This is a genomic window from Endozoicomonas elysicola (assembly GCF_000710775.1).
Lineage (GTDB): Bacteria > Pseudomonadota > Gammaproteobacteria > Pseudomonadales > Endozoicomonadaceae > Endozoicomonas > Endozoicomonas elysicola.
In genome coordinates, this window is sequence record NZ_JOJP01000001.1 from 434,435 (window position 1) to 492,105 (window position 57,671).

Genomic DNA, 57,671 nt, shown 5'->3' on the forward strand with positions numbered 1-57,671 from the left:
TTGTGGTGCTCTTTACCATTGGTGGTTTCTCAGGGTTGATGCTCTCTATCGCGCCTGCTGATTTCCAGTATCACGACACCTATTTCGTGGTGGCTCATTTCCACTATGTACTGGTGCCGGGGGCTATCTTTGCCATCTTTGCTGCCTGCTACTACTGGCTGCCTAAGTGGACTGGTCATATGTATGACGAGACGCTGGCTAAAGTGCATTTCTGGATGTCATTTATCGGGATGAACCTGACGTTCTTCCCAATGCACTTTGTCGGACTGGCAGGGATGCCAAGAAGGATTCCTGACTATGCACTGCAGTTTGCCAACTTCAATGAAATTTCCAGTATTGGTGGTTTCCTGTTTGGTACCACGCAATTGCTGTTCCTCTTTATCGTGATCAAATGCATCAGGGGGGGAGAAAAAGCTGAGGCCAAGCCCTGGGAAGGTGCTGAAGGGCTGGAGTGGAGTGTGCCATCTCCTGCACCCTATCACACCTTTACGACACCACCGGATGTGAAGTAAACGACAGGAGTCAGTATGAGCGAACAGGATAGAGAAGAGAAACCGGAGGCTATTGAGCGTTCAACTCGTCGTACTGTCATTCGCTCCATACTCGTAGCCTGTGGCATGTTCGCTTTTGGTTTTGCCATGGTGCCACTGTACAACGTGTTCTGTCAGGTGACGGGTCTGAATGGCAAGACGGACCCTGACCCGTATATGTACAAGGCTGCAGAAGCCAAAGTGGATACCAGTCGTGATATCAAGGTGCAGTTTGTAGCCACCAAAAACGCTGGTATGAGCTGGGACTTCTCTCCCAGCACCCCCCAGGTAACGGTTCACCCTGGTGAGCCGGGGTTACTGAACTTTGTTGCTAAAAACCCCACGGACAAAAGGATGGTGGGCCAGGCAATTCCCAGTGTAACGCCGTTTGAAGCGACCAACTTTCTTCATAAGGTCGAGTGTTTTTGTTTTACCACTCAGACGCTGGAGCCCGGGGAAGAAAAGGTCATGCCACTGCGGATTATCGTCGACCAGGAACTACCAAAACACATAAAAAAGCTAACGTTGTCTTATACGCTGTTTGATGTAACGCATATGAACTGAATCAGTTGAGCGGTTTTTTTGAAGATTGTTCGGGAGAAAAGGCGTACTCCCTGTCAGATCAGGAGAGGTGAAAGAAAGTATTATGGCTACCGAAGGTACCTACTACGTTCCGGCCCAGAGTAAGTGGCCAATCATTGCATCTATTGGGCTATTTCTGACCCTTCTGGGTGCCGGCATGATGATGAATGACATGACTGCCGGGGTTAAGGATTCCAGTGCTCACTATGTGTTTTACGCCGGCGGTCTGATTATGGCCTGGATGCTGTTTGGCTGGTTCGGCAATGTTATTCAGGAGTCCCGTGCAGGGCTTTACAGTGCTCAAATGGATCGAACATTCCGCTGGGGGATGTTCTGGTTTATTTTTTCAGAAGTGATGTTCTTTGCTGCACTGTTTGGAACCCTCTTCTATGTTCGGGTTCTGGCCGTTCCCTGGCTGGCTGGTGAGGGTGAAGGGGCCATGACCCATGAAATGCTCTGGCCAAACTTTATTGCCGACTGGCCATTGATGGTGAATCCGGACAATGACCTTTTTGTTGGGGCTGCCGATGTTGTTGATCCTTTTCACCTGCCACTGTTGAACACGCTGTTGCTGGTTGCCTCCAGTATCACACTGACCCTGGCGCACCATGCACTGCGGGTGAATGATCGCTATAAGATAAAACTGTGGTTGATCATTACGCTGATACTTGGCACAGCATTCTTATTTTTCCAGGTTGAAGAATACATTGAAGCCTATAACGAACTGGGTCTGACTCTTAGTGCTGGTATTTACGGCTCAACCTTCTTCCTGCTAACCGGTTTTCATGGTGCTCATGTAACCCTGGGAGCCATTATGCTGGCGGTAATGCTGGTGCGAGTCTACCAGGGGCATTTTGAAGCGGATAACCACTTTGCCTTTGAAGCCGCCAGCTGGTACTGGCACTTCGTGGATGTGGTGTGGGTTGGACTGTTTATATTTGTTTATCTGGTTTAGCGATATAACCAGGGCGCCTGGCTGTGGATATCTCCATGAAGCCAGGCCACAACAATAATAACCATAATCAAAACGGTCAGACCGATACGAACTTTCAGAGAATTCAGCAGTTTTGGCGAACTCTTTTTCTCTGTCAGCAAAAAATAAAAGCCGGTACCCAGACTGATAACCACGGCAAAGAAAAGAACAATAACGACGACTTTTATCCACATATTTCTGGCTCAAGAAAGTTATCCACAAGACAAGTTCCTGAGATGAACTCAGTTTTTTTCCACACAATAGCATAGAAAGACTGTTCACTTGATGTTTGGATTCAGATTGAAGTTGACCCTATTAGTGATTGCCATCCTGCCAGTGCTGGTGACTTTGGGTTTCTGGCAGCTATCACGTTACGAGCAGAAGTTGATGCTGGAGCAGGCTTATGAGTCCAGACATGCTCTTGAGCCGTATTCACTTTCTCAAGTACAGCATCACGATGACCCTTTGTACCTGCCCTTTACGGTCAGTGGCCGGTTTGATCTGGATCGATACTTTCTGCTGGATAATCAGGTTTTCCAGGGTGAGGCCGGGTATGAACTGTTCATGCCGTTTCTGACGGGTGACGGAGAGTGGTTGCTGATCGACCGAGGCTGGATTGTCGGTGGTGATCGAGAGCTGCTGCCTGAGGTGACGACAGATCCAGGGCATCTGGTACTGACTGGCTCTGCGTATAAGCCTCTGGGGAAACCCTTCATGCTGGCAGAAGATGTCTGGGAAGAAGGCTGGCCTAAACGCATTCAGGCGTTTGACCAGTTCAAAGTATCTGAAGCAATAGAAAGCGCTACACCGGATTTTTTCATGGTGCTCAGAGCGGGCCAGCCAGGAGCTGAACAGATTCGTCCCATGGTGATTAATCTGAAATCAGAGAAGCATCTGGGTTATGCCTTTCAATGGTTTGCCATGGCTCTGGTACTGCTCTTGCTGTATGGGTTCCAGATGATTCGTGCAGGTAAGAACAACAAGAACAAGCATGACGTATGAGGTGATCATGACAACGACAACCAGCATTAATAAGAACCGGTTTCAGCTAGCCCTTGTCATTCTGATCCCATCCATAGCCATGGGGCTGGCCTGGATTATGTACTTTACCGGGGCGTGGATTCCGGAAGGTCGGACAAATAAAGGCGAGCTTTTATTACCTCCGGCCCAGTTTTCCGCTCTGCACCTTCAGAGTGGAGAAAAGAGCGTAGATGCAGCAGAGACAGAAGGGCTCTGGCGGGTTGTCGTGTTTGGCAGTACCCGTTGTGAAGAGTCGGAATGCATAGAAAGCCTCTATAAAACCCGTCAGGTGCATATTGCGCTCGGAAAGGAGTCTGACCGGGTGACCCGATTTTACATTGCCCCAGAAAAACCGGTGCCTTCCTCTGAACTTGAAACTGAACATCCGGGAATTTACTGGCTGAACGCAGATAAAAACCATGTGCAAACAGCGCTCGGTCTGAAGCATTGGCCAGAAAATCGTATTTTTATCATCGATCCTCTGGGTAATTTGATCATGGGGTATCAGGTTGATCAACCGGGTGGTGATTTGCTGAAAGATCTGAAAAAACTGCTGAAAGCATCCAATATTGGTTAATGGGTACTAAATGATTATTGAATCATTGGTTTTTATTTAATGTGGTATTTTTTGGTTAAAAACAGGGTTGGTAATGGGTAGTCAACTCACTGGAGCGGTTATGAAGAAAAAAGGATTTTATCTGGCTCTGATCGCTACGCTGCTGGCAAGCATCGTGGTTGGTCTGGGTGCCTATACAAGGCTGGTGCACGCCGGGCTGGGGTGTCCTGACTGGCCGGGTTGTTATGGGTTTCTGACCGTGCCGGATACTCAGCAGGAGATTGCTCACGCCGAGTCGCTCTTTCCAGGCGCGCCGGTTGAAGTGGATAAGGGGTGGGCGGAGATGATCCACCGCTATGTGGCCGGCGCTCTGATGCTCCTGGTGTTGATGATTGTAATTCAGGCATTCAAAAACCGACGTGAGCCGGGTCAACCTTTCAAGCTACCCATTCTGATCTTTGTATTGATTACGCTGCAGGCCGCGTTTGGCATGTGGACAGTAACGCTTAAGCTGTGGCCTCAGGTCGTTACCGCTCATTTGCTGGGTGGCTTTGCTACCTTCAGTCTACTGTTTCTCTTAACGTTAAGGTTGTCTGGGGTGCATCGAGAAAAAGTGCAGGACAAACCGTTCTATTTCCTGAAATGGCTTGCGGTAATAAGCCTGCTGGTGGTGGTTGGTCAGGTCAGTCTCGGTGGGTGGACGAGCTCCAACTATGCAGCGCTTGCCTGTCCTGATCTGCCCATGTGTCAGGGGCAATGGTTGCCACCCATGAATTTTGAGGAAGGGTTTGATGTGGGGCAGGATATAGGTCCAAATTATCTGGGTGGGCAGCTGCACGCTGAAGCCAGAACGGCCATACATTTTGCGCATCGAGTGGGAGCATTACTGACCGTAATATTACTGACGTTGCAAATGCTTATTGCACTCAAAGTGTCGTTCAGGGTTGGCGGACCTGTTGGGTCAACGGTTCGAAAAATGATGCTGCTGATTATGGTTATGTTGACGGTTCAAGTCGGGCTTGGCCTCAGCAATATAATCTGGAGTCTGCCATTGAGTATTGCCGTAGCGCATAACTTGGGTGGTGCGTTGTTATTGTTATCGCTGGTGGCCTATAACTACTTCTTATTCGGCGGCAGCAGGAGGGCTGGAGCATGAGTCAAAGTAATGTATTACAGGCAGGGAGTGCCCACTGGCGGGATTATCTTGAGCTGACCAAGCCTAAGGTTGTCGCGCTGATGATTTTAACGTCTGTTATTGGTATGTACCTGGCGACGCCTGGTTGGGTGCCTCTGGATATTCTGTTCTTCGGTAATCTGGGGATTGCTCTTTGTGCTGGTGCCGCCGCAGTGATTAATCACGTTGTTGATCGCCAGATTGATACCGTGATGGCGAGAACTCATAAGCGGCCGGTGGCCACTGGTAGGGTTGAACCACTTCAGGCAGTCATGTTTGCCTTTATTATCGGTTCGCTGGGCATGGCCATGCTGTTTGTGCTGGTTAATCCTCTGACGGCCTGGTTAACGTTTGCCTCCCTGATGGGCTATGCGGTGGTGTATACACTGATTCTTAAACGGGCAACACCACAGAATATTGTTATTGGTGGACTGGCCGGTGCGGCCCCTCCTCTGCTCGGTTGGACTGCTGTTACCGGACAGTTCGAAGGCCATGGTCTTTTGCTGGTACTGATTATTTTTGCCTGGACACCACCTCACTTCTGGGCACTGGCGATCCACCGTAAAGAGGAGTATGCCAAAGCGGATGTTCCCATGCTGCCCGTCACTCATGGCGAGGCTTACACCAAACTCCATATTCTGCTCTATACCATCATCATGTTCGTGGTCACCATGTTGCCATTTCTGACGGGGATGAGTGGGGTGATCTATTTGATAGGGGCAACCCTTCTTGGTGCTCGTTTTCTGTACTGGTCGGTTGTTCTGCTTCGTGACAGCAGACCTCATGCCGCCATCAAGACCTTCAAGTTTTCGATAACCTATTTGATGCTGCTGTTTGTGGTGTTGCTGGTGGACCACTATTCATTTTATCTCTGGGTGTAAGGAGTACCTGTGGACACAGAAAGGAGTAAGGGAGTGAAGAAGACGGTCACTATTTTGCTGGCAGCCGTCGCCGTGGTACTTGGGCTGACGGCGAATAAGTTCATGAACAAGCCGGCTTTATCTAAAGAGCAGCTGCAGCAGATGGGGGCGGTGGTGTTTGATACACCCAGGGCTTTCACCATGGAGGGGTTGGTTGACCATAATGGCCAGCCATTTGCCGCAGAAAATCTTAAAGGACGCTGGAGCCTGGTCTATTTCGGTTTTACCTTCTGTCCTGATATCTGCCCGGCAACGCTGAGCCAGTTAAATAAGCTGGATGCACTGCTTAAGGAAAAGTCTCCGGAACTGGCGAAAGATATGCAGTACCTTATGGTGTCGGTGGATCCACGAAGAGATACGCCTGAAAAACTGAAAGGCTATGTGCCCTACTTCAATAAGGACTTTGTTGGGGTAACGGGAGAAATTACCAATATTTATAATCTTGCGGTTCAAATGAATGTGCCGTTTACACCGGTGGTTGATCCTGAGGATGAGTTTTACCTGGTGGATCATGGGGCAAATCTGGCATTGATTAATCCGAAAGGGGATTATCATGGGTTTATCCGGCCACCTTTGGAGCCGGAGAAGCTGATGGCTGCGATGACAAGCATTAATAAGCTTAAATGATCATTCAATCAGAAAGGTTATATCTTACTTATGAGGAAACCTGCTTTGATCTGGTAAGGAAACAAAGCAGGTATAATAGATAAAGAGTCTGATTACTGCCGTTTGGGTTTGGCTTGTACTTTGCTCTTTATGTTTGTCCATGCACTATGCTCAGCTTCGGCGAAATCACTAGCATCCCGTTTCATTCGTCGATCTACCGCTTCAGCTGCAGCATGATCTATAGCTGCTTCAATCTCATCGCTTAAGCTCTTGCCTGCCATGAGTTTTCTGTATTCTTGTAATGTATGTACAGGAATCAGGTTGATTTCATCATCCTCAAAATCAACATTCGATCTCAGGTTTTTCTGTAAGGCTTCATCGCTTTTTTTACGATAATCAGATGCTGAAGAGACCAAATTATATTTATCTCTAAGTTGCCAGCAGGCACTTTTTACTGGGTGTGCATCACCTTTCTCTTTTGCTCTATCCTTGAGCTGAACAGCTTTACTGTTATAGTAATCTAAAATAAGTTGCGTGGGCTTAAAACCGCTCATTCCTTCAGCTTTGAAAGCCTTTAATCGATCAGACATGCTCTGGTTAGAGCTGTCACTCCAGTTTGGTTTCTTCGCTCCTTCTGATTTACTTATATAATCTGTCTCAGCTGCATCTAGTAGATCGTTTAACTCCTGATCTGTATCAGCTTCATCCAATATTTTTTGGTCGTTTTCACGCATTTTCATCAACTCTGCTCTAAGTTCATCCTTCCAGTTGGCTCTCAGCTTTGAATGATTAGCTAAGTCATGATCACTTTTGGACAAAATCAAATTTTTTATTTTTGGGCTGTTAATTACTTTCAGGAAAGACTTTAATCTTTGTACATTCGCAGGGTCAAACATATGTGCAACCCAGCCAGATTTATCCTTTCTCATATGCATTTCTAAAAGTTTAAAATTAGACTCTCGAAGCACTTGTTGAGGTGGAAAGGCTCGACCACTTGACTTTACCATTCCCGTAACCAAATCTTCTGGCAACTTATCCATTTCACCTCTTGAGATCATATGGACTATTGCCTGTGCCAGTTTTTCATTTTGGTTTTTTTCACCTGTTTTAATTCCCTTGAATAATTCCTTAGGCAGGCTTTTAGGATCATATGCAGCAACTACTTCTACCATACCTTTTGGTAACTTAACTTTGCCACTGGCCGTTTCTTTCTCTATTCCTTTAAACATATCTTTAGTTACACCTTCTGGAAGATCGCCATGATCATCTCTGGCAATCAATCTGAGTAACTGTATGCTTTGTTTATCATCTTTAGCCATTGCAAACAGGGTTTTAAGGCCAAGATGTCTAGAATGGGCATCTTCAACACGTTTAATATTATTTACTACTTTTCGAGTTAATTGATTTACATAATGGTCACGTTCAGTAGAGCAAAACATGTCGAAAGTATATTGATCAAAAATCTCTTGACTTATCGTTTTTATCCCCAATGCTTGCATGGCCTCTGTTGTTGCCTCTGGTAGAGTCTCTGGATTGATAACTACCGGATCATCATCTGCAAACAGTGCTTCAAATTTTTCTTCTTTAGTAAGTGGTGTTCTTAAATTTGTTTTAGGAATTACAACTTTTCCATTTGCGATGGGAGCTGTACTTTGAAAAGCTGGTTTCGCCGTGACAAGAGTATTTTGTAGATTTTGACGCTGAGGTGGTCTTTGAGCTTGGCTTTTCAGAGTACCTGAATTCCCTGTGGGTTTGCCGGTATTCTTTTTCCTATTTTGAATTTCTGCAAGTAAGTCACCCTGTGCCGCATCTGACCTGGATTTTGCTTGTTTTGCAAACTTTTCTTGTGCTTTCAATGCCGCTTCTGACTGCACTTTTTTCTTACCTTGATTCCAGGTCTTTTCAGGGGCGGCAGCCGTTAGCTGTCCAATTCCAGGAGGCGGAGGCGGAGGTGGAGCTGGAGCTAAAGGTGCTCCAGCAGCTACATTGCTACTAGGCTGGGTTTGGGCGAATGATCTCTTATACAGGGGGGTTGTTTCAATAGCATCACCCTGCCCGTTTACTTCCGGTTGTGTAGAGGTTTGCTTATTATCATTTAAATTGTTGTTTTCAATTTTTTGTTTTGGTTTTAAGACTGATTGGCCGAAAATACTATCCATGATGAAACTCCCTTTTGCATCATTTTGAGCAATATTCTTAACAAATAGTTGCGTGTGAGCAATTAGACTTTGGTGTTTGATAATTTCTTATATAAATTGTAGGCTTTAATTTTTTTTTATTTATAATATATAAAATAATTTTTATTCTATTTTTATATAAAGCCAGCTAATGCTGGCTTTTTAATACTTTTTCTTAACGATCTGAGTCATTAAAAAGAGTATAAAGCTGGATACAACCACTGAAGGTCCTGCAGGAGTATCAAAATACCATGAAGCGGCTAAACCACCAGAAACACCCATAATTCCCAGTAGAGCTGCAAAAACAACCATTTGTTCTGGTGTTTTGGCAAAGCGCTGGGCTGTAGCGGCTGGAATAATCATCAGAGAGGTAATTAAAAGAACACCTACAATCTTCATGGCTACTGCAATCACCAGTGCCATCAACAGGGTTAGTACCATTCTGAGCTTCCTGACCGGAATACCTTCGACCTGGGCAAGCTCGGCATGAACGGACATGGCTAGCATAGGTTTCCATAGCCATGCCAGAGTTGCCAGAACCAGAAATCCTCCGCCATATATCCAACAAAGATCAGTTGGGCCGGTCGCCAGCAGATCCCCAAACAGGTATGACATCATATCTACACGGACATTATCCGCAAAACTAATGGTGACCAGACCAATAGAAAGAGAGCTATGGGCAAGTATTCCCAGAAGAGTATCAGAGGCAATACGTTGTTTTTCTTGAAAGCTTATCAGGATAATAGCGACCATCAGTGAGCTGAATATAACGGCCAGATTGATATTAATATTCAGCATCAGCCCCAGCGAGACCCCAAGCAAAGCCGAGTGAGAGAGGGTATCACCAAAATAAGCCATTTTCCGCCAGACAACAAAGCAGCCAAGAGGGGCTGCCAGCATGGCTACGCCATAGCCTGCCAGCAAGGCGTACAGAAGTATATCAGGCATTATTGGCTTCCTTTTGAGGGAGCGTTCTGTGATTCAAGAACATGGCCATCAACGCCATGGTGGTGGTCATGGTGATGAGTGTATATGGCGAGTTCATCCGATTCTCCGCCAAACAGGCGAAGATAGGCAGGGTGTTTTTTTACCTGGTGGGGGTGGCCAGAACAGCAGACATGCTGGTTAATACAAACTACCTTATCGGTGGAGGCCATGACCAGGTGAAGGTCATGGGAAACCATCAAAACAGCACAGCTTTCCTGATTCTTAGACTCATTACGAATATCAGTAATGAGTTGATAAAGCTCCTTTTGTCCTGTGACATCAACTCCCTGAACCGGCTCATCCAGAACCAGGAGGTGAGGCTTATGAAGAAGTGCCCGGGCCAGCAAAACACGTTGTAGCTCTCCCCCGGAAAGTGACTGAAGGGGCGACTGAAGAACATGCGCAACACCGGTACGGCTAAGAGCGTCATTAACGGCTGTCAGGCGACAGCCAGTCAGCCTCAGAAACCGGTTGACGGTCAAGGGCATGGTGTCATTAACATGCAGCTTTTGAGGCATATAGCCAATACGAAGCCCCTTTCTGATTAATCGTTGACCAGAAGAGGGTTCCTGAAGCCCAAGAGCTATCCGAACGAGTGTCGTTTTACCCGCACCATTGGGTCCAATCAGTGTAACTATCTCACCTGAGTGTACTTGCAGGTTGATCCCTGTAAGCACATCTCTATTCTGGAATTTCATCCAGATGTTGCTCAACTCTATGAGTGGCTGATTCATAACTTAGTGATTCTTCATTTGGTTCTGCAGTTTGTACACAAGCCAGCCAATTCTATTGAGGTGTCGGTAATGGTAAAACCGTGATCAATAGCACAGCCTTGCAGTGATTGATCAATAGTAGGGTGTTCTATCTCAATGGTGGTCCGGCATTTAGTACAGATGAGAAAGCAGCTGTTATGTTGAGTGTTTGGGCGGCTGCAGCCAATATAAGCATTGATTGATGATAAGCGGTGAACCAGGCCCTGCTCCTGGAGAAAATCCAACGCTCGATACACGGTTGGAGGTTGAGCTGGCTTGGATTGCCCTTGGGTCAGTTCTGCCAGTATTTCATAGGCTCCAACCGGGCAGTGGCTCTGCCAGACCAGTTCCAGTACTTTTTCCCTCAAGGCCGTCAGACGAACGCCGCGATCCCGACAAAGAGTCTGGGCTTTATGTAAAGCGTCATAAATACAGCGCTTGTGGTTATGAGGTGTATATGGGGTAAGTTGACCGGTCATACGGTATATTAGTTGTAAACAATCGTGGTGTTATATTATAACTTTTTTGTTTGAATTTATATAAAGCAATGTCATTTCCACCCTCTATCTTCAATAAGGGCTATCATACTTAAACAAGCTGGAAAAACGGAAGAATAATCAATATTGCAAGGAGCAGTACTATGGCAATTGGTAAGGTTTATAATCCCGTTCAGACACTAGGAAATAATGAGAAGCTTCCTGAAGCAAACAAACCAGATCCTAAAAAATCACATACAAGAGGAATTTGGAGTTCGGCAGAATTTAAAATCAGAGGTCAGGTTGGACTAGTTAAACCGAGCAATGATCAATACTTCAAATTTTTAAAAGACAGGAATATTGACTTAATTAAGAAAGTTGATAGTGGTGAATTAAAGCTTGATGCTGCAATAGAGGAGTTTAAGGGGCAGATCAAGGGGGATAAAAAAACTCATGGTGATAGCGTAACCTCATTACCTAGTCATAAATTGAAAGCCCTACCCAAAAGTGAAGAAAATACATCAGAACCAGCTCAGCCTACTCCAGAAAACACTGACTCTGCGAATGAACTTCCAAAGGACAAATTATAAGCTTATCTCAGGTTAAGCGCTGAGAAATCTGCCTTCTAGCAAATTTCATGGTTAGAAGGCGTTTTATATCCGTATCAAAAAACTGCCATATTATTGCAATTTTGAAGCAAAATCATTTGTTCTTAACCTTAGCATTTCTTTGAACTCATTTGGGTCCAGAAAGTGTCGAACCAAGTTGGCCTGATGTTCTTGATCCATCTGTGATTCCGGATAAACAAAAGTAATCAGCCGTGAAATCCAGAATCTAAATGCTGCTAACTGTAACATTAAAGGCCATGCCTTTTTTTCTTCCTCAGTAAATGTTCGAACCTGTGCATAGGCCTCAGTTAGTGCTTGCGAACGTTGGTTATCCAACTCAAGTTTATTGGTAAGACACCAGTCGTTTACGGTAACGGCAAGGTCATAGATTAACCAGTCATTACAGGCCTGATAGAAGTCGATTACGGCTGAGATTTTTCCCTGATCAAAAAGTACATTGTTATGAAACAGGTCTCCATGAATGAGCCCCTTTGGCAGTTTATCAAAAGCTTTAATTGCATTTGATATGTTCTTCCAATGCTCTGTCATGAAGCTGGCATCATCCTGATCGAGTAATGGACTAAGCCTTTTTTGCTGGTCATCCAGCCAGGAAAGGCCGCGTTGATTCTCCTGATAAAGGGCGGACCCTTGCCCTGCTATATGGATTTTTGCCAACATCGTACCAATTTGCTGGCATTGATCCAGAGAGAGATTTCTGGCATCAGGGTGCTGCCCTGCAAAGCATTGCACAATCAAAGTAGGCTTATCTTTTAACGACTGGAGAGCAATGCCATTCTTATCCCGAACCGGATTGGGTACAGGCAAGCCGGAAGATTTAAGTTCATCCGTATAATTGATAAAAAATGGCAACGTGTCTGCAGGAAGGTACTCAAAGAGTGTTAATACATAACGCTGGAGATGGCCTTTTTTATCAATATCCAGGAAGTAGTTGGTATTCTCAACTCCGCTTTCAATGCCCTTAAATGACGTTAAGTCACCAAGGTCATAACGAGTCAGAAGTTGCTCGATATCCTGTTGTGTCAAATGGGTATAAACAGACATGAAGTCCCTGTTCTTGGATGGTTAGATCTATGGTTCTGTAGGTATTCAGTGCCACTCAAAAATGGTCCATGAAGGCACTAACAGGGCTCGTTTTGTTGGGTCAATGGGGTTCCCTTCATTATCTGAGGCAATAAGGTAGTAGGGTTTACCTGTTTTAGGAATAACCTGAATGGCATAAAGCTGACCACCAACCCGGTACTCTTTATACGTTCTCGAATCACCGGCACGAATCACTACCGATGTATCATCCCTGTTCTCCAGCTCTTCAGGGCGTAAGTGCTTTGGAATTTTCTTAATCGCTTCATCGGTAAGTACAACGGCTTTCTGGTTGCTGGACGAGTCCGCATTGATCGTCGATTGATCAGAACCTTCCGGACTGTGAGTAGCACAGCCAAAAAGAAACAAGGGTAAGAAAGCCAGACCCAACTGCGCTCTTTTTATGGAGGGTTTCATCAGGAGCCTCATGATAATTGCGGTGGAAACCATTAAATTGCCCAGGGCCTGTTGACGTTTCGTTGAGTGCTCAGCGGATCAGGGCGCTCCTATGACGAGGCGTGGCATTGCAGGAAGGCTGGTTGCCTTTCAAAATGCCTCAACGACGTTATAGGGGCGCCATGATCCGCCCGAAGGGTAGCCCAGAAAAGCGTCATCTGCTTTGTCAGACTTGCTTGATGTAGAATAACTACACGCTGCGCAAGTCTTTCGCGCATATGGCGCTTTTCTGGGCCACTGAGCACGCAACGAAACGTCAACAGGCCCTGGAAGCATTCTATACCCAGTTACCCAGAATCGTAAGTGAGTCCGTAATCCATGTCAGAACAAGCCAGTACACCTCAACTCATACTCGTTGATGGCTCATCTTACCTCTATCGCGCTTTTCATGCCTCTGAGCGCGCCAATCTGCGAACTGCTGATGGTCGCCCAACGGGTGCAATTCGGGTGATGACGAATATGCTGCGCAGTCTTATGCGGCAGTACCAAGGTAGTCATGTCACTGTAATTTTTGATGCTAAAGGGAAAAACTTTCGTCATGAAATGTACAGTGAATACAAGGCAACCCGAAAGCCTATGCCTGACGATCTTCGCTCGCAGATAGAACCTATTCATCAGATCGTCACGGCTCTTGGGTTGCCGCTGCTGATGATTGAAGGTGTTGAGGCAGATGATGTGATCGGAACACTGGCCAGGCAGGCTACCGAGAAAAAAATCGAGACCATTATTTCTACGGGCGATAAAGATATCGCCCAGCTGGTCACCGAGCATGTATCGATGATCGATACCATGAATGATGTCTTTACCGATGTCAGTGGTGTAGAGAACAAATTTGGGGTTCCTGCCCATTTGATTATTGACTACCTGGCTCTGATGGGTGACAGCAGCGATAACATCCCCGGTATGCCGGGCGTTGGGCAGAAAACAGCACTGGCTTTGCTTAATGGTCTTGGCAGTATTGATGAAATTGCTGAACGACTGGATGAAGTGTCAGCACTTGGGTTCAGGGGTAGCAAGAATTTTGCGGAAAAATTTACTGAGCATAAGGACATTGTGCTGTTATCCAGAGAGCTGGCGACGATCAAGACCGATGTAGCGTTACCGGTTTCCATTGATAATCTGGAAATGCAGCCTGTTAATAAAGAGCAGCTGTTAGCACTGTTTAAAGAGTATGAATTCAGAACATTGATCTCGGAACTGGAGAAAGAAGGTTCTGGGTCTGCTGTTAATGAAGAGACAGAAGAAAAAGCAGTGGAACCTGCCGGTGAGTATTCAATCATCACCGATGAAGCGGAGTTCCTTAACTGGATAAAGCAGCTGGAGTCTGCAGAGTTATTCGCCTTTGATACGGAAACCACCAGCCTGAATTATATGGAAGCAGAGCTGGTGGGTGTTTCTTTTGCCATTGAGCCCGGTAAAGCTGCTTATGTACCCGTTGCTCATGATTATCTTGGCGCTCCTGTACAGCTGGATCGAAACTGGGTGCTGGAAAAACTGAAACCTTTGCTGGAAGACTCTGATAAGCACAAGGTTGGACAGAATTTTAAATACGATGAAAGTGTATTGGCCCGTTATGACATTCATATGAAGGGGGCCGTTTTTGACACAATGCTTGAGTCTTATGTTTTGAACTCGGTGGCTACCCGGCACAATATGGACGCCCTGGCAGAGCACTACCTGGGGTACAAAACCGTCAAGTATGAGGATATTGCTGGCAAAGGAGTGAAGCAGCTGACCTTTAACCAGATTGAGCTGGAAAAAGCGGGTCCCTATGCTGCAGAAGATGCTGACATTACGTTGCGTCTTCATCGTGCTATCTGGGCACTGCTTAAACCTGAGGCTTCTTTGGAACAAGTGTTCAAGGATATAGAAATGCCACTGGTGGATATTCTCTCACGAATTGAACGCCATGGCGCCTTGGTGGATTCTGGTTTATTGAATCAACAGAGTCTTGAGATTGGGCAGCGACTAAAGGAGCTTGAGAAAGCTGCGCATGACGAGGCGGGGGAAGCATTTAATTTATCGTCACCAAAGCAGTTACAGGAGTTGTTCTTTAATAAGTTGCAGCTTCCTGTGATAAAGAAGACTCCCAAGGGACAGCCTTCAACTGCAGAAGAAGTTTTGCAGGAACTGGCTCTGGATTACCCACTTCCCAAACTGATTCTTGAGCACCGTGGTTTAAGCAAGCTGAAATCCACTTATACGGACAAGCTCCCACAAATGATCAATGCTGCTACCGGACGAATACATACCTCTTACCATCAGGCAGTGACTGCAACGGGGCGGCTCTCTTCTTCCGACCCGAACCTTCAGAATATTCCTATTCGAACCCTTGAAGGTCGACGGGTGCGCCAGGCCTTTATCGCCCCCAGAGGTTACAAACTGGTTGCTGCGGATTATTCCCAGATTGAACTCAGAATCATGGCGCACTTATCAAAAGATAAGGGGCTGTTGGATGCTTTTGCCAATGGTCTTGATATTCATAAAGCAACTGCTGCCGAAGTGTTCGGCGTTACATTGGAAGACGTAACCAGTGATCAGCGACGCAGTGCCAAGGCTATCAATTTTGGATTGATTTATGGAATGTCCTCCTTTGGGTTAGCCAAGCAGCTGGGTGTCTCCAGAAAGTCTGCTCAGGAATACATTGATCTCTACTTTGAGCGTTATCCCGGTGTCCTGAGGTATATGGAAGAGACAAAAGCCTTCGCACGGGAAAATGGGTATGTAGAGACCATTTTTGGTCGTCGTTTATATCTTCCAGAAATCAATGCTCGAAACGGTATGAGACGACAGGGAGCTGAACGAACAGCGATTAATGCGCCCATGCAAGGAACCGCTGCGGATATTATAAAAAAGGCTATGATCCTGGTTGACCGGTGGTTGCAAGAATCAGCATTCAATGCTCGTGTGATTATGCAGGTTCACGATGAACTGGTTCTTGAGGTTGCAGATGAAAACGTTGAGGTTGTTATTGACGGAATAAAATCGCAGATGGCCAGTGCTGCAGAGCTCAGCGTTCCACTGTTAGTCGAAGCTGGTGTTGGTGGTAACTGGGACGAGGCTCATTGAGTTTTACTCTGTTCTAAAAAAGTATCAGCAGTAAGTCTGAGAAGAGTTTTGTAAGTTTTTCTTAAAGATTGGAACTTTATTGCCATATGCTTGTCTCATATAGTGAGCCTCGAAAATGAGTTGCTCCTTGTGTGTTTTGTGTTGGCAATTTTAAAGCGGTATCTGTTTCCCCGCATATATCGTTCAAAGCCAGTATCCTCAATCAGGATTCTGGCTTTTTCTTTATCTGCTGAACATCGGGTAGAAAATTTTTTATTTTTTATTTTTTATTTTTTAGGGAACTTTATAGAACTTTGCTTGTCTGAATATATGAGGATAGGAAAAAAGCAATAGTTTGGTACTGGTTTCTTATTGCTCACTGTGTGTTTTGTGTTGACAGAAATTTAAGTTGTAGGCTGCTCCCCTGTAGCCGAAGCTATATAGTCAGTGTTCCTCCCCCGGACGCTGGCTTTTTTTTGCCCCGCTTTTATGCAAGTACAGCCTAACAAATATGCTTTGGCTGCCGATTAAGCATTTAAGGTGTGTTGGTTGAAGGTTTGTTTGCTGCAGAACAAGCTCCTGAACTATTAAAACCTCGGCCTTTGTTGTGTACTTTGCGGATGTCGGTATTGGATAGTGACAGAATGAAGCGGTCATCCTCCCCTGATGACCGCTTTTTTTTGTTGGAGAGAAAATAGTAGGCATCTTTTTGGTGTTTTTATACCCGTACGCCTTTGAAGCTTCGACTTTACTGGCTTGCTCGCATGCAGCCGCATAGCAATTTCAAATCCTTTGGATATATTGCCATAGTCTGTGTCAGGTTAGGGCTATTAGAGACAGCTCCTGAACAGCGACTGATAGCATGGCAAGGTTCTGTTCTCTGGCCGACTGTATTTCCCTGACGGTTGTTTTCCAGAGATCAATTGGCTCAGCATTTTTTTCCAACCACACTGTAAGTTGCTCTTCTGGATTTCCTTCAGAGAGGGTTAGAACATTAATACAGTTGTCATTGAGTGTCCTATCTAACTGATCTTTGAGCGATGACTGTGCTTTGCGTTGCCAGAGATCATTAACCGGCAGCTGACGAATACGTTCCCTTAACCAGGGAAGGCAAAGACAATCCTCAAGAGCAAAAAAGATGGAAGCCACATCAGTAACGGTATGCTTATACTCATTTGCCACACTGACCATGAAAAGTACGTAATAAAGATATCTAAGACCAGCACAGGTTTCCGCCAGTGCTTGTGGTAGTTGCGCTTCCTGTAACCAGGTAACCCTGCCTCCCAGCCACTCACAGTCCTCTTCTCCCAGAAGTTCTGCTAGCTGTCCACTGACGGCGCTGACCCCTGGTTTATAGTTGCTGATGAGATACTCAATATCCATGGCGTTGCTATGATTTCTCAGCAGCCAGATACACGCCTTTTCAACATGTTGCTGAACCCGGAATAGCTCTACTCTCTGGATATGATCCTTTACATCAAACCCAAGGTTCTCAAACTGATCCCAGATAGATTGAATGGAAAAGATCTCTTTGATAGTCATAAATGCTCGAACACAATTCAGTTCTGAGTTTCTGGTTTCCTGTTGAATATATTCTATAAAGGTTGCCCCCATTCTGTTCCCGATTTCATTACTGAGATGGGTCGCCAGTATTTCGGTTTTTAATGGGTGACCCATAATTTGATCCGAGAATTGATTTCGGAGTTGTGAGGGGAAATAGTCCAGTAGTTTTGCTGAAAGGACTGAGTCTTTAGCCACTTCGGAGGGGACAAGGGCTTCAAACAGGTCCAGTTTAGTATGGGATAAAAGAATGGCTATTTCTGGCCTGGTAAGGCCTTCTCCAGCTTTCACTCTGGCTTTAAGTTCAGCATCTGAAGGCAGACAGTCCAGAGTTCGGTTGAGCCGTCCTTTCTGTTCGAGTTTCCTGATCAGGAATCGGTGGTCGTTAAACAATATAAGACTTTGCTGCAGACTCAGGCTTAATCGTTGGCTTTGTAAAAAGTTATGCCTGAGAACCAGTCTGGCAATTTCATCAGTCATGCTGGCCAGTAATACATTACGCTGCTTGATGGTAATGTCACCGTCATCAACCATCTGGTTAAGGAGGATCTTGATGTTTACTTCATGATCAGAGCTGTCAACACCCCCGGAGTTATCAATAGCGTCTGTGTTGATCAAGCCGCCTTTTTTGGAAAACTCTATTCTTGCCAGCTGAGTTAAGCCCAGATTCCCACCTTCCCCTACTGCACTGGTATTCAGCTCTGTTGCGCTTATGCGAACATTATCATTTGATCGATCTCCCACATCGGCGTTGCTTTCATAACTGGCTTTTACATAGGTACCAATCCCCCCATTCCACAATAGATCAGCCGGGGCTTTTAGAATAGTTTGAATAAGCTCAGCAGGAGACATCATGGATTTATCGGTTGCCAGGACGGTTCTGGCCTGTTTGCTTAAATGGATGTTTTTTAATTGGCGGCTGAATACTCCGCCCCCTTCCGATATAGTGCTGCGATCGTAATCATCCCAGGATGACCTTGGTAAATTAAACAGACGCTGGCGCTCACTGAAACTGGCAGATATATCTGGATCCGGGTCGATAAAAATGTGCTGGTGGTTAAAGGCTGCTATTAAACGAATATGGTTAGATAGCAGCATTCCGTTGCCAAAAACATCCCCGGACATGTCACCAATGCCGATTACTGTAAAGTCATGGTTCTGGGTATCTATTTCGCGTTCTTTAAAGATTCTTTTGACGGATTCCCAGGCTCCTCTGGCTGTTATACCCATTTTTTTATGGTCATAGCCCTGACTTCCACCAGAGGCAAAAGCATCACCCAGCCAGAACCCATAGCTCTTGGATACATCGTTCGCTATATCTGAAAAGCTTGCGGTGCCCTTATCCGCAGCGACCACAAGATAAGGGTCATCATCGTCGTATCGTACGATATCTTCAGGGGGAATAATGTTTCCAGTTTGAAGATTATCGGTAAGATCAAGAAGCCCAGAGATAAAAGATCGATAGCAGGAAATGCCCTCAGTCTGTATTTCTTCCCTGGAACCATTTCCAGTGAGCTGTTTTGCTACAAAGCCCCCTTTTGCTCCATGGGGTACTATGACGGCATTCTTTATCATCTGGGCTTTTACAAGGCCCAGAATTTCTGTGCGAAAGTCTTCCATTCTGTCCGACCACCTCAATCCTCCCCTGGCAATCTTTCCTCCCCGCATATGAATGCCTTCAAATCTTGGTGAGTAGACAAATATTTCAAACATTGGCCTTGGGTGTGGAGATGTTGGAATCTTTTCGGGTTTCAGTTTGAAAGACAGGTAGTCTTTAGGTTCTCCATTACGTTCTTTCTGATAAGCGTTAGTTCTCAGCATGGCTTCAATTACGCTGAGAAAGTGACGGAGAATCCGATCCTCATCCAGGTTGGCAACATTGTCCAGCAGTTGGTAAATCCGCTCTGAGCAAGCACTGGCAATTTCATTTCGATCGCCACGAAAGCCCGGATAAAAACGGATACTGAACAGGTCTGCGATTTCACGAACAACGGGTGGGTTACTATTAAGCACTTTTTGCATGTAGCTCTGGCTGAAAGGCACCTGAAGTTGCAGCAGGTATTTAGACAGAGCTCTAATGAGTACAACTTGTTCCCAATTTAAAGCTGCGGAAACGACCAGCCCATTGAACCCATCATTCTCCATTTCACCCTTCCAGGTGCGGATGAAAACCTCATGGAACTGCTCTCGTAGATGAATATCTTCAAGGTTGGTGCTGCTTGCTTGTGTACTCCCTGCTTCTTTTGTATTTGTTGTCAGGGCGTTCTCATGGCCATTAGGTTCAATACTGAAATCAAGTACCCAGGCACTTTCCAGGCTACTGGGACTGATTGCATAAGGTCTTGCACTACGAACCCTTACTCCCATCTTTTCAAGAATGGGAAGTATATCTGACAGCGCGAGCAGAGGCCCTTTCCCAAGGACTCGAAAGTGCCAGCGATAGTGATCAGTCACTGGGCGATATAGACTGGTGCTTATCTGATGACTGTCTTTTAAAGATTCCAGGCGCTGGATATCCGCTACTGCCTGACGAGGTGTGACATCCTCTCGGTAAGCAGCGGGAAACGCCAGCAGGTAGCACTGTGTCATCCGGTTGCCGGTGGCTTCACCAAACGCCTCTTTTAATGCCTGCTGTAAATGGTCTGACCAACTCAGCATCGCCTCATGAATCATTGCTTCCAGTCGCTCAACATCAACATTCTGCTGATTGGCATGACGACAATGCACCGTAAACTGCAACTGTGCCATTGGGTTTTCAGAGAGCTGAACATTGAAGTCGATACTGTTTCCGTTTAATTCACTGAGCAGAATCTGCTGCATCTTTAAACGAAGTTCAGTATTGAAGTTATCTCTGGATACATAGATAAGTACGGTGATAAAGCGGTCATAAGCGTCAGGTCGGAGAAAAACTTTCAGCTGTCGTAGCTCGTGGCAGTCGAGAATTCCGTTTATGACACTTTTGAGCTGCTCATAGCTCGCCTGCAGAAGTTCATCTCTTGGGTAGTCATGAATGATGTGTCGGAGGGCATTTCCTCGATGACTGTTTGCAGGGCAGCTGTTATTTTTCAGGAGTTTTGCCACTTTTTTCCGTATCAGGGGGATTTCATTCAGAGGTACGTTATAAGTGGTTGAAGAAAATAGTCCGAAAAAGCGCCACTCTCCGATTACTATGCCTGCGTCGTTAAATTGCTTTATCCCTATATAGTCCAGATGAGCTGGTCGATGAACCGTTGAGCGGCTGGTAGATTTGGTAATGACAAGCAGCTCGGATGTTTGAATTTTTGATGCAATATAAGGAGAAAGATCTTGTTCTACCGGATTATGGGGGCGATCTTCTCTAAAGGTCCCCAAGCCGGTTTTGCTACTGGTGCGTAATTTTAGCTTACGCGTGTCATGAATGATCTCGTAGTAACGAAAACCAATAAAAAGGAAATTATCCTTTTTAATCCAGTGTAGAAAAGCCAGGGCTTCTTTCAGTTCCAACTCCTGCAATGGGGCAGGATGGCTTTGACACCATTGGATTGCTTCATCCAGCCTGGCTTGCATTGCCTCCCAGTCAGAAACAACTTTATGAACATCCTCCACGATGCTTCGGATACCAGAAACCACTTTTTCCAAGTCAAGGTGGTCTGATTGCCGGTCAATTTCAATTCGAATAACTGCTTCATCGAGAACTGCTTGATGAGTACCAATGGAGTGTAGCTGACCAGTGTTGTCTCGCTCCGACTGAATAGTCGGATGATTCAGGCTGTAAACTTTTATTTTTTGACGGTCAAGTTCCATAAGAACTGAAGAAACCAGAAATGGCATGTCATCAACGATGATTTCAACAATGCTGTGTGTTGAATGCCAATGATGTGTTTCCGGCTCAGGGTTGTAAGCACGGATCTTGATTTGTTCCGATGGCCTTATCTGCAAAAACTGCCACAGACAGAGCAGAGCACCATAGCAGTCATCAGTATTTATCTGGGTGAGATCTTTTGGGGAAACGCCTTGGTAGTAAGCATCTGCAAGAGACTGTATTTGCTCACACTCTTTGTTTGACATGCGTTTTGCCAGGAGTGATTGAACCTGATTAACGATGACTGCTCGAAAATCTTTAAAGCGGTTCATGATATTCCTCTGTAGTTCGAAGTGAGGAGGCAAGTTATTCACGGGGCTCAGCTGGATAGATGATGTTCCGTGCTAACAGCCCTATTGTTCAGCGACTGGCAAATCTCATGCGCTATCAGCAGATTGTCAGGGTTCTGTAGCCCTGGAACACTGGTAACTGTGTTTCCACAAAAGTGTCTATCTCACCGAGACGGTTTTAGGTGGTACTGGTCAAAATCTCTGTATAAAATCGCCTTTACGCTTTAACAAAGCGTGCTTTACAAAGAGCTCGTTATAAAGTGTCTGGTATTGCATTAAAAATGTCAGTCTGGCTTTGCTGTCAACATAGACGAGAAATGGTTCAAATGCCTTGGGATTGCTGATATTGCGGGGGGCTAGGCATAATCCGTAACCCTCATGGAATTTGCAAGAGGCGCTCAACTCTGGTATAAAGCCCGATCTTTGTATGAGGGTAGCTGCTGATGAGTCTTGAAGGTCTCTTGACTCTGTAACCATGGGCAGATCTGCCCGAAGCAGACACTGGAATTCAGTTAAGTTTTCCGGCCTCATGGCTGGATTTTTGGTTTGAGAGGCCATAAACATGTCCAAGGTTTGTCAGGTTACCGGAAAGCGCCCGGTTACTGGGAATAACGTTTCCCACGCTCAGAATAAAACTCGTCGTCGCTTCGTGCCTAACTTGCATCACAAGCGCTTCTGGGTTGAAAGTGAAAAGCGCTTTGTGCGTCTGCGTGTTTCTGCCAAAGGCATGCGTATTATCGACAAGAAAGGTATTGATGCCGTTCTGGTTGATCTGCGTGCCAGCGGTCAAAAATTCTAATTTAGCAGGAGCATAAGATATGGCTAAAGGTATTCGCGAAAAAATCAAGCTGGTTTCTACTGCCGGCACTGGTCATTACTACACTACTACCAAGAACAAGCGTAATACGCCTGATAAGTTGGTATTCAAGAAGTACGATCCAGTTGTTCGCAAGCACGTTGAGTACAAGGAATACAAGATTAAGTAAATCTTGTTTGCTTTGCTCTGGTCCGTATCAACAGCTCTTGTAGATACGCTGATACGGACCACCACTTCCTCCTCTTATATTTCCCCCTCACTTTAACGACCTATCTTGGTTTAAACCGAACCACTACTCACTTTTCACTTATGATCTGAGTGCTGTCACTACTGTTGCATTCTGATTGCGTTGTTATAATGCGCGCCATTCAATAAGATCAGCTGTAGGTCATAATGAAACCGGAACTCCTCTCGCCAGCGGGAACGCTGAAGAATATGCAATTTGCTTTTGCTTATGGTGCTGACGCTGTTTATGCTGGCCAGCCCCGCTATAGTTTGAGAGTCCGAAATAACGACTTTAAACTGGATAATCTGCAAAAAGGTATTGATGAAGCACATGCTTTGGGTAAAAAGCTTTATCTTGCCAGTAATATTGCTCCACATAATAGTAAGGTAAAAACGTATCTGCGAGATATGGAGCCTGTCATAGCCATGAGACCGGATGCTTTGATTATGTCCGATCCTGGCCTGATTATGATGGTGCGTGAAACCTGGCCGGATATGCCAGTTCATCTATCGGTTCAGGCAAATGCAGTTAACTTCGCTACTGTGAAATTCTGGGCTAAGCAGGGTGTTGAGCGGATTATTCTATCTCGAGAGCTTTCACTGGATGAAATTCAGGAAATTCGGGAAGAGTGTCCAGATACTGAAATTGAAGTTTTTGTACATGGTTCGCTATGTATTGCCTACTCTGGGCGTTGTCTGCTTTCTGGCTATATCAATAAAAGGGATCCAAACCAGGGAACCTGTACAAATGCATGTCGCTGGCAGTATCAAGCCCATGAGGCTAAGGAGACGGCAAGTGGTGATATCATTCCAGTTGGATCGAGTTCTGAAATTGGCAGTCCTGAGATAGTTGTGCCCACATTGGGTACCGGTGAAATAACAGATAATATCTTTCTGCTGCAGGAGAAAGGGCGCCCGGATCAATATATGCCTGCCTTTGAAGATGAACATGGCACTTACATCATGAACTCCAAGGATCTTCGGGCTGTCCAGCATGTCCGCCGCTTCACTGAGATGGGTATCCACTCCCTGAAGATCGAGGGGCGTACCAAGTCATTTTATTATGTGGCCAGAACGGCTCAGGTTTATCGGAAAGCTATTGATGATTCCGCAGCTGGCGTTCCTTTTGATATGGGGATGATGGACTCTCTGGAGAATCTGGCCAATCGTGGTTATACCGAAGGGTTCTACCGCCGTCATGTTCATGATGAATACCAGAATTATGAAACCGGTAACTCCCGAGAAAGCACGCAACAGTTCGTTGGTGAAATTGTTGAGTTTGATGATCAGCAGCTAACTGTTGAAGTAAAAAACCGCTTTGAGATTGGAGATACTGTGGAATTGATGACCCCTCAGGGTAACCATATCTTTAATCTGGACCATTTGGAGAATCGTCGTGGTGAGCGTATAGACGTAGCTCCTGGTTCGGGCCACTTTGTAAAAATTCCAAAGCCAGAGGGCGTTCTGCCAAATAGCCACTCACTTCTGGTCCGTAATTTACCCTAATCAGGGGGCATGCAGGGTCGATAAGATCTGGTATGGATCTTACGACCTTTACCAACCTTTTTTCCGGCTCTGTCTATAAGCCTTTAAGCCAGCATCGTCAGGTGGTACTGGATGCATTGGTTCTGTTAAGTCGGCAGTTGCAGAGTCGGTTAACTCCCGGTTACCAATGGCATGAAAGGCCGCAATGGCTAATTGATTTTCCTCCGGCAGTTGAAAAACTGGAGCAGGATGTTCTGACTCGGCTTAAGCAACCAACATTGACGGCGCAACCCAAGGGGTTGGTTCTTTCCCTTTTACAGACTCAGAACAACTTGGCGCATTTGATTTGCAGGATGGCTGAGCGATTAACTTATAGACCTCCCGGGCTCACGGTGGAGCTGCAAAATTCCATGAAGCATCTGAATCAGCACTTTGGTGAAACTGTTCAGGGCTTGAAGTTGGGAGTAGCAAAGCAAGATCGTTTTGGTTTGGCAGGCTTTAGAAAGCAGCAATCTCAAGTCATGGTGGGAGTTCATCAAGAAGTGAGGATTGCTGTTGATGAGCTAAGAGACGTGATCTCAACTTTCAAAGGGGAAGTTTTCCAAAATGAGGGAGGGTTGGATCCACTGGATATGGCTTTAATACTGCTATCTCTTGAAGATATGGATGACCTGACACTCTGGATTCGTTCAATGGTCATCCATATGCAGCAGCTTTAATCAGTAGACGCGGTACAGAAGTAAGTTGTTCCTTTGATAATAGAGGGCAGGATATCTTCGTATTTTACTTCATTATGCATTCAGCTCGCTTTTTCTGTGTTCTTTCCAGATACTCCTGGAAATCTTTTGGCAGCCTACCCGTTGTTGAGCCTTCCCAGAGTACAGTTTGTCCAGCTGCATTTTCATATTGAAAGGTATGTTTGGCGACCGTTCGTCGACGTTTACTGCTTTTGCCAGAGTCGTTAAGGCTGTCAAGATCAGAAAGTGTAATACCAAGATCGGCCATTTCTTTCTGAATAGCGGCGATATCGGTCATTTTTTTTTGTCGCTTCGCATCCTCTTTAACCCGGGATTGTAATTTTTCCTTGTGAACTTCCTTAAGGCGATCCAGCATCTTTTCGAGATCCTGTACACTGACATCCTTGAATAGAGAGCGAATGCGGGATTTACTACCCAGTCGATGATGTAATTCATCCAGTAATTTCATTGTATACCCTCGGGCTACGGCAACCTTTGACTGTCTGAGTTTCGCAATGATGTAACAACACGATACATGACATTAAATCAGTAGCAGGCAGATACCTGTTATGCAGGACTGTAACGACTACCTGTTGCATGTGCAGGAATATGGGGCAATCCAGAATGCTACTGCTCATTACTCCTTCAATAAGAATAAAAATAATGTATTTTGTTTAATTGGCAAGGAATTGGTGAATTTAGATATCTTAAAATACAGTCATATTTTAGTGCTTCATTTTATTCATACATTTTATATATGTCTGGCTGAAGAATGCTCTTTGTTCAATTTATATTGCAGCATTTTTTATCTATTCTTTTAATTACGCTTTCTGTGTGGGGGGATCTGGGACAGAGTGATGAGAGCGTCTATAAAGTATCAGCTGAGTTTTTTGTCATACACGATCGTACATCGACCACTTTGAACCCGTCGCTTTTCAGGTTATGGAATCGCGGTACATATTCATTAGTTTTTCTGATCTTTTTAATTTTAGATTAGCTTGCATTGGAGGGAACCTGATTGTCAGCCGATAGCAAAAGCTATAGCCCTGTATTTTCAGCTCATGGCTGTTTGGAATGGGTATTATCGGTCAGCAATCAAGGCACCTTAGTGGCTAATATGCTTGGACGCTTTTTTTTACCAACAGTGCTTTTGTTGCTGACTTATGGCTTTTGGGTCAGCTCAGAACTCCAGGTGATCACTGCTGGTGTAGTCATTTTTCTTCTTGGTATGGTTTACCTTGAAAAGGGGTTTAAGGTTTTTACTGGGGGGTTTCTGGAAGCTCTTCTGCAAAAAACCACTGACAGTCTTTGGAAAAGCCTGACATTTGGTATCACAACTACTGCTGTTTTGCAGTCCAGTTCGTTGGTTTCTGTCATTGTGATCTCTTTTCTCAGTGCCGGTCTGATTGGTCTTACCGCAGGGGTGGGAATCATTTTTGGAGCAAACCTTGGCAGCACTGTAGGTGCATGGCTGGTTGCCTTATATGGTATGAAATTGAAACTGATTTCCTATGCCATGCCACTGTTAGTTTTCGGTTTAATTTTAAGGACTCAGCAAGAGAAAAACTTCAGTGGTCTTGGCTACATACTCCTTGGGATTGGATTTCTCTTTCTTGGTATTCATTACATGAAGGAGGGCTTTGAGGCTTTCCAGAATGTAATAGACTTCAGTAACTTTTCCATGGATGGGGTACAGGGCGTTCTTGTGTATACGCTGTTTGGCATTCTGGCGACCATTATCATGCAGTCAACCAATGCTACGATGGTTCTTACCTTCTCGGCTCTGGCGACGGGACAATTGACTTATGATAATGCATTGGCGCTGGCTATTGGCTCAAACATGGGAACAACAATTACTGCTGTTCTCGGGGCTATTGGTGCGAATGCAGCGGGCAAGCGGTTAGCGGCGGCTCATATTGCCTTTAATGTGGTGACCGCGACTCTCGCCATTCTGCTGTTGCCTCAGTTAAAGGTGCTGGTTGATTTTATTGCCAGATTTATGCAGATTGAAGTTGATGACTACACTCTGAAGCTTGCGCTGTTTCATAGTATTTTTAACGTCCTGGGTATTTTGGTACAGCTACCTTTCATCAACTTCCTCATTCGCTGGCTGGAAACACTTTTTGCAGACCCTTCGAAACAGTCATACCTGAACCTTGCCAATGAAGATAGCCCGGAAATTCATCGAGCCAGATACTTAACACCTGCTGCATTGAGCTATCCGGATGCTGCGTTACGGGCACTGACCAGAGAGTGTGATCACTTATATCGGAATACACTTGAATTAATTTGTTATGGAATTTACCTCACCGGAGACAAACTCAGGGAAGCGGATAATCTGACAGAGCTGGTTAATAACTGGGTTCGTGATGAGCAGCCCTGGTCTATCAAAGAGCTTTATATCAGGCATATCAAAGGTGTATATGCAGATATTATTCATTACTCAGGTGCAATTGAGGGAAACCTGCCAAGACAACAGATTCAAGAGCTGTTTGCGCTTAAAGTTGCCTGTCGAGACTTTGTTCAGGCAATCAAGCATGTCAAGAATATCTATAAGAATATGGGGCAGTATCTTCATTCTGACAATGAGCAAATACGGCATCAGTATAATCAGCTGAGGCTTTGTCTTGCCTCAGTACTGAAGCTTGTTGATTTACTGGGAGTTCGACGAAATTACGATCATATCCGACAACATGCTGAACAATTAAAGCAAGAGCTCAGAGAGCAGGATGAGCAGATGAATAAGAAGCTCAACGAGCTTATTCGTTCTAATCAGGTTGACTCATTTATGGCAAGCTCTCTGATGAATGACAGTGCTCATGTACATGATGCCTGCACCAACCTTATTGATGGTGCAGTGATTATGTTGACTCGGGATCGTGAGGAATATCGAGAAATTGATCTTAACTTTGATTCGCGGAGCAAGCCTGATAATGTTTGAATGTACTTATATCAATGGTGCAATTGATATTAAGAATCTAGGTTACCACTAATTTGAAACCAACTTTGGCCAGATAGCTGCGTTCTGATTCAAAGTTCGCTGCAGTCAGAGGGTGCTGGGTTATCCATCCATCAGGAAAAAACAGAGATATGGTTGACCTGGAGACACTCATGGAATACTCCGGCAAGGCGTCGTCATAATGCCCATGACTAAGTACATTGGCAACTCTGAGCAGTATAATCAGATGCATTAACCTTCGGGATATCTCCTTTGGCCATCCGGACAGTGATGACTTGGATATTGAGCGCCTATGCCCTCTGACGAGTTGGGCCAGCTGCTGCTGCTCCCTCTTACTGAAGCCCATCAGATCAGAGTTATCGATCAAATAAGCTCCGTGACGGTGGTATTGTGTATGGGAGATATCCAATCCTATCTGGCACACTCTGGCTGCCCAGGAAAGTAGCTCAAGATCTTCTCCGTTTAGTTGCCAGGTATCAGCAACCATTGAAAAACACTCTTGAGCATGCGTCATGACTCTAAAGGCCAGTTGCTCATCAACATGATAACGGCTCATCAGAGCATTTATTGTTCGTTCGCGTACGTCTTCATGACGATCACGACCAAGCATGTCATGTAAAACACCTTCTCTTAGCGCCCCTTCGGAGTAGTGCATACGCTCTATCCCAAGGGCGTCAAAACCAGCTATCAGGATAGCAAGGCCAGCCGGAAAGATTGCCTGACGGTCGGGTTTTAACCCCGGGAAGCGCACACGACTGATATGGTTAAATTTAAGCACTTTGTGCTTAAGCATCTCCAGGCTATCCCGGGTGATAGTCTCACTTTCACCCATTGCTTGAAGAATACTGCTGACAGCACGAATGGACCCCGATGACCCTACGGCATCAACCCAACCTAGCCGGGTAAATGATTGTTCGATATTTAGTAATTCAAGTCGTGCTGCGTAATAAGCGGACTGGAATCGTTGTACAGTTAACTCACCAGTACCAAAGAAACGATCGGTAAATACCACACAGCCCATGTGAAGGCTTTCCATAAGCTTGGGTTCGAAACGTTCCCCGATAACAAACTCAGTGCTTCCCCCACCAATATCCATAACCAGCCGGCGTTCATTATCATCAGATTGGGTTTGGGCTACCCCCAGATAAATCAGACGGGCTTCCTCTCTGCCCGCAATTATTTCAATGGGATAACCTAAAATAGAATGAGCTTTTTCAACAAAAACATTGCTGTTGTAGGCTTTTCTCAGCGCATTGGTGCCTACGACCCTGACGGCCTGAAAGGTATTTCCAGACAGATATTGTGCAAACTGTTCGAGGCAGCTGAAGCCGCGCTCCATGGCTTCAGCTGTGAGTTCATCATGTCGATTAAGGCCTGCTGCCAGCTGAACTTTCTTACCCAGCCTTTCTACAGGTCTTATTTCACCTTGATCGACCCTGGCAACGATCATATGAAAGCTGTTTGAGCCAAGATCTATGGCTGCTACCAATGGCAGGCTGCTGGACTGTTCACGCCCTTGTTGTGTCATGATATTTCATAGTTAGTGGATTGAAAATATTATGTTTTTCAGCGTTGCCAGCCCCTCGCTCTGTCAGAATAGCAATACTGAGTTGCAGGCCGGAGCATAACAAATGTTGAAATGTTAACTTTAATAGAATTATTCGCACAAATCTTATTGATTGTGCTGTCCAACATAAAACTGCTTAAGTGCTTGAAAATTGCCCTATGCAGCACAGTAATCTTTCAGCGCTTATTTGGTTAATGGCATTTTTATAGAAAAAAAAGCCACAAAATTCCATGAATCAGGCATAATAAATCAGTTCTGGGCCGGTGATACTCTCAGGCAGCCAGTTTGGTGTGCCCATGGTCAAGGCTCCCGATTAGACTTTAAATACTTTATAAGTACTCTCTAGGTACCATGGTTAGGAGATCCATTCCATGAGCGAAATTGTCAAAGTGACAGATGACTCCTTCGAAGAAGTGGTTCTGAAGGCGGAATGTCCGGTGCTGGTTGACTATTGGGCAGAATGGTGTGGTCCTTGCAAAATGATTGCACCGGTTCTTGATGAAATTGCTCAGGATTACGAAGGAAAGCTTACCGTTTGTAAGCTGAATATCGATGAAAATGAAGCAACTCCGCCTAAATATGGTGTACGTGGTATTCCAACACTTATGCTATTTAAGGGTGGAAACGTTGAGGCTACCAAGGTAGGCGCACTGTCCAAATCTCAGCTGACAGCTTTCCTGGACAGTAATTTGTAATTTCTGTCAGTTCGGGTGGTTATGACTTGTGCAGCAGCCACCCATCTGATCCTTTTTGACGACTTTATATGTTGAGAGCGGATTAAATTTTTAAATCAATTCAGTTGACGAACCCTTTATTCTTGATTATTTTCCAGAAAAGGATATAGACTGTAATTTCACAGGGCTGTCAGGAATCTACTGACCAATCAGGGATAAGGCCCAGACAGGGCTGCCGTTATAAACACTCGCAGGCATCAATCAACACATAGTTGTCCTTTATCATAATAAGCCAAAAACTTTCTGATCTTCCTGCAAAGACAACGGCCTCTTACCTTTCAATTTAACATTCGCAAACTACTGGTTATGCATCTTACCGAACTGAAGAAAAAGTCTGTTCCTGAACTTCTGGCGATAGCGAATGAAATGGGTCTCGAAAACCTTGCCCGCTCCAGGAAGCAGGATGTCATTTTTACCATTCTCAAGCGTCATGCGCGTAGTGGTGAAGATATTTATGGTGATGGTGTTCTGGAAATTCTCCAGGATGGCTTTGGTTTTCTCCGTTCTGCAGATAGCTCTTATCTGGCAGGACCTGATGACATTTATGTATCCCCGAGCCAAATTCGCCGATTTAACCTGAGAACGGGTGATACGATTTCCGGAAAAATCCGGCCGCCAAAAGAAGGAGAGAGATATTTTGCCCTTCTGAAGGTTAATGAAATCAATTTTGACCAGCCAGAAAATGCTCGCAATAAAATCCTTTTTGAAAACCTGACGCCTTTATTTCCTCAGAAACGTCTCACTATGGAGAGGGGAACGGGTGCAACAGAGGATTTAACGGCTCGAATCATTGACCTTGTTGCGCCTATCGGGAAAGGTCAGCGTGGTCTGATCGTATCTCCGCCAAAAGCGGGTAAGACGTTGATGTTGCAGAATATTGCTGCCAACATTGCCCGAAATAACCCGGAATGCCACCTCATTGTTCTGTTGATTGATGAACGTCCGGAAGAAGTAACGGAAATGTCCCGTTCTGTCCATGGTGAAGTAGTCGCATCGACTTTTGATGAGCCTCCTTCCCGGCACGTTCAGGTTGCCGAGATGGTATTGGAAAAAGCCAAGCGTCTGGTTGAGCACAAAAAAGATGTAGTGGTTCTGCTCGATTCCATCACTCGTCTTGCTCGTGCATACAACACGGTTATTCCTTCCTCAGGAAAGGTCTTGACCGGTGGTGTCGATGCTCATGCTCTTGAGCGCCCTAAGCGTTTCTTTGGTGCGGCCCGTAATATCGAAGAGGGTGGTAGCCTGACCATTCTGGCAACTGCTCTGGTCGATACTGGCTCCAAGATGGATGAGGTTATCTTTGAAGAGTTCAAGGGTACCGGTAATATGGAACTTCATCTAGACCGAAAAGCTTCTGAAAAGCGCGTATTCCCTGCTATCGCCATCAACAGATCAGGCACACGTCGGGAAGATCTGCTGACGACAGAAGAAGAGCTCCAGCGTATGTGGATTCTGCGTAAGATTCTGCACCCAATGGATGAAATTCAGGCTATTGAGTTCTTGCTCGATCGAATGAAGCACACCAAAACAAATAATGAGTTCTTCCAGTCCATGAAGCGGAAGTAATTCTGTATTTGTATGATGAGGGCTGTGTGGTGTGTTTGCGTCATTACAGCCTTTATGCAGGGAGATAAACTTTATGCTCCCTGCAAACCCATTTCTATATTGGTGAAGTGTTAAAAACCTGTGCCAGAGTCAAAAATGAAATGGTTCTTTACGATCCCCCAAATTAATACTCAGGCCTCAGAATCAGAAAGATAAGTGCAGGGTAGTTGTTAAAGGTTGTACCTTGATAATAAATAACCATCACCAACACTATTATTGCCACTCCAACAGAAGTAGTTTTTCATCATCCAGAGTAAAAACTGCCCAGACCTAAAGAAGAAATACCCATGAAATATAAGGATCTCCGGGATTTCATTGACCAGCTGGAAAAACAGGGTGAACTCAAGCGAATTAAGGTTGAAGTTGATCCAGTTCTGGAAATGACAGAAATTTGTGATCGAACCTTAAAAAAAGGTGGTCCTGCTCTGTTATTCGAGAATCCGAAAGGCTATGACATGCCCGTTCTGGGGAATCTGTTTGGTACCCAGAAGCGTGTTGCCATGGGGATGGGACAGACGGATATCAGTGCCCTTAGAGAGGTCGGTGAGTTATTAGCCTATCTGAAAGAGCCAGATCCCCCTAAGGGGCTCAGGGACGCGATTGAAAAACTGCCACTGTTCAGGCAAGTGTTGAATATGGGACCCAAAGTGGTTAAGTCTGCGCCTTGTCAGGAGGTGATCCTTCAAGGTGATGACGTAGACTTGACCAGGCTACCCATACAAACCTGCTGGCCAGGCGATGCGGCTCCATTAATAACCTGGCCACTGGTTATTACTCAAGGACCGGAAAAAGAACGCCAAAACCTTGGGATATACCGTCAGCAACTTCTCGGTAAGAATAAGCTGATTATGCGCTGGCTATCTCACCGGGGTGGTGCCCTTGACTTCAGAGACTGGCAGAAGAAATATCCTGATACACCTTTTCCGGTGTCAGTCGCCCTGGGTGCAGATCCAGCAACAATTCTGGGTGCTGTTACACCTATTCCTGACTCTTTATCAGAATACGCGTTTGCCGGCTTGTTGAGGGGCAGTAAAACAGAGCTGATTAAAAGCCACATTAACGATTTGCAGGTGCCTGCCAGTGCTGAGATTGTGCTTGAAGGCTTTATATATCCTGGGGAAGTGGCTGATGAAGGCCCCTATGGCGATCATACTGGCTATTACAATGAGATTGAGTCATTTCCTGTATTTACGGTGGAGTGTGTGACTCATCGGCGCAACCCCATTTATCACAGCACCTATACAGGGCGACCGCCAGATGAGCCTGCAATACTGGGGCTGGCTTTTAACGAAATTTTTGTCCCTATTCTCAAGAAGCAGTTTCCGGAAATCGTTGATTTTTATCTGCCTCCGGAGGGTTGCTCTTATCGGCTGGCTGTCGTTACCATGCGTAAAGAGTACCCAGGGCATGCAAAGCGCGTTATGTTAGGGGTCTGGTCATTCCTGCGTCAGTTCATGTATACAAAATTTGTGATAGTCACCGATGATGATGTGAACGCCAGAGACTGGAATGATGTGATATGGGCCATGACGACCCGTATGGATCCAAAGAGAGACTCGGTTTTTATTGAGAACACTCCTATCGACTACCTTGACTTTGCTTCTCCCGTTGCAGGGCTCGGGTCAAAGGTTGGTTTTGATGCCACCAATAAGTGGGAAGGGGAAACAAGCCGGGAGTGGGGAACAGCAATATCGATGACGGATACTATTAAGCAGCGAGTTGATGAGATTTGGGATCAACTTGGCCTGGGAGACTGACCGAGAATAGATTGCCCTGCTAGGGTGCCATCAAATTGGGCTAAAAATTTCGTTTTGTACGGCAAATAGAACCACTATTCACATCACAAAACGGAATTTGTATCCTCAATTTTTTGCCATCCTCGCTACGGGCACTATTATCGGCCAACCTCCTATAAGAGTAACGCTTATGATGGTATTCCAGTGTTATGCAGGTCCAGGCAACCTTGGGTTCCTGATGTTTTGAGTTTTAGAGGTAGCGGTATTCGTGCAGATCAACCAAGTTTCCACTCAGTCTTGTCAGGTTGTAGATCTTCAGTTGCTATCAGAGGGTATTTACCGCGTAACCCTCAAGTGTCATCAGGGTTATATCCCAGACTATCGGGCTGGGCAATACCTTGAGATTCTTCTGACAGGTGGCGAAGCCTGCGCGTTCTCAATAGCCAGTCCTCCGGTGCCAATGCAGAAGGAGCTGGAGTTACATATTCAAAAGCTGCCCTCCAGCGCTAATTCAATCAAGTTATTTAATGAGCTTGAGCAGGGTAGTGTCTCGATAAGGATGCCAAAAGGTCAGTGCTTTCTTGAAAGCATTCCAGATAAACCTCTGGTGTTTATCGCGGCAGGTACTGGATTTGCCCAAATGAAGAGCATGATTGAGCTATCATTGGCAAAGCCTGACCATAAAGATATTTATCTTTACTGGGGAGCTCGCTCTCCAGAAGGGTTTTATATGCCTAATCTTCCAATTCACTGGGCTTCTCCTCACTTTCACTACCATCCGGTGGTGAGTGATACTCTTGACGAAGATAGCTGGAAAGGGCGTCAGGGGCTTCTGTTTGAAGCGGTAATAGACGACAAGGATTCTGTTATCGATAGTGAAGTCTTTATCAGCGGGTCTCCGCAAATGGTATATGCAACTTTTGATGCACTCGTCGCAGAAAATTTTAAAGCTGAGTATATTCACTCTGATGTCTTTGAATATGCACCGAGATCTTGATAACTCTTAATTACATCGAGAGGCTGTAATCAGCATGGTATTTCGATAAACACGACAGAATTTTTTATTTGAATTCTGTCGTGTTTTATCAAGCCATGGAAAAAGCCCGTCCCTTGTCTATATTCAAATCGAGTATAATCAATGCAAGGTACGGTATTCAGTATGCAACCATCACCCTCAAAAACAGATCAGGCAGGATTGAAAAATAGTCGGGTCCGGCAGAAAAACATTCAAATTATTCTTCAAGCCGCAGAAGATGAGTTTGTAGCCAGTGGCTTTAAGGGGGCGTCCATTCGTGATATTGCCCATCGAGCGGGCTTACCAAAAGCCAATGTACACTACTATTTCAACAGTAAGGTAGAGCTTTACGGTGCCGTACTTAATCACATTATGGAGCTCTGGCAGTCTGTATTCAGTGGTCTGAACCCAGATGATGATCCTGCGACTGCACTAAGACAGTTCATCAGGGCAAAAATGAAATATGTTCTGGCGCACTCCAATGCTTCGCGTATTTTCAGTAGTGAGATACTGCATGGTGGCCAGCATATAAAAGATCACTTACAGCCATTTAATGACTGGATTCAGGAAAAGTCAGGGGTGATCAGAGGCTGGATTGAACAAGGAAAAATGAAACCGGTTGATCCGATCCACCTTTTATTTACTATTTGGGCAACCACTCAGTATTACGTCGATTATGGGCCTCAGGTTGCTTCTGTTTTAGGGAAAGAAGAGCTTGAGTCTGAAGATGTAGAGGCATATACAGAAAGTATCTGTCAAATGATTCTGGGTGGTTGTGGAATAAATAGTTAAATAAAAAGATCGTTATATTATATGGATTTATATTGTTCAGGGGGGAGAACGTCATCGGATTAAGCCTCGAAAGGCTTATCCGAAAAGACAGTCAAACGGATTATAAAACCGCATATCAAACAAAGTATTCTGCAGGTTAACCTGCAGAAACGACTTCAATTTTATCAACTTTCTGGAACCCTCTGGGCAGCTTGTTTCCTCTTCTTCCTCTCTCTCCCCGGTAGTGCTCAAGATCGCCTGATTTTAAAGTGACATGCCGCTTACCTGCATGGAGAGTGAGCGCATCACCTTCATTAATGATGGCTAGCTGGCTCATCAACTCAGCTCTTTCAGCCGCACGAGCTGAAGCAATATTGATAATTTTATTGCCTTTGCCGCGGCCAAGTTTTGGAAGGTCCTGTAATGGAAACATCAACATCCGCCCTTCATTGGTGATGGCAACCAACATTGGATTGTTGCTGCTTATTGGGATAGGAGGCATAACATGAGCATTTTTAGGCAGCGTCAACAGGGTCTTACCTGCTTTATTCTTACTCACCATATCTGAAAACTGGGCAATAAAACCATAACCTGCATCACTGGCCAGCAGATAACAATCACTGCTATCTCCTACACACAGTCCCTCAAATGTTGCGCCAGAGGGAGGGCTGACTCGTCCTGTTAACGGTTCTCCCTGGCCTCTTGCTGAAGGAAGGGTATGGGTAAGAATCGAATAGGCTCGCCCTGTTGAGTCTAAAAACACAGATATCTGATTGCTTCTTCCTTTGGCGGATAGACGATAATTGTCGCCAGATTTGTAATTAAGCGTCAATGGATCAACATCGTGTCCTTTAGCAAAGCGAACCCATCCTTTATTAGAAAGCACTACGGTTATCGACTCGGACACCATTAGATCAGTTTGTGATAATGCCTGAGCTTCTGCTCTTACTACGATAGGAGAACGACGATCGTCGCCAAAACTTTCAGAGTCTGATTTAATTTCTTTTTTAATAAGCGTCTTAAGGCGTTTTTCTGAGCCAAGAATCAGTTCAAGTGAGTTTCGCTCACTCTCAAGGTCATCCTGTTCACTACGAATTTTCATCTCTTCAAGTTTGGCAAGATGACGTAGCTTAAGGTCAAGAATGGCTTCAGCCTGAATATCTGAAAGACCAAAACGTTCCATTAGAATTGGCTTTGGCTTATCTTCGGTTCTGATGATTTCGATGATTTCATCAATATTCAAAAAGGCGATCATTAAGCCTTCGAGAATATGGAGCCTACTGAGAACCTTATCCAGTCGATGCTGTAGACGACGGCGGACAGTCTCACTTCGCCAGGCCAGCCACTCGCTCAGCATTTTATCCAGAGCCTTGACCTGAGGACGGCCATCGACACCGATCATATTCATATTAACCCGGTAGGTTTTTTCCAGATCAGTAGTGGCAAACAGGTGGTTCATCAGGCTTTCGACATTCACCCGGTTTGACTTGGGCACAATAACCAGTCGGGTCGGGTTTTCATGATCAGATTCGTCGCGAAGGTCTGCAACCATTGGCAGCTTTTTAGCCTGCATCTGTGCTGCAATCTGCTCGAGAACTTTGGCGCCAGAGGCCTGATGGGGCAGTGCTGTAACAACAATATCCCCGCTGTCTTGTTGATAAACCGCCCGCATTCTCAGGGATCCCCTTCCCTGCTCATACATTTTGATCAGGTCTGCTCTGGGAGTAATGAGTTCAGCTTCTGTTGGGAAGTCAGGCCCCTGAATATACTCACAAAGCTCGGCAACGTTTGCCTTTGGGTTTTCTAATAAGTGAATACAGGCATTCGCCACCTCACGTAGATTGTGAGGTGGAACATCTGTTGCCATACCGACGGCAATACCGGTTGTTCCATTTAACAGAAGGTTTGGCAGGCGAGCTGGCAAAATAGAAGGCTCTTCAAGCGTGCCGTCGAAATTAGGAACCCAGTCCACCGTTCCCTGACCGAGCTCACCCAGTAATGTATCTGCGTATTTAGTGAGACGAGACTCGGTATAGCGCATGGCCGCGAATGACTTGGGATCGTCTGGAGAACCCCAGTTGCCTTGACCATCGACCAGTGGGTAACGATACGAAAAAGGTTGTGCCATCAACACCATGGCTTCATAGCAAGCACTGTCACCATGGGGATGAAACTTACCAAGTACATCACCCACGGTACGTGCGGACTTCTTGAATTTGGCCGTATTTTTCAGGCCAAGCTCACTCATCGCATAAACGATGCGTCGTTGAACAGGCTTTAGGCCATCCCCGATATGGGGCAGAGCACGGTCGAGAATAACGTACATGGAATAATTCAGGTACGCATTCTCTGTATATGCTCGCAGGGACTGACGCTCAACCCCGTCATCGCCAATAATGATCTGCTCCGTCATGCTTAAACCTGTTTGAGAAACTGATAACCGGACAGGCAATGATACCAAGTATCTTTCATGACATTAAATTTATTGCAGTGTGGAATGTGAAGATCATGAGAAATAAAGCGTCACTTATCTTGTGGGTCAGTAGAAAAAATTCGCAATACAGTGGGGGTTATTTCATTTGTAACTTCAAATAACGGTTATATACCTGTTGGCATAATGTATTGGAACAATAACCTTTTATTTACCAAAACTTTAACTATATTTTCCGTCTGGCACCTGTGTTGAGATCCAGTGAATGGAAGTGAAGACGGTAGATCAAATTAGTTACAGCCAAGTTGTTTCAGGTGCATCAAAAGCAGCCTCTGGCAGCGGTCGATCCTGGGCTCAGGTTGCTTCAATAAAGCCATCAGCAGCTACTACTGAAAAAGTAATGACTGAAATAAGAGGAATTGGTAAATATAAGGTTCAGAAAAATAATGTTGATGGGGGGGGCTCAAAATTAACAGGAAGTGAATCAAATAAGCCCCCAAAGTCTGTAATGACGACTGAATCTGTCGCTGAAGGTCTCAAAAATAAGACCTATGCAAATATATTACAAGTAATGCCTGACCATGAAAAAGGGAGGGAGCGGATTACAGTTGTTAGCCAATGCTCTCATCCAAAAAAAGTTAAGCTACCTGATGAAGATAAACAAGGAGGGAGTCTAAATCCAAGTCAATCAATGAAAATAACTTATGCTGCTGCTTTAGGAGTCAGAGATCTTACTGATAAGAAAGAAACCTGTGGACATATTGAACATTCATCAAAAAGTTACGCTGGTGTGGTCAAAAAGTATCAGAGTCATGAGAAAAGCTCTTCATCGCTCAGTTATGCAGCTGTACTAAAAGGGGTGAAGCATGGGGGTATTAATAAGCGTGAACACACTACTCATCAGGATGTTGTCAACAAAATTACTCAGATTGATATCATAGAGGAGGTTAAAAACCAGCAACAGATAACCAGGGAGAAGGTTACTAAACTCTGGCATAAATATATACGAATCGATGAATCAATCTGTGAAGAAGGTCAATGTTCAAGAATAAAAACAATTAAAGAGAAGCTTGATCTTATGTCAGAGGTCGAGCACGAGTGGCGGAGTCACAAAGTCGTAGCCATGGAGCAATGGACTTTGCATGCAAGGCATTCAAGACCTTTCAAACGAATGGGAGACTTGTATGGCAGTTGTTTCGAAACAATTCTGTTTGAGTTAAAGGGTTACCTGATGAGAGCCAAGGATGATCAGAAGACCCAGAATCCTGATAGAAAAGACTGGCTACTGGTCTATCAATATGCATGGTGTTTGAGAAATCGTGTTATCGTGGCAAGAGCTATTGATAGAGATTCTCCTTCATCTTCTATTAAAGGCAGTAAACTGAAAGATCTTGATGATTTACTGAAACATATTCTATCAGATCATGTTCTTCTTTTTATTAAGGAAGAGAGAAAAATGAATTCCTGTCAACTCAGGGATAACTCATTATTCGTATTGAGAGAATATATGCCTTTGCTAAAGTGCTTTGGGGCAAATCCCGATGGACTCATACAGACTCTTTCCGTCAATTTTTCAAATGGATTGAAAGCAGCATGGCGTGATTTTTACACCCAACTGAATAGTCAGTTCCCACTCAAAGCATTTCAGCATTTTGACACTTATGTATTTAATAATAGTGATATCGTTACACAGCAACGTACTCCTCTTGAATTTACTAATTGCAAAAATCATATTGAAGAAGCCATTAATAAAGTAGTCGAAAGGCAATTGTCTGGTGTTGATAAAGGTAAGGTAAGAACTCTCTGTGAAAAATTTAAAACAAAAGGTTGGGTATCTGGATCGCAGCTAGAAAGAGTTATTCGGTGGGCTGATAACCAAACTGAAGAAGTCCTGGAGGAAGATTCTGTACTCACTAGTACATTAAGAGCTCCATCTATGGTAAGTAGAGTACCAAAAATAAAATTACCCATTGTTAAGGGAGGGATAAATGAGAGTGAGGTTGAACGAGTTCTTGAGTCGCGAAACAGGCGAGATGATTTAAAAAAAGAACTGGTTTCTTGTGGGGAAGCTCAGAAAATAATGGAAAAGCCTGAGTGTTGGTTTAAGGGTATGGCTGTATATCTTATGCACCATGAGGAAAGGTTGATGAGAGATCGTGATGATTACTTGTCAGTCGTTAAGGTTATGGAAATAGCTGCTTATCGTTATTTTGAGTTTCTTATCAGGATAACGGAAAATTTTAAAGAAGCTAGAAGGAAAGGTAAAGGTGTAGGGACTCCTCTGCTAGATATCTCCTTTGAATATAATCACTTTATTAAACCAATCAGGAAGCATATTACAAATCAGAGAATTATTTTGATGTTTAATAAAATAAAGCATCAATACTGTGAGGCTGTAATCTGGCCCATTGAAAATCATGTCCTTGACTGCTATAGGAAAAATAATTTCCCTGTCAATAAATACTTTGTTTTACAAAGCTACTTTAATACTTTGTTTGAGCATCTGGACGATGCGAGAGACGTGGAGAGAAAGCAAATTATAAGAGCATATGGGAAGTTTATATCATGTGTTTTAGGGGGGGGGCGTCAACAATGGACTAATCGTGCTCTTAATTTAGGTAAGGTTTTCTGGGTTATAATAACTCAAATTCTTGAAAACCCTATGACGTCTAAAATTTTCCCTGTTGTTAAAAACGATATTGAGCAATTATTAATTAGTATTCTGGAGTATTTAGCAGGCCACACTGAATTAGTAAAAGATGCTTCACAATACCAGGTAATGATTGGTTATGTTTATGAATCTGAGTTTAACTATTTGCTTCCGGAAGTACTAAAAATTTATGTTGCCCCTAGATCTCATGGTATAAAAATCAGAAACCCGTTTAAAAGCAAGGATGATTTTCTAGACTGGATAAAGCCAGGGTGGAAAGTAACATTATCTAGCATAGAAAATCCCAAAACTGATTGTAGGCGAGGAGAGAAATCTGAGCCAGGGCTTATAGCTATGCCTCATAATCCAGCAGCTCAAGCTGGTGAGAGTCAGCTCCAGTCATGGGCAAGGGTTGTTTCGGAAAAAAGCAGTACAATGCTTTCTGTCATTTCTGTAGGGGAACAAGAAAAGAAAAAGCCCGTAAAGACAGCGAGTGATGTTTATCAGGCTGAAGTCATACATGTATCTGTGGAAGAGGCTCTGGATAAGCTTGAATTTGATATCTTTTCAAACAAAGCAATAAAGTCAGTTATACCTACAAGGGAGCGGGTGAGCAACCTATTGTACGGGCATGAAAAAATACAGAATAGCCTGGAAGGTGTGCTTAAACATAAAAAGAAAAAGACAGTAGATAGAGAGAATCAGCAGCAGCTTGCCAGAGAATGGCTATTAATTTTAACATCAATACACCTAAGAGATATTATTGGTAGTGTATATGGTTGTAATGGGTGTGCACAGGTATTTGTACTTTGCGTTCAGCGTTTTTTGGACCAAGTTTATGACGTGCTTAGATTAGATCCTTCAAAATCAAGATATGGACATTATCTGGCCAAAAACTGCATGCTGTTACAAGATATTCACCTTACGTTACTGCACTTAATCAATGCAGGGTTGGAAGAAAAAAAATGTTATGCTTTTAGAGATCAGTTGTCTGGAATTCTTTCTGACTTGGCAACAGAAACTACTCATGACGAAGAGCTTGATTCGAGTGAAAGTGTCTCTCCTGATGAAGATTTATTTCATGAAAGAGAGGAAGATGTACTAGTTAGCGACTCGAATCAAAGCAATACTCCGTCTTCAGATGGCATACTGAAAGATAACAGTCAAAGGAGTGATCATAGTACTTTGATTATCGCCGAAGGTTATCTGGTTCAATCCACTGCTACTAGAAGCTGGGCTCAAATGGTTAAGTCTTCTGCTTCAGGAAAAGTTCACTTTGTACATGAAGCTGAGCCGACGGTGAATTGTCAAATGTCTACTACCAGAAAGTATTCATCTATGGAGGTCGAAGCTCACAGGGAAAAGACAGGTTCTCCAGCTCTACCTTTAGGAGCAGTTATTGCTAGCCTGGATCAAAAGCATAATCTATCTCTTTACAAAGAAAAGCAGGTTGCTTCAAGTGAAAAAGCCTGGTCAGCAGTTGTTGCAAATCCAAAGGGAAAAAATGGTGTTGAAATAATAGAGGATAGAGTTTCTCTAAAGCCTGAATTAATTAGAGATAATCTTTTTGAAAAATACAACAGGCCTTCAGAAAGGCTAGTATATTTAGCTGTAACACGTAAAAGTGAATTTGAAAATTTAACAGGACTATTCAGGAATGGATTTTTAGAAAGTCAAGATTTATATAGGTCGGCCTCAAATTGGCTTGAGGCTGTTATTGATTATTTTGAGAAGTTGGAAAAAAGTGTCAAAGATGAGGCGGATATTTGGCAGCTAGTCTCTTGTGTCAGGTTGGCTCGATACACATTTGGTTTCTGCATAGATTATTTGGAAAATGATTTAAAAAATAACTCCTCATTGTTCTCAAATAAGGTTGCGGACATTGCTCATTTATTACCTAGAGTTGAGAGTTTATGCAATGATGTCATGGGATTTGATTGGCATACTTTATCATATGAAAAAAGCGATAGGCTGATCAATAAACAAGTACAATACCTTAAGGAAGATCTGCGCTGGCTTGATGCGACTACAATACGTAGGCCATCAGTACTTTATGCGGTGAAAAGTGAAGGTTACTGTAAATATCTATGTTGGCTTTTTCAAGGTGGAGGATCTGATGTTTATCATCATGTTATAGAATTTTTTCCGAAATTAATGGGTGAAATTTCAGAAGGTAAGTGTGAGTCACTGAATGACACTATATTAAATTTGGCTATGGTTATTACCCCTTTGTATATGGATGAAGCTTTTCATCGAATTATCTGTCTGGCTAAAGGTGATATACATGACATTGAAGACTTCGGTTTGGTTAGACTAAGGCCAGTAATATCATTGTATGAGTATTTTATAGAAACTGGTATTCTCGATGAAAAAAACAGAACAGTTGCAAATCACTTTTTAGAAAGATCCAGGGTAATGGAGTTCTGCTATCAAAGTACTATTCCCTCTTTCGTGGTCGAAAAGCTAAATTATCTATTTTCTGAATCTAGTCCCGATATTAAAGAAATATGTCGAATTATAAAGGTTAGTGTTTTACTCAATTTCAAGAATGATAGTTATATTGAACAAATGCTTGAAAGCCCTGAGTGTGTTGAAAACATTAATTCGATATTAGGATTGTTGCATGGGTTGGTACTTCAGTTGCTATTGAAAAATAAAATTCCAGATACTTTGGCTCATACTATCATTGAAATATTCGATTACTCTGCCAGTTTGGATAGCAGGTTATCAGGACAAGAACTGGTTGATGTTAAGCGTCATGTCGATAAAAAATCTACTACTCACCTTGAACCTTTATTAGGTACAAAAGGATTTTTATGGATCAATTATACTGATCGTCAATTATTATTAGATCGATTACGTGAACATACTAGATCTGAAATGGCTCAGTGGACACCATTAAGTGTTGCATCAGAAAGAGTAAAGTATAGTTGTGTGAATGTTAGGCGTCATGCTTTCACTCCAGATCTTGGGGGGATTAGGACCAGATTAGCAAACCCAGACCATTTGCATAAATATCATTCAACGGTGAGTATGATCGCTTCATATGATGAAATTTTGGAAGAGCTAAAATCACTTGATAGTGTTCTTAAGAATGATGAGACGGATCATTGGTCAGAGCAGCTTCATACTCAAAAAAGAGTTATTTTATATTGTTTTCATGTATTAAACCTAGTTAAACATAATGTCTTTAGTGGTAGACATATTCGTTTCGCTCTAGCTACTTGTGAGCGTTACCATAATATCATTCAGCTATGTATAAAGCATCTTGATAGTCAAAACTTCCAGAGGCTATTGTCTAAAGATCAGCATTTAAGGTTAGATAGCTTAATATCTAAGGTTTTTTGTACAACACTTGCAGCATTAAAAATGTATAAAAAATGCTATGTTAAAAGTTCTGAGATCGATAGGCCGGCACCTTATTACCCATATCAGCTTAAGAAGTTGGAATTATTAGGTCGCTCTATGCTGAATAATACGCATGAACTAAAATCTACAGGGACTGCTAATTCTGATTTATTAACTATCAGTAGTGATTGTATAAGAGTATTTCATGAATGTCTTAAGGAAATATCAGAAGATATAGCAAAAAGAATATCTAATTGTATTTTAAAGCGGGAGAATACAGAAGATGATGAGAATTACGGCAAATTCACTCAAGAGTATAATCGGCTAAATGAGATGAGAAAGGCTATTTGGAATATAGAAGGATGCCTGTTATCGGATATCGCTCAGCGCTTCGACTCAGACATGCCTGCTCACCTTTACGGTGATAAATCTCCATTATTATGAGCAGTACATTTCTGAATGCTTCTAGCTGTTGTGACCGTTATTTAACCTTCATCTGTTCTATCAATATATGGATTTCCCCAGCCTTGGATATTACTGATTTTCTGATTACGTTCTGATTCCCAAGTGGTTACCGGGTACATCCTGTCCCAAGTCTCAAATAACTTTCTTTCCTTATTGCTAAGTTTGAAAGCGTATTTATCTGACATATAGAGATATATCCGGGCAATACTTCCTCGCTGACCTTCTGGTGGTTGAGCGACTCTTGCCTTGAAATCAACATGGAAATCACATCGGCCATAATAATTGGGAGGATTGCTCAACATACCAAAACGGTAGTTCGAGCGATCTCCATTCACCTCGCCAACTGCGGGAACCAGGTTATGAAGGTCTGCCTCCATTGCACGAAACTCAGGACTGTTTCGACTGCAGTTTTTTCGTCCTCCTTTCTGCCAGCATTGCAGTTGGTGTCCGAATGCCCAGGCAGGTACAACATGTTCCCATTCTATCCGGTTTGCTCTGGCTGCCTGTTTACGGATTGAATAACCACAGGCTTCCAGGTCTGGTACCAGTTTTTTTCCTTCTTTTCTTATAGGGCAGCCGCAGTAAAAGCTAGTTAGATTTTTGTCGTATATTTTGGCGGCTTCCCGCTTTGCACTGCTGAAGCTGGCTGGAGGGCTGCCATAAAGTGCAGAAGAAAAGACAACAACAGTCAGGCTCGCAAGCCAGTTGCGTATATGAAAAATAGACATGATTAATAGGTGGATGGTGTCGTCAAAAAGGGGAGTTAAGGGCCGCTACGATAAGTTTAAAAGAGACCCTGATGTGAGGTTGCTGATTGAAGTCAAACAGCAAGTGATTGGATGAGTGTTGTGAAGCATGTTCTCAATGAAGAGAGTCAGAAATCATTGCGCTGAAAACTCCACAAATCATTATGACCAGGCTGATACCGGCTCCAGAAGTAAAGGATGCCCACACAGAGGCCTGCTCAATTGTGTAGTAATAAGCAGCACCTGCCATTAGCCAGGCCCACCAGAATCCTAAAGAGGCCATGGCTGTGAGCCGGAAACCTGTTGATATCATCGTTCTCATAGTCTGCTTCCCCAAGCTGCTCTGTGCAAAGACCATCTTATGCCTCGAATCGATACAGGTGCATCAGGGTTTTACGAAGTTCAATCCGTGTATATCTCCAGGCTATTGTCTTTTTCTTGGGTTACAGCAAATCCTGATTAAAAGCGCTTTGTAAGAATTGAACAGATGCAGTAAGTACTCTCAACGCTTGTCTACGGAAGCTAGCTTGGGCTGCTTACCAGAAAGCCCCATTGCATATTTCATGACCTGATTGACGGCAGGTGACAGGTTTCCTGCGAGAGCAAGTCCGGTGTTTCTAAGCAACTTTAGCGGGCGGTTCTGATTGCTGAAACTATGATAAAACCCATCCATAGCTGTCATCATCAACGTATTATCTTTGCGTCTTGCATTTTCATATCTTGCAAGAACTTCTGGGCTTCCCAGACTTTCATTGGATTGGTATGCATCAACCAGAATTTCGATCAACCAGGCGGCATCCTGGAATCCAAGATTAACCCCCTGCCCTGCCAGGGGATTGATGGTATGAGCGGCATCACCAGCCAGCACTACACCGGGTCGGAAGTAGTGGCTGACATGGCGTCTGGCAATTGGAAAGGCTGCTCGTTCATGAAGCTGAACAATGTCTGGAAGCTCGGAAGGAAATGTTTTAACCAGCTCTTTTATAAAAGCCTCATTCGAAAGGGTCAAAAGTTGTCGGACTTTTTCAGGTTGGTGGTACCAGACGATAGAGCCGTAACTCTTACCAGCAATATCGGCCAGAGGCAAAAAGGCTTCGGGGCCAGTGGGAGTGAATGCCTGCCAGGTAATATCCTGACAGCCTCCTGCAATCTCTACAGTTGCCACCAGGCACTGCTGTTCGTAGTCCCGCTGCTCCATAACGATTCCGGCTGTCTGACGAACACGCGAGTTAGCGCCATCAGCACCCACTAGAAGATCACCGTAAAAGCGACGACCATCGGATAATTCAACCATAGGCCTGTTTGTAGAGGTATCGATCTTTTGGATATGAACCGGACAGAGGAAAGTTATCGATGGACAGCGTTTGATGGCTTCTAACAGACCCAGTTGGGTAACCTTGTTTTCAACGATAAAGCCCAATTGTGGATGATCGATCTGTTGGGTATCAAACATTACCCGATTGTTTCTTGAGGTCAGCTCCTTTCCCCAGGGAGTATGCAGTTTTTCCCATACAGCCATACGCCGATAGGGCGTCATGCGCATGCCTGCCATGTAAGACCAGGCGCCAAGCTGACGAAGAATTTCTTCTGAAGCGGTACTGAGTGCAGAGACCCTCAGTTCGGGAAGAGCGTTTGGGGGTAATGGTTCTGGCTCAATGTGATCGAATACAGCAACCTTTATTCCCTGGTTACCGAGCCCACAGGCGATAGCAGCTCCCACCATGCCACCACCCACGATGAGCACATCGTAGCTTTGCTGATCATCACTATGACTGAAAGCGTCTTTTTTTCTCATAAGAAAGCGCGGCAGCGCACACCACCATTCGATTAATCCCGATCGTGATCTTTCCATCGGGAATGGAATTAGTCAAATGAAGTATTGGGAGGTTTTAGGAAGAGAATGTATTTTGAGAACGAAAGATAAAGGCAATCTGGATGATTGCCTTTAGTCATCAGCCTGGTCTTCATTAAACTCTTTGGTATTTCTCTCAGAGATCTTCTTCTTTTTGCGCTTATCTTTTTTGCGAGCCTTACGCATTTCCAGAGATTTATCCTTTCCTTTCCTTGAGTCAGAGCGGTCAATGTATGACTTTTGTTTTACTGAAGATGAGTTGGCATCACCTTCGTTTTCACTAAGGCTGTCATCATTGCCGCGACCGTAATCAAGGTTGGAAGGGGATGATGGGTCAATTCTAAAACCTGAACTCACAATGTAGCCTCCTTGCTCAATGGGTTCCTTTAAGTCTATACAATGAAATGACGTAATTCCGCCCCCATATGACTAATGATTGAGACAGCCATGGCTTTATGGGAGATAGGGGCCTGCTTTTCAACCATAACGGCGTCTACAATAGTGGCTTCAGGCTTGGCAAGGCTATTCAACCGAAGATTCACCAGTGCCGCTTCAATAGCGGTCAAGCTTGGATTAAAGGCAACATTTTCGGCATACATTCCAGATATTATATCGCCATTATTCATAAGAAGTGCAATGCCTGAGTAACAGTCTGAATAGGGGGCATAACTGTTTTGGGCGGCTTGAGTTGCCGCATTTATCAGAGTGTCTGAGCTATCAGGACTATTAAGTAACTGGTTTGATGGGCCCAAAAGGCGACCGCCCTGTTTCAGATCCCCCGGGCCAAAAGCATCCGGTAACAAGTCTGCCATTCGATAATGTTTCTTCCGCTCATTGTCGAGCTGACTGACCAGAATCTCCATCTGATCAATCTCATTGAGCTCGTTCATAAACTGCCTGCAGTGACCGCATGGGGCTTCATTGACCATCAGTCGGCGTAGCCGGGTTTCTCCCTGATGCCATGCATTACTGATGGAGGCCTGTTCTGCATGAATTGCCATTTTCAGTGGCTGACCGGCTATTTCCAGATTGGCTCCGAAATAGATGGGACCCTGCTCTTCTTCGCATGAGCCTTCAGCTGCTCGAAAGCCCTCAACCACCGCGCCGACAGAAAACCCTGAAATAGGACAAGTGCTCATGGTTGCAGCAAGGGGCAGCACTGCTTTCAGAAAATCTTCTGTTGAAAGTCTCATCAGGACCTTTAGCTCGTTGACCTGCTCTGGCTCAAGGCGACCCTGCTGCAGTGTCAATTTCTGCAGGATTGTTGCCGCATCTTCAGGAAACAGGGCCAGTTGATCCTGGAAAGCCTTATGATTCATCAATTTACTCCGGTAACAGGATTCATTCCGTTTATGTACTATGTAAATGAATTGATTTCCATTGCTCTTTTTTCAACCACCCTGATCTGATGTATGGTCATTACAGGAATAACGCTTATTGCTTCTGCATCAGAGATCAAAAAAACTATGTCGACACTGAAGCCCGAACAAAGCGAACACCTGATTAAGTTATTAAAACAGCGCAAGCAGACGCTAATGGAGACAATTGCCCAGTCTGATCAGTCTGCCCAACCGGTGAAGTTGGATCAGCAGGCCTTTGGTCGAGTAACAAGGGTGGATGCACTACAGCAACAGAGTATGGCAAAAGCCAGCCTGGAGCAGAGTAAACAGCAGTTGCGGCAGGTTCTGATGGCTTTGGCTCGTTTCGAAAGCGGTGACTACGGTTATTGCCTGGAGTGTGATCGTCCTATCCAATTTGCCAGACTGGAAATTCGACCGGAATCATCTTTGTGTATTGATTGTCAAAGTGGGAAAGAGTTGGCTGATCGTTAAGTTCTCTGAGAACTATTATTTAATAAGCCCTATGTCAGGTTAATGTTTCAACGCGGTAATCAGCTACAATCTCAATCTTTTTTGTGCTCTATTTTGACAGAGTGAACAGGCTTTTATGGAAACTTTCTATTTATGCAAAGCATGGTAAAACCCATCGTCATTTTTGATTCCGGTGTTGGTGGTCTCAGCATCTATCAAGAAATAAAACAGGTTTTGCCTAATGCTCCCGTGGTTTACTGCTCTGATACACAAGGTTTTCCTTATGGCCCCAAGCCTGAGTCTGAGGTGATAGAGCGTACCAGTGTTTGCCTTGGCCTTTTGGCTGAACGGTATACACCATCCCTTGCGGTGATAGCCTGTAATACTGCCAGTACCATCTCATTGCCGAGAGTTCGTGAGGAACTGAATTTTCCTGTTGTGGGTGTGGTGCCTGCTATAAAGACCGCCAGTGAGTATTCAAAGAGTCGTTGTATTGGCTTACTGGCTACGCCGGGCACCATTGCCCGTAGCTATACGGATCAGCTGATCCAGGATTTTGCTGGCGACTGTCATGTCATTCGTGTGGGGTCCAGTGATCTGGTTCAGATGGCAGAAGCGTTTCTGCGTGGCGAGAAGGTTTCCGATGAAGCATTAAAAAACATACTGGCGCCCTTTTATTCTGATGAACAAACACCCGATGCCATTGTGCTTGGCTGCACTCACTTTCCGTTATTAACGGAAGCTCTGCAGCAGGTATCTCCTACGGACATTAACTGGATTGATTCAGGCCCTGCGATTGCCCGAAGAGTGATGAGTTTATTAGAGTCATCAGACTTTGAATCAGAATCTCAGGATCTGTTTGTTCACACAGGGGCAGCCTGTCAGGTGGATTCTCTTCTTCCTGCTCTGGAAAAGATGGGGTTCATTGATGTTGTTTCTTTATTGGAAGAACCGGTTTGAGAAAGACGCCACATTCGTTGTCGAATGTGGCGAAAAATGGATTACTTCAAAGAGCGTGCTTCATAAAAAGCGACTTCTGAAATATCGTGGTAGGCCTTGGACTGCTCACGGAACTTATCGAATGACTCGTAGACACGCCCGGCAATATCACTGGATGTAGCCACTTCCTGAGTAATCTCATCTGCTACCTTTTTCAGTTCTTTAAGAACATCATCCGGTAAGCGTTTCACTTTTACACCGTGCTCGTTGATCAATTGCTGAAGAGCCGCATTATTTCGGGCGGTGTATTCATCAATCATATCCTGGTTTGTTGCACGTGCTGCGGTCTTAACGATCGCCTGCAGGTCTTCTGGTAGTTTATTCCAGGCATCCAGGTTGATGGTGAATTCCATCATGCTGCCTGGCTCATGCCAGCCTGGGTAGTAGTAGTAAGAGGCGGCTTTGTAGAAGCCAAAGGCCAGGTCATTGTATGGTCCAACCCATTCTGTGGCATCAATGGCTCCAGTCTGAAGTGCGGTAAACAGCTCGCCTCCGGGAATGTTAACGGGGACACCACCCAGACGCTTCAGCACCTCACCGCCCATACCAGGGATTCGCATTTTCAGGCCTTTCAGGTCATCAAGGCTGTTAATCTCTTTATTAAACCAGCCTGCCATTTGTACGCCACTGTTGCCACCAGCCATCGGTTTGATGTTGAAGGGCTTGTAAACCTCATCCCAGAGGGCCTGTCCACCACCATAGTGAATCCAGCTGCTGATTTCTTGTGCATTCAACCCAAAGGGTACCGCAGTAAAGAACTGCGTCGCGGGATCCTTTCCTTTCCAGTAGTAAGCACCACTGTGTCCCATGTCTGCTGTGCCACTTGAAACGGCATCAAATACTTCCAATGGGGGAACCAATTCACCGCCGCCATACACTTTGATGGTCAGTCGACCATTACTCATTTTGTTAACGGATTCGGCAAAGCGCTCAGGTGCGGTGCCCAACCCCGGAAAGTTTTTTGGCCAGGAGGTAACGAGTTTCCACTCGAGTGGTTTTTGAATGTCTGGTGCTGCTGACTCTGTACTTGAGGTTTGCTGTGACTGCTCACTCTGGCCACAGCCTACCAGCGCTGCAGTAATTGCAGCGAGCCCCAAAGAGGTCAATAAATTACGGCGCTTCATGCAAGGACCCTGTTCTCTTGTTTTTAATCTTTTACCAATCGCATTCTCTAAATCCCTATTCCGCTGCCAGCCTAAAGCGTAATCCTGCGTTAAAGCTCCTCACCATAGCTAAAGCTATGACTCGTCACTTTGCCTTGTCTTACACTTCAGTCAGCCATGCTCATAACGGGTTTAGAAAATTTGATTGGTATTATTTATGCGGAACACGACAGAAGCATGGTAAGTGGATAGGCGGAAGCATACAAGCCTCCATTAGTATGGAGGCTTTGGGTCAGGAGTCAGTAGGACAGCTTTAAGTCTGACAGGCTCCTAGATTGGAGAAAGGTTGGCGTAGGCCATCATTAACCATTTGGCGCCTTCAGAATCAAAATTGACCTGAACCCGGGCCTGGTTTCCCTCTCCTTCGTAATTGATGACGATGCCTTCACCGAACACATTATGGTGAACACGCTGCCCAAGAGATAAGCCATGATCGGGTGATGCCGGAGCCATACGGGTCACAACAGGGCGGGAAATAGTGCCACCGAGGCGAACTTCCTGTAGTAACTCACCGGGTATCTCCCGAATAAATCGTGAAGGCCGGTTCATCGTTTCGCTGCCATACAGGCGGCGGCTCTCAGCATACGTCAGGTATAAGGTTTCCATGGCGCGGGTTATACCCACGTAACAGAGACGGCGTTCCTCTTCCAGATTGCCCTCATCCAGTGACATCTTGTGAGGGAACAAGCCTTCTTCCATACCAGCCAGAAATACCAGTGGAAACTCCAGGCCTTTTGCAGAGTGCAGCGTCATCATCTGTACACTGTCCTGAAACTGATCTGCCTGGTTGGTGCCGGCCTCAAGCGCAGCATGAGCAAGGAAGGCATCCAAAGGTGTCATGGCCTCTGTCTCTTCATCCAGATCAAGTTCGTCCATATCAAACTGACGGCAGGCATTAACCAGTTCCTCAAGGTTTTCTACTCGAGCCTGGCCTTTTTCTCCTTTTTCTTTACTGTGATGATCAATCAGGCCACTCATGGTCACAACATGATCAGAGAGTTCTCCGAGATCGAGTGTTTCGCCGGCATTGCTCATGGATTCAATCAGTTCTACAAAGGCGGCCATGGACTTGCCTGCTTTTCCGCCAACTACCGACGCATTCACCAGGTTACGCAGGGCCTGCCATAATGATATTTCCTGACTTCGTGCTGCTTCTCTCAGCTTTTCAACGGTTTTTTCGCCAATACCACGGGTTGGAATATTAATGACTCGCTCCAGAGATGTGTCATCATTGGGGGAGCTGACCAGCCGCAGATAAGCCAGCGCATTTTTGATTTCTGCCCGTTCAAAGAAGCGTTGTCCCCCATAGATCCGGTAGGGTATTGCAGCCCTGAGCATCGCTTCTTCAAGAATACGGGACTGAGCATTGGATCGGTAAAGTACGGCTATATCACTGCGAGCAGTACCTTTGGTAACTGCATCTTTAATACGATCAGTGATGAATCGTGCTTCATCCATCTCGTTAAAACCGGCGTATAAATGCACCGGCTCACCACTGTCCCCATCGGTGTGCAGCTCTTTACCTAATCGGTCCGGATTATTGGCAATAACGGCGTTGGCTGCCTGAAGAATGTTACCGGTTGATCGGTAGTTCTGTTCCAGTTTGATGGTCTGAGCATTGGGGAAATCATGAGTAAACTGACGTATGTTCTCAATTCGTGCACCCCGCCATCCATAGATGGACTGGTCATCATCACCAACCACCATGAGTTTATCCTGGTCACCGGCCAGCAACCTGAGCCAGGCATATTGCACGGCGTTAGTGTCCTGAAACTCATCGACAAGGATATAGCGAAAGCGCTCACGATAATGCTGAAGAATATCAGCACGCTTCAGCAGTAGTTCGTGAGCACGGAGGAGCAGCTCGCCAAAATCCACGACCCCCACCTGCTCGCAATATTCATGATAGCGGCGATAGACATCGACCATGGTGCGTTCGAAAGGGTCATAGCCCGGGTCGATATAATCGGGTCGTAAGCCTTCGTCTTTTTTGCTGTTGATGAACCACTGGGCTTGGCGGGGAGGCCACTTTTGATCATCCAGCTGCATCGCTTTCATAATTCGTTTGATGACCCTGAGCTGGTCATCACTGTCCAGAATCTGAAAATTTTCAGGGAGTCCGGTCTCTTTCCAATGGGATCTGAGTAGTCGGTGAGAAAGACCGTGGAACGTACCTACCCACATACCCCTGGGGGCGATTCCCAGTAACTCCTCAATACGGGATCGCATTTCCGCTGCGGCCTTGTTGGTAAAGGTTACTGCCATCACTGAGTAAGGTGACATGGCTTCAGCCTGAACCAGCCATGCAATCCGGTGGACCAGAACGCGAGTTTTACCACTGCCAGCACCTGCAAGCACCAGCATTGAGCTGACAGGTGCTGCTACAGCACTACGCTGTGCATCATTCAGTGAGTCAAGTATTGAGGTTACGTCCATAAGATTCTTTCAGTCTGGAATTGATGCCCCCTTTGATGGGGAGGATATAAGCATGAGTAGTGAGAGTTTAACGAAACTGCGTCATCAGGTCTGCCTGTGTTATGGTTCATTCAGACATAGATGCCTTTGATGAAAGCAAAATATTTGTATTGAAGTGTATCTAGTCAGGTTATTCATGAGAACAATAATGAACGTATCAATGATGTAGAGCTATTTATGTTAAGCAATGACCCGATAGTTGAAGTGGGCAAGCAGTATGACAGCCTGAGACGTTCAGAAAAAAAAGTGGCTGACTGGGTTATAAGTGAGCCAGCAACCTGTATCAGTCTTAACATTGGGCAGCTGGCTAAGCAGGTCGGTGTCAGTGAACCTACGGTTATGCGCTTTTGTAAGGCTATTGGCTGTACCGGGTTTCAGGATTTCAAATTGAAGCTCGCTAGGACTTTGGGGGCGGTATCGGTCCCACGGTTTAGCAGCATGAAGTTGGATCGGGATGACAGTGCTGAATCGTTAAAGAATAAAGTTTTTGATTCAACGATACAGGAGTTAATGCAGGTCAGAGACCGCATGAATATGGTAGGTTTGCAGTCGGCAATAGACGTATTGTGCGATGCTCGTCGAATAGAGTTCTTCGGATTTGGTGCTTCTGCAGCCGTTGCCCGCGATGCCAGGCATAAATTCATTCGTTTAAAATCGACAGCCGTTGCCTGTGCTGACCCTCATATTCAGCTCATTTCTGCATCGACCATGACCAGAGATGATGTGGTGGTTGCGATCTCTCAAACAGGGCGATCAAAAGACTTAATCCACAGTGTAAAGCTTGCTAGAGAGCATGGAGCCTCGATTGTTGGTATCTGCCCTGATAATACGCCGCTGGCAGAATATAGTGATTTTTCCCTTGCGATTGCTGCTGAAGAAAATACAGAGCTCTTTACGCCTCTAACGTCCAGAATTGCTCATCTGGTGGTTATTGATGTACTGGCTGCCGGGGTTGCCATGCAGAAGGAACCGGAGCTGGAACAACAACTGAAGAGTATAAAAAAAGGATTAAGATCGTTAAGAGTTAAGGATTTGTAAGATTTATCTTACATATTTATACGACATGAGTGGTTGTCGTAAGCGCATGAATTTAATATTTTAGTAATCGTAATCAGGCATCATTTAATAACAAATACAAGAAGAGGATGCTGTTATGGGTAAAGGTAAGAAGGCTGAGAAAGAGTTCATTCTGGATGAACATCTGATCCGTCCTGAACTTGAGCAGAAAGGTTCCAAGCGCACTTTGCAGATTCGCAGGGCACTTGAGGACAGGGAAGAAGACAAACGTCTCAGTGCCATCTTTGGCGAAGATTACTGGGAGGGTACTTAATCACTTCAGATGAGTATGAGCCTTTACATTTTCCTCAGTTAAAGGCTCGTATCAATCATTATTTGGTTTGATAGTTTACCTGCTTTCTTTTTTGGTGCCGTTCACAAGTATTTGGCTCACTTCTACTGAAGATCTTTTACTTGACCTCCTCGTAATAATTACTCCCCCCCTTTGCTCCATTGAATAGCCTTCCGCTTATTAAATAAGTACTTTGGTTTAGTTTTTTCGGGATGAGCCTGTGGTGTCATAACGGATAAAAATATGACTGAGATCTTAGTTCTGAACTATTAATGGGAGGATCATTTTTTAGATTAAAGTGTTATATTATAACACATTTGAGTTGAGCGGTTTTTTGTATGCAGTTCTTTCCTTTTAAACGATCTCTGATGGCTTTGCTATTAATGACTATCAGTCTTTCTGTGACTGCAGAGCCTCTGAAGGTTCTTGCCAGCATTAAACCGCTTCAGCTGATAGCTCAAGCAATCACAGAAGGGGTGACCAGTACAGATGTATTGCTGCCACCTGGGAGTTCTCCTCACAGTCATAGCTTGAAGCCTTCTGATGCTCGCAAGCTCAGAAATGCTGATGTTATTTTCTGGGTTGGCCCCTCCATGGAGTCTTTTCTGCCTAAGATGCTAACGGGCTCAAAAGGCGTTGTTGCAGTATCCATGATGGATATTCAGGGTATTCGTTTACGTAGCAGTGTAGAGGATGAGGATCATGTTCATCAACACGATGAGGAGCATGATCATGGTGAATTTGATCCTCATATCTGGTTGAGCACCGAAAATGCGCGAGTCATTGCCCGAGAAATGACTCGAGTATTAGTGTTGGCGGATAAAGCCAACAAGGCACAATATCAGGAAAATCTTGAACTTTTTATCAAGAGTATGGATAAGACGGATGCCCGGAACGGGTTGAAAATCAAACAATCTGGGAATAAACCATTTTTTGTTTTTCATAATGCCTATGGTTACCTGCAGGATCAATATGGTCTGAAGGTTGCCGGTTACTTCACATTAAATCCTGAGCAACAGCCCGGAGCTCGCCATCTGATAAACTTGAAAGGGCAGCTGAATGAGGCCGGAGCAAGTTGTATTTTCCGAGAGCCACAGTTTCAACCAGCTTATATCGACCGGTTGACTGAAGGGCTTTCTGTCAGAGTGGGGGTGCTTGATCCTCTGGCAGAAAATATTGAATCTGGACCAGCAAGTTACGCAAACTTCATTAATCAGCTTGTGGATAACATCACTGAATGTATTCAGAGAGCCGCTAGAATGAATGGTAAAATCAGCTGATTAAGCTGATTCCCATCAGGTTGCCCAGCAGAAGGCTGATGATAATCGAGGCTGGCAGCAAAGCTGCCAGAAGTGTTACCCACATTTTCAGGTCAGCATATTCCTGGCGAAGGTTCCAGCGTGTGGCTGTATAGGCTTTATCCTCATCTAGCTCTGTGGATAAGCCACAACCGCTACAGCTAACTTGCCACATCCGGACTCTTTTTTTGCTTGCTTTTCCAACAATCAGGTCTGCAAACATGGCTTTGCTACGGCAGCAGGGGCAGGGTTTCAGTTTCATGGCTCCTCCCTGAGAATCATGTATATCCTGAATTTTCAGCTGTCCTCGCAATGGCAATTATTCTCTAACAGCCTGCTAGCTGATTATACCCTATGTATTCATAGCTTATTAACAAACTTTCACAGCTTATCCACAGGGTGTTCTTTTCTATCCTAAAATAATCGTCTTGCTTCCATCAACAATGACCCGATCTTCAATGTGGTATCTCAATCCACGAGCCAACACACTTTTCTCAACATCTTTTCCGAGTCTGACCATGTCTTCTGGCAAATGGTGATGCCCAACCCTGATAACGTCCTGTTCAATAATTGGGCCTGCATCGAGGATTTCTGTCACATAGTGACAAGTAGCACCGACTAATTTAACTCCTCGTTCGTAAGCTTGGTGATAGGGTTTAGCTCCCACAAAGGAAGGCAGAAAGCTGTGGTGAATGTTGATCACCCGGCTTGCATAGAGCTCGCAAAGCTGGGGTGGTAGAATTTGCATATATCGTGCCAGTACCACTGTATCTACACTGTGCTCTTCGAGGAGCGAGGTCATTTTTTCAAAGGCAGGAGCTTTATCATTTTTATCCACAGGTACGCAGTGGTATGGAATCCCATGCCACTCAACGTAGCTCCTCAGATCTTCATGATTAGAGATAACACAGGGTATTTCCATTTTCAGATCACCACTGCGCCAGCGATACAGTAGGTCAGACAGGCAGTGTGCCTCTTTACTGGCCAGCAGGGCTACCCGTGGAGGAATCCCTGAATCATTGATGCGCCAGTCCAAGCTTAGCTTTTCTGCAATAGGGGTAAAGTGCTTTTTAAATTCCTCCGCAGAAAAAGGCAGGCTTTCCGCCTTAATCTCATTACGCATATAAAAGCGCCCGGTTACAGGGTCTGAGTGATGATTGGCTTCGACAATCCAGCCACCATGTCGAGCGATAAAATCACTGACGGTTGCTACGATGCCTGTGGAGTCCGGGCAGGAAACAAGTAAACGATAAGTTCTGGTCATGGTGGTTGAAAAAGCGCTTAAAAAACGTAAATTGACCTCCCATTATAAGTATTTGTCGCTGTGAAATCATATTTTGCTTTATGTTGATCAGTGCTTAGACGGAATTTTCACTGGCTGCTGTGGTCATTACGTTACACTGAGTGATCATAAATAGATGTGGAATGGTTCTGCTAATGATAAGTCTGCCTGACAGTCCGGATCTGCTCATCATGGGTGACCCTGTGCTTTTTCAGCAACACCAGCAAGTGAGCGTTGATGACATTCTTACGGATGATTTCCAGCGTAACCTGCGGATTCTTCGACAAAGACAATTAGAGGCAAATGGTATCGGTATTGCCGCTCCTCAGATTGGTTGGGGGGCAAGAGTATTGTGCATTGGGATCTCTGAAGAGACGAAAAACCGCTACCCCAGTGTGCCAGATATTCCACTTTCATTCTGGATCAATCCTCAGGTCATTGAGGTCAGCAAAGAAACCTGCTGGACCTGGGAAGGTTGTTTGTCGGTTCCGGGTATTC

The 57,671-nt window shown here is 44.8% G+C and carries 47 protein-coding genes (2 of these 47 running past the window's edge); 27 read left to right on the forward strand and 20 right to left on the reverse strand.

Annotated features, from left to right (window positions below):
- The 3 genes from ctaD to GV64_RS01890 form a co-directional block, all read left to right on the forward strand.
- Positions 1-512, forward strand: partial view of a cytochrome c oxidase subunit I gene (gene ctaD, locus GV64_RS01880; RefSeq protein WP_020582196.1) — the 3' end only. The gene continues 1,084 nt to the left of window position 1, outside the view; 512 of the gene's 1,596 nt are visible here — the last part of the coding sequence; the start codon falls outside the window, past its left edge; it ends in the stop codon at positions 510-512.
- 15 nt (positions 513-527) lie between these two features.
- Positions 528-1,094: a cytochrome c oxidase assembly protein gene (locus GV64_RS01885; protein ID WP_020582195.1), complete on the forward strand. Its 567-nt coding sequence runs from the start codon at positions 528-530 to the stop codon at positions 1,092-1,094.
- An 82-nt stretch (positions 1,095-1,176) separates the two neighbouring features.
- The gene (locus tag GV64_RS01890; protein WP_020582194.1) at positions 1,177-2,067 is read left to right on the forward strand and encodes a cytochrome c oxidase subunit 3; all 891 of its coding nucleotides are present in this window, start codon (positions 1,177-1,179) and stop codon (positions 2,065-2,067) included.
- On the opposite strand, the gene GV64_RS01895 is transcribed toward GV64_RS01890, so the two are convergent.
- Positions 2,064-2,279 carry a DUF2909 domain-containing protein gene (locus GV64_RS01895; protein ID WP_020582193.1) on the reverse strand — a complete coding sequence of 72 codons (216 nt, stop codon included), beginning with the start codon at positions 2,277-2,279 and terminating at the stop codon, positions 2,064-2,066. The two genes, GV64_RS01890 and GV64_RS01895, sit on opposite strands and share 4 nt — an antisense overlap.
- 106 nt (positions 2,280-2,385) lie before the next feature.
- On the opposite strand from GV64_RS01895, the gene GV64_RS01900 reads away from it, so the two are divergent.
- The 5 genes from GV64_RS01900 to GV64_RS01920 all read left to right on the forward strand — a co-directional run bounded on the left by GV64_RS01900 (position 2,386) and on the right by GV64_RS01920 (position 6,382).
- A complete protein-coding gene (locus GV64_RS01900; RefSeq protein WP_157236983.1) occupies positions 2,386-3,087 on the forward strand; it encodes an SURF1 family protein in 702 nt (233 codons plus the stop codon).
- 7 nt (positions 3,088-3,094) lie between these two features.
- Positions 3,095-3,682: a hypothetical protein gene (locus GV64_RS01905; RefSeq protein WP_152553895.1), complete on the forward strand. Its 588-nt coding sequence runs from the start codon at positions 3,095-3,097 to the stop codon at positions 3,680-3,682.
- A gap of 73 nt (positions 3,683-3,755) precedes the next feature.
- Positions 3,756-4,817 carry a COX15/CtaA family protein gene (locus GV64_RS01910; RefSeq protein WP_020582190.1) on the forward strand — a complete coding sequence of 354 codons (1,062 nt, stop codon included), beginning with the start codon at positions 3,756-3,758 and terminating at the stop codon, positions 4,815-4,817.
- Entirely contained in the window at positions 4,814-5,716 is a 903-nt protein-coding gene (gene cyoE / locus GV64_RS01915) for a heme o synthase (RefSeq protein ID WP_020582189.1), read from the forward strand. The genes GV64_RS01910 and cyoE overlap by 4 nt, the downstream gene beginning before the upstream one ends.
- A gap of 33 nt (positions 5,717-5,749) precedes the next feature.
- Entirely contained in the window at positions 5,750-6,382 is a 633-nt protein-coding gene (locus GV64_RS01920) for an SCO family protein (protein WP_020582188.1), read from the forward strand.
- 92 nt (positions 6,383-6,474) lie between these two features.
- On the opposite strand, the gene GV64_RS01925 is transcribed toward GV64_RS01920, so the two are convergent.
- The 4 genes from GV64_RS01925 to GV64_RS01940 form a co-directional block, all read right to left on the reverse strand.
- A complete protein-coding gene (locus GV64_RS01925; RefSeq protein WP_020582187.1) occupies positions 6,475-8,520 on the reverse strand; it encodes a hypothetical protein in 2,046 nt (681 codons plus the stop codon).
- Between the two features lie 180 nt (positions 8,521-8,700).
- On the reverse strand, positions 8,701-9,486 hold the full coding sequence (gene znuB / locus GV64_RS01930) for a zinc ABC transporter permease subunit ZnuB (protein WP_034843932.1): 786 nt from the start codon (positions 9,484-9,486) through the stop codon (positions 8,701-8,703).
- Entirely contained in the window at positions 9,486-10,259 is a 774-nt protein-coding gene (gene znuC / locus GV64_RS01935) for a zinc ABC transporter ATP-binding protein ZnuC (protein ID WP_020582185.1), read from the reverse strand. The genes znuB and znuC overlap by 1 nt, the downstream gene beginning before the upstream one ends.
- A 14-nt stretch (positions 10,260-10,273) precedes the next feature.
- Positions 10,274-10,756: a Fur family transcriptional regulator gene (locus GV64_RS01940; protein ID WP_020582184.1), complete on the reverse strand. Its 483-nt coding sequence runs from the start codon at positions 10,754-10,756 to the stop codon at positions 10,274-10,276.
- A 161-nt stretch (positions 10,757-10,917) separates the two neighbouring features.
- Between GV64_RS01940 and GV64_RS01945 the strand changes: the two genes are divergently transcribed.
- Positions 10,918-11,343, forward strand: a complete 426-nt coding sequence (locus tag GV64_RS01945) for a hypothetical protein (RefSeq protein WP_020582183.1) — start codon at positions 10,918-10,920, stop codon at positions 11,341-11,343.
- A 90-nt stretch (positions 11,344-11,433) separates the two neighbouring features.
- Here GV64_RS01945 and GV64_RS01950 read toward each other — a convergent pair whose 3' ends face one another.
- Positions 11,434-12,423, reverse strand: coding sequence for a homoserine kinase (locus GV64_RS01950; RefSeq protein WP_020582182.1), 990 nt, complete (start codon positions 12,421-12,423; stop codon positions 11,434-11,436).
- A 45-nt stretch (positions 12,424-12,468) separates the two neighbouring features.
- Positions 12,469-12,876, reverse strand: coding sequence for a DUF2782 domain-containing protein (locus GV64_RS01955; protein ID WP_085931366.1), 408 nt, complete (start codon positions 12,874-12,876; stop codon positions 12,469-12,471).
- A 357-nt stretch (positions 12,877-13,233) separates the two neighbouring features.
- On the opposite strand from GV64_RS01955, the gene polA reads away from it, so the two are divergent.
- Positions 13,234-15,984, forward strand: a complete 2,751-nt coding sequence (gene polA / locus GV64_RS01960; protein WP_034843934.1) for a DNA polymerase I — start codon at positions 13,234-13,236, stop codon at positions 15,982-15,984.
- A 795-nt stretch (positions 15,985-16,779) separates the two neighbouring features.
- Here polA and GV64_RS01965 read toward each other — a convergent pair.
- Positions 16,780-21,636, reverse strand: a complete 4,857-nt coding sequence (locus GV64_RS01965) for an NAD-glutamate dehydrogenase (RefSeq protein WP_020582179.1) — start codon at positions 21,634-21,636, stop codon at positions 16,780-16,782.
- 580 nt (positions 21,637-22,216) lie between these two features.
- On the opposite strand from GV64_RS01965, the gene rpmB reads away from it, so the two are divergent.
- From rpmB to GV64_RS01990, 4 genes are all read left to right on the forward strand, one after another.
- The gene (gene rpmB / locus GV64_RS01975; RefSeq protein ID WP_020582177.1) at positions 22,217-22,453 is read left to right on the forward strand and encodes a 50S ribosomal protein L28; all 237 of its coding nucleotides are present in this window, start codon (positions 22,217-22,219) and stop codon (positions 22,451-22,453) included.
- Positions 22,454-22,472: 19 nt separating this feature from the next.
- Positions 22,473-22,640, forward strand: coding sequence for a 50S ribosomal protein L33 (rpmG, locus tag GV64_RS01980; protein ID WP_020582176.1), 168 nt, complete (start codon positions 22,473-22,475; stop codon positions 22,638-22,640).
- A 224-nt stretch (positions 22,641-22,864) separates the two neighbouring features.
- A complete protein-coding gene (gene trhP / locus GV64_RS01985; protein WP_020582175.1) occupies positions 22,865-24,202 on the forward strand; it encodes a prephenate-dependent tRNA uridine(34) hydroxylase TrhP in 1,338 nt (445 codons plus the stop codon).
- A gap of 32 nt (positions 24,203-24,234) precedes the next feature.
- On the forward strand, positions 24,235-24,900 hold the full coding sequence (locus tag GV64_RS01990; protein ID WP_020582174.1) for a hypothetical protein: 666 nt from the start codon (positions 24,235-24,237) through the stop codon (positions 24,898-24,900).
- A 64-nt stretch (positions 24,901-24,964) separates the two neighbouring features.
- Here the strand turns inward: GV64_RS01990 and GV64_RS01995 are convergent, their stop codons facing one another.
- Positions 24,965-25,387: an H-NS family histone-like protein gene (locus GV64_RS01995; protein ID WP_020582173.1), complete on the reverse strand. Its 423-nt coding sequence runs from the start codon at positions 25,385-25,387 to the stop codon at positions 24,965-24,967.
- 648 nt (positions 25,388-26,035) lie between these two features.
- Here GV64_RS01995 and GV64_RS02005 point away from each other — a divergent pair.
- Positions 26,036-27,859, forward strand: a complete 1,824-nt coding sequence (locus GV64_RS02005; RefSeq protein ID WP_033402954.1) for a Na/Pi cotransporter family protein — start codon at positions 26,036-26,038, stop codon at positions 27,857-27,859.
- Between the two features lie 37 nt (positions 27,860-27,896).
- Here the strand turns inward: GV64_RS02005 and GV64_RS02010 are convergent, their stop codons facing one another.
- Positions 27,897-29,405 (reverse strand): Ppx/GppA phosphatase family protein, encoded by a 1,509-nt coding sequence (locus GV64_RS02010; RefSeq protein ID WP_020582170.1) that lies wholly within the window; start codon positions 29,403-29,405, stop codon positions 27,897-27,899.
- 410 nt (positions 29,406-29,815) lie between these two features.
- On the opposite strand from GV64_RS02010, the gene trxA reads away from it, so the two are divergent.
- The 5 genes from trxA (at position 29,816) to GV64_RS02035 (ending at position 35,326) form a co-directional block, all read left to right on the forward strand.
- Positions 29,816-30,139 carry a thioredoxin TrxA gene (trxA, locus tag GV64_RS02015; protein WP_020582169.1) on the forward strand — a complete coding sequence of 108 codons (324 nt, stop codon included), beginning with the start codon at positions 29,816-29,818 and terminating at the stop codon, positions 30,137-30,139.
- Between the two features lie 345 nt (positions 30,140-30,484).
- Complete coding sequence (rho, locus tag GV64_RS02020) at positions 30,485-31,744, forward strand: transcription termination factor Rho (RefSeq protein WP_034843937.1); 1,260 nt, start codon at positions 30,485-30,487, stop codon at positions 31,742-31,744.
- A 326-nt stretch (positions 31,745-32,070) separates the two neighbouring features.
- On the forward strand, positions 32,071-33,540 hold the full coding sequence (ubiD, locus tag GV64_RS02025; protein ID WP_020582167.1) for a 4-hydroxy-3-polyprenylbenzoate decarboxylase: 1,470 nt from the start codon (positions 32,071-32,073) through the stop codon (positions 33,538-33,540).
- Positions 33,541-33,787: 247 nt separating this feature from the next.
- Positions 33,788-34,516 carry an NAD(P)H-flavin reductase gene (locus tag GV64_RS02030; RefSeq protein WP_020582166.1) on the forward strand — a complete coding sequence of 243 codons (729 nt, stop codon included), beginning with the start codon at positions 33,788-33,790 and terminating at the stop codon, positions 34,514-34,516.
- 162 nt (positions 34,517-34,678) lie between these two features.
- Positions 34,679-35,326: a TetR/AcrR family transcriptional regulator gene (locus GV64_RS02035; RefSeq protein ID WP_020582165.1), complete on the forward strand. Its 648-nt coding sequence runs from the start codon at positions 34,679-34,681 to the stop codon at positions 35,324-35,326.
- Between the two features lie 136 nt (positions 35,327-35,462).
- Here the strand turns inward: GV64_RS02035 and parC are convergent, their stop codons facing one another.
- Positions 35,463-37,718: a DNA topoisomerase IV subunit A gene (gene parC / locus GV64_RS02040; protein ID WP_020582164.1), complete on the reverse strand. Its 2,256-nt coding sequence runs from the start codon at positions 37,716-37,718 to the stop codon at positions 35,463-35,465.
- A 283-nt stretch (positions 37,719-38,001) separates the two neighbouring features.
- Here parC and GV64_RS02045 point away from each other — a divergent pair, with 283 nt between their 5' ends.
- Entirely contained in the window at positions 38,002-44,178 is a 6,177-nt protein-coding gene (locus GV64_RS02045) for a hypothetical protein (RefSeq protein WP_020582163.1), read from the forward strand.
- 41 nt (positions 44,179-44,219) lie between these two features.
- On the opposite strand, the gene GV64_RS02050 is transcribed toward GV64_RS02045, so the two are convergent.
- The 5 genes from GV64_RS02050 to cdd all read right to left on the reverse strand — a co-directional run bounded on the left by GV64_RS02050 (position 44,220) and on the right by cdd (position 48,116).
- Positions 44,220-44,927, reverse strand: coding sequence for an endonuclease (locus tag GV64_RS02050; RefSeq protein ID WP_020582162.1), 708 nt, complete (start codon positions 44,925-44,927; stop codon positions 44,220-44,222).
- A gap of 133 nt (positions 44,928-45,060) precedes the next feature.
- On the reverse strand, positions 45,061-45,267 hold the full coding sequence (locus tag GV64_RS02055) for a hypothetical protein (RefSeq protein ID WP_152553897.1): 207 nt from the start codon (positions 45,265-45,267) through the stop codon (positions 45,061-45,063).
- Between the two features lie 180 nt (positions 45,268-45,447).
- Positions 45,448-46,740 (reverse strand): FAD-dependent monooxygenase, encoded by a 1,293-nt coding sequence (locus GV64_RS02060; protein ID WP_020582159.1) that lies wholly within the window; start codon positions 46,738-46,740, stop codon positions 45,448-45,450.
- 150 nt (positions 46,741-46,890) lie between these two features.
- The gene (locus GV64_RS02065) at positions 46,891-47,154 is read right to left on the reverse strand and encodes a hypothetical protein (protein ID WP_020582158.1); all 264 of its coding nucleotides are present in this window, start codon (positions 47,152-47,154) and stop codon (positions 46,891-46,893) included.
- A gap of 35 nt (positions 47,155-47,189) precedes the next feature.
- Positions 47,190-48,116: a cytidine deaminase gene (gene cdd / locus GV64_RS02070; protein ID WP_020582157.1), complete on the reverse strand. Its 927-nt coding sequence runs from the start codon at positions 48,114-48,116 to the stop codon at positions 47,190-47,192.
- 147 nt (positions 48,117-48,263) lie between these two features.
- Between cdd and GV64_RS02075 the strand changes: the two genes are divergently transcribed.
- Positions 48,264-48,629 (forward strand): TraR/DksA family transcriptional regulator, encoded by a 366-nt coding sequence (locus tag GV64_RS02075; protein ID WP_033402952.1) that lies wholly within the window; start codon positions 48,264-48,266, stop codon positions 48,627-48,629.
- 132 nt (positions 48,630-48,761) lie between these two features.
- The gene (murI, locus tag GV64_RS02080) at positions 48,762-49,568 is read left to right on the forward strand and encodes a glutamate racemase (RefSeq protein ID WP_020582154.1); all 807 of its coding nucleotides are present in this window, start codon (positions 48,762-48,764) and stop codon (positions 49,566-49,568) included.
- Between the two features lie 41 nt (positions 49,569-49,609).
- Here murI and GV64_RS02085 read toward each other — a convergent pair whose 3' ends face one another.
- Together GV64_RS02085 and uvrD are read right to left on the reverse strand one after the other, a co-directional pair.
- Positions 49,610-50,731 (reverse strand): TRAP transporter substrate-binding protein, encoded by a 1,122-nt coding sequence (locus tag GV64_RS02085; RefSeq protein ID WP_034843940.1) that lies wholly within the window; start codon positions 50,729-50,731, stop codon positions 49,610-49,612.
- 309 nt (positions 50,732-51,040) lie between these two features.
- Positions 51,041-53,206, reverse strand: coding sequence for a DNA helicase II (gene uvrD, locus GV64_RS02090; protein ID WP_020582152.1), 2,166 nt, complete (start codon positions 53,204-53,206; stop codon positions 51,041-51,043).
- 216 nt (positions 53,207-53,422) lie between these two features.
- On the opposite strand from uvrD, the gene GV64_RS02095 reads away from it, so the two are divergent.
- The 3 genes from GV64_RS02095 (at position 53,423) to znuA (ending at position 55,873) form a co-directional block, all read left to right on the forward strand.
- Positions 53,423-54,283 (forward strand): MurR/RpiR family transcriptional regulator, encoded by an 861-nt coding sequence (locus GV64_RS02095; protein ID WP_020582151.1) that lies wholly within the window; start codon positions 53,423-53,425, stop codon positions 54,281-54,283.
- 115 nt (positions 54,284-54,398) lie between these two features.
- Positions 54,399-54,575 carry a hypothetical protein gene (locus GV64_RS25165; protein WP_020582150.1) on the forward strand — a complete coding sequence of 59 codons (177 nt, stop codon included), beginning with the start codon at positions 54,399-54,401 and terminating at the stop codon, positions 54,573-54,575.
- 386 nt (positions 54,576-54,961) lie between these two features.
- Complete coding sequence (gene znuA, locus GV64_RS02100; RefSeq protein WP_269078689.1) at positions 54,962-55,873, forward strand: zinc ABC transporter substrate-binding protein ZnuA; 912 nt, start codon at positions 54,962-54,964, stop codon at positions 55,871-55,873.
- On the opposite strand, the gene GV64_RS02105 is transcribed toward znuA, so the two are convergent.
- Together GV64_RS02105 and purU are read right to left on the reverse strand one after the other, a co-directional pair.
- Positions 55,866-56,153: a Lar family restriction alleviation protein gene (locus GV64_RS02105; protein ID WP_152553898.1), complete on the reverse strand. Its 288-nt coding sequence runs from the start codon at positions 56,151-56,153 to the stop codon at positions 55,866-55,868. The genes znuA and GV64_RS02105 overlap by 8 nt on opposite strands.
- A gap of 147 nt (positions 56,154-56,300) precedes the next feature.
- Positions 56,301-57,155: a formyltetrahydrofolate deformylase gene (gene purU / locus GV64_RS02110; RefSeq protein ID WP_020582147.1), complete on the reverse strand. Its 855-nt coding sequence runs from the start codon at positions 57,153-57,155 to the stop codon at positions 56,301-56,303.
- A gap of 173 nt (positions 57,156-57,328) precedes the next feature.
- Here purU and def point away from each other — a divergent pair, with 173 nt between their 5' ends.
- Positions 57,329-57,671 carry the 5' portion of a peptide deformylase gene (def, locus tag GV64_RS02115; protein WP_020582146.1) on the forward strand. It continues 269 nt past the right edge of the window, so 343 of the gene's 612 nt are visible here — the first part of the coding sequence; the start codon lies at positions 57,329-57,331; the stop codon falls past the right edge of the window.

Coding starts and splice junctions, on each gene's coding strand:
- GV64_RS01885 (WP_020582195.1), top strand. CDS start 528: ATGAGCGAACAGGATAGAGAAGAGAAACCGGAGGCTATTGAGCGTTCA.
- GV64_RS01890 (WP_020582194.1), top strand. CDS start 1,177: ATGGCTACCGAAGGTACCTACTACGTTCCGGCCCAGAGTAAGTGGCCA.
- GV64_RS01895 (WP_020582193.1), bottom strand. CDS start 2,279: ATGTGGATAAAAGTCGTCGTTATTGTTCTTTTCTTTGCCGTGGTTATC.
- GV64_RS01905 (WP_152553895.1), top strand. CDS start 3,095: ATGACAACGACAACCAGCATTAATAAGAACCGGTTTCAGCTAGCCCTT.
- GV64_RS01910 (WP_020582190.1), top strand. CDS start 3,756: ATGGGTAGTCAACTCACTGGAGCGGTTATGAAGAAAAAAGGATTTTAT.
- cyoE (WP_020582189.1), top strand. CDS start 4,814: ATGAGTCAAAGTAATGTATTACAGGCAGGGAGTGCCCACTGGCGGGAT.
- GV64_RS01925 (WP_020582187.1), bottom strand. CDS start 8,520: ATGGATAGTATTTTCGGCCAATCAGTCTTAAAACCAAAACAAAAAATT.
- znuB (WP_034843932.1), bottom strand. CDS start 9,486: ATGCCTGATATACTTCTGTACGCCTTGCTGGCAGGCTATGGCGTAGCC.
- znuC (WP_020582185.1), bottom strand. CDS start 10,259: ATGAATCAGCCACTCATAGAGTTGAGCAACATCTGGATGAAATTCCAG.
- GV64_RS01940 (WP_020582184.1), bottom strand. CDS start 10,756: ATGACCGGTCAACTTACCCCATATACACCTCATAACCACAAGCGCTGT.
- GV64_RS01945 (WP_020582183.1), top strand. CDS start 10,918: ATGGCAATTGGTAAGGTTTATAATCCCGTTCAGACACTAGGAAATAAT.
- GV64_RS01950 (WP_020582182.1), bottom strand. CDS start 12,423: ATGTCTGTTTATACCCATTTGACACAACAGGATATCGAGCAACTTCTG.
- GV64_RS01955 (WP_085931366.1), bottom strand. CDS start 12,876: ATGAAACCCTCCATAAAAAGAGCGCAGTTGGGTCTGGCTTTCTTACCC.
- polA (WP_034843934.1), top strand. CDS start 13,234: ATGTCAGAACAAGCCAGTACACCTCAACTCATACTCGTTGATGGCTCA.
- GV64_RS01965 (WP_020582179.1), bottom strand. CDS start 21,636: ATGAACCGCTTTAAAGATTTTCGAGCAGTCATCGTTAATCAGGTTCAA.
- rpmB (WP_020582177.1), top strand. CDS start 22,217: ATGTCCAAGGTTTGTCAGGTTACCGGAAAGCGCCCGGTTACTGGGAAT.
- rpmG (WP_020582176.1), top strand. CDS start 22,473: ATGGCTAAAGGTATTCGCGAAAAAATCAAGCTGGTTTCTACTGCCGGC.
- trhP (WP_020582175.1), top strand. CDS start 22,865: ATGAAACCGGAACTCCTCTCGCCAGCGGGAACGCTGAAGAATATGCAA.
- GV64_RS01990 (WP_020582174.1), top strand. CDS start 24,235: ATGGATCTTACGACCTTTACCAACCTTTTTTCCGGCTCTGTCTATAAG.
- GV64_RS01995 (WP_020582173.1), bottom strand. CDS start 25,387: ATGAAATTACTGGATGAATTACATCATCGACTGGGTAGTAAATCCCGC.
- GV64_RS02005 (WP_033402954.1), top strand. CDS start 26,036: ATGCTTGGACGCTTTTTTTTACCAACAGTGCTTTTGTTGCTGACTTAT.
- GV64_RS02010 (WP_020582170.1), bottom strand. CDS start 29,405: ATGACACAACAAGGGCGTGAACAGTCCAGCAGCCTGCCATTGGTAGCA.
- trxA (WP_020582169.1), top strand. CDS start 29,816: ATGAGCGAAATTGTCAAAGTGACAGATGACTCCTTCGAAGAAGTGGTT.
- rho (WP_034843937.1), top strand. CDS start 30,485: ATGCATCTTACCGAACTGAAGAAAAAGTCTGTTCCTGAACTTCTGGCG.
- ubiD (WP_020582167.1), top strand. CDS start 32,071: ATGAAATATAAGGATCTCCGGGATTTCATTGACCAGCTGGAAAAACAG.
- GV64_RS02035 (WP_020582165.1), top strand. CDS start 34,679: ATGCAACCATCACCCTCAAAAACAGATCAGGCAGGATTGAAAAATAGT.
- parC (WP_020582164.1), bottom strand. CDS start 37,718: ATGACGGAGCAGATCATTATTGGCGATGACGGGGTTGAGCGTCAGTCC.
- GV64_RS02045 (WP_020582163.1), top strand. CDS start 38,002: ATGGAAGTGAAGACGGTAGATCAAATTAGTTACAGCCAAGTTGTTTCA.
- GV64_RS02050 (WP_020582162.1), bottom strand. CDS start 44,927: ATGTCTATTTTTCATATACGCAACTGGCTTGCGAGCCTGACTGTTGTT.
- GV64_RS02055 (WP_152553897.1), bottom strand. CDS start 45,267: ATGAGAACGATGATATCAACAGGTTTCCGGCTCACAGCCATGGCCTCT.
- GV64_RS02060 (WP_020582159.1), bottom strand. CDS start 46,740: ATGAGAAAAAAAGACGCTTTCAGTCATAGTGATGATCAGCAAAGCTAC.
- cdd (WP_020582157.1), bottom strand. CDS start 48,116: ATGAATCATAAGGCTTTCCAGGATCAACTGGCCCTGTTTCCTGAAGAT.
- GV64_RS02075 (WP_033402952.1), top strand. CDS start 48,264: ATGTCGACACTGAAGCCCGAACAAAGCGAACACCTGATTAAGTTATTA.
- murI (WP_020582154.1), top strand. CDS start 48,762: ATGCAAAGCATGGTAAAACCCATCGTCATTTTTGATTCCGGTGTTGGT.
- GV64_RS02085 (WP_034843940.1), bottom strand. CDS start 50,731: ATGAAGCGCCGTAATTTATTGACCTCTTTGGGGCTCGCTGCAATTACT.
- uvrD (WP_020582152.1), bottom strand. CDS start 53,206: ATGGACGTAACCTCAATACTTGACTCACTGAATGATGCACAGCGTAGT.
- GV64_RS02095 (WP_020582151.1), top strand. CDS start 53,423: ATGTTAAGCAATGACCCGATAGTTGAAGTGGGCAAGCAGTATGACAGC.
- GV64_RS25165 (WP_020582150.1), top strand. CDS start 54,399: ATGGGTAAAGGTAAGAAGGCTGAGAAAGAGTTCATTCTGGATGAACAT.
- znuA (WP_269078689.1), top strand. CDS start 54,962: ATGGCTTTGCTATTAATGACTATCAGTCTTTCTGTGACTGCAGAGCCT.
- GV64_RS02105 (WP_152553898.1), bottom strand. CDS start 56,153: ATGAAACTGAAACCCTGCCCCTGCTGCCGTAGCAAAGCCATGTTTGCA.
- purU (WP_020582147.1), bottom strand. CDS start 57,155: ATGACCAGAACTTATCGTTTACTTGTTTCCTGCCCGGACTCCACAGGC.